54 protein-coding genes and 1 riboswitch (2 of these 55 cut by a window edge) are annotated in these 57,671 nt (G+C 34.9%); of the genes, 33 read left to right on the top strand and 21 right to left on the bottom strand.

From position 1 onward, the window contains the following. From HCN53_RS02600 to HCN53_RS02560, 9 genes are all read left to right on the top strand, one after another. A protein-coding gene (locus HCN53_RS02600; RefSeq protein ID WP_042278694.1) for a ParA family protein crosses the window boundary here: on the top strand, positions 1-365 show its 3' portion. 400 nt of this gene lie to the left of the window's left edge; 365 of the gene's 765 nt are visible here — the last part of the coding sequence; its start codon lies beyond the left edge, outside the window; its stop codon occupies positions 363-365. Between the two features lie 3 nt (positions 366-368). Then, positions 369-1,265 carry a ParB/RepB/Spo0J family partition protein gene (locus tag HCN53_RS02595; RefSeq protein WP_105018903.1) on the top strand — a complete coding sequence of 299 codons (897 nt, stop codon included), beginning with the start codon at positions 369-371 and terminating at the stop codon, positions 1,263-1,265. Continuing rightward, a complete protein-coding gene (locus HCN53_RS02590) occupies positions 1,258-1,854 on the top strand; it encodes a DUF5683 domain-containing protein (protein ID WP_167341924.1) in 597 nt (198 codons plus the stop codon). Before HCN53_RS02595 ends, HCN53_RS02590 begins: the two co-directional genes overlap by 8 nt. A gap of 1 nt (position 1,855) precedes the next feature. Beyond that, positions 1,856-2,557: a 4-hydroxy-tetrahydrodipicolinate reductase gene (gene dapB, locus HCN53_RS02585; protein ID WP_167341923.1), complete on the top strand. Its 702-nt coding sequence runs from the start codon at positions 1,856-1,858 to the stop codon at positions 2,555-2,557. A 44-nt stretch (positions 2,558-2,601) separates the two neighbouring features. Then, positions 2,602-4,188, top strand: a complete 1,587-nt coding sequence (lepB, locus tag HCN53_RS02580; protein WP_167341922.1) for a signal peptidase I — start codon at positions 2,602-2,604, stop codon at positions 4,186-4,188. A 5-nt stretch (positions 4,189-4,193) separates the two neighbouring features. Continuing rightward, positions 4,194-4,826 carry a WbqC family protein gene (locus tag HCN53_RS02575; protein ID WP_085774627.1) on the top strand — a complete coding sequence of 211 codons (633 nt, stop codon included), beginning with the start codon at positions 4,194-4,196 and terminating at the stop codon, positions 4,824-4,826. Further along, on the top strand, positions 4,827-5,711 hold the full coding sequence (locus tag HCN53_RS02570) for a DUF1853 family protein (RefSeq protein WP_167341921.1): 885 nt from the start codon (positions 4,827-4,829) through the stop codon (positions 5,709-5,711). Positions 5,712-5,924: 213 nt separating this feature from the next. Next, on the top strand, positions 5,925-6,416 hold the full coding sequence (locus HCN53_RS02565; RefSeq protein ID WP_042278762.1) for a Dps family protein: 492 nt from the start codon (positions 5,925-5,927) through the stop codon (positions 6,414-6,416). A 78-nt stretch (positions 6,417-6,494) separates the two neighbouring features. Beyond that, on the top strand, positions 6,495-7,355 hold the full coding sequence (locus tag HCN53_RS02560) for a hypothetical protein (RefSeq protein ID WP_105018899.1): 861 nt from the start codon (positions 6,495-6,497) through the stop codon (positions 7,353-7,355). Between the two features lie 194 nt (positions 7,356-7,549). Here the strand turns inward: HCN53_RS02560 and HCN53_RS02555 are convergent, their stop codons facing one another. Further along, positions 7,550-11,266, bottom strand: a complete 3,717-nt coding sequence (locus tag HCN53_RS02555; protein WP_167341920.1) for a metallophosphoesterase — start codon at positions 11,264-11,266, stop codon at positions 7,550-7,552. 24 nt (positions 11,267-11,290) lie between these two features. Between HCN53_RS02555 and HCN53_RS02550 the strand changes: the two genes are divergently transcribed. Further along, positions 11,291-12,505 carry a Pycsar system effector family protein gene (locus HCN53_RS02550; RefSeq protein ID WP_410505438.1) on the top strand — a complete coding sequence of 405 codons (1,215 nt, stop codon included), beginning with the start codon at positions 11,291-11,293 and terminating at the stop codon, positions 12,503-12,505. Here HCN53_RS02550 and HCN53_RS02545 read toward each other — a convergent pair. Next, a complete protein-coding gene (locus tag HCN53_RS02545; protein WP_206063932.1) occupies positions 12,486-14,846 on the bottom strand; it encodes a GAF domain-containing protein in 2,361 nt (786 codons plus the stop codon). The two genes, HCN53_RS02550 and HCN53_RS02545, sit on opposite strands and share 20 nt — an antisense overlap. 115 nt (positions 14,847-14,961) lie before the next feature. Between HCN53_RS02545 and HCN53_RS02540 the strand changes: the two genes are divergently transcribed. Beyond that, on the top strand, positions 14,962-16,086 hold the full coding sequence (locus tag HCN53_RS02540; RefSeq protein WP_167341919.1) for a TlpA disulfide reductase family protein: 1,125 nt from the start codon (positions 14,962-14,964) through the stop codon (positions 16,084-16,086). Here the strand turns inward: HCN53_RS02540 and HCN53_RS02535 are convergent. After that, positions 16,083-16,709, bottom strand: a complete 627-nt coding sequence (locus tag HCN53_RS02535) for a rhomboid family intramembrane serine protease (protein ID WP_317168789.1) — start codon at positions 16,707-16,709, stop codon at positions 16,083-16,085. The genes HCN53_RS02540 and HCN53_RS02535 overlap by 4 nt on opposite strands. 59 nt (positions 16,710-16,768) lie before the next feature. On the opposite strand from HCN53_RS02535, the gene HCN53_RS02530 reads away from it, so the two are divergent. After that, a complete protein-coding gene (locus tag HCN53_RS02530) occupies positions 16,769-17,680 on the top strand; it encodes a lysophospholipid acyltransferase family protein (RefSeq protein WP_167341917.1) in 912 nt (303 codons plus the stop codon). Here HCN53_RS02530 and glmM read toward each other — a convergent pair. Then, a complete protein-coding gene (gene glmM, locus HCN53_RS02525; RefSeq protein ID WP_167341916.1) occupies positions 17,640-19,034 on the bottom strand; it encodes a phosphoglucosamine mutase in 1,395 nt (464 codons plus the stop codon). The two genes, HCN53_RS02530 and glmM, sit on opposite strands and share 41 nt — an antisense overlap. 60 nt (positions 19,035-19,094) lie before the next feature. Between glmM and HCN53_RS02520 the strand changes: the two genes are divergently transcribed. Beyond that, positions 19,095-19,700 carry an ACP phosphodiesterase gene (locus tag HCN53_RS02520; RefSeq protein ID WP_167341915.1) on the top strand — a complete coding sequence of 202 codons (606 nt, stop codon included), beginning with the start codon at positions 19,095-19,097 and terminating at the stop codon, positions 19,698-19,700. Positions 19,701-19,736: 36 nt separating this feature from the next. On the opposite strand, the gene HCN53_RS02515 is transcribed toward HCN53_RS02520, so the two are convergent. The 3 genes from HCN53_RS02515 to HCN53_RS02505 all read right to left on the bottom strand — a co-directional run bounded on the left by HCN53_RS02515 (position 19,737) and on the right by HCN53_RS02505 (position 21,266). After that, a complete protein-coding gene (locus HCN53_RS02515) occupies positions 19,737-20,114 on the bottom strand; it encodes a LysM peptidoglycan-binding domain-containing protein (protein WP_105018891.1) in 378 nt (125 codons plus the stop codon). 91 nt (positions 20,115-20,205) lie between these two features. Beyond that, complete coding sequence (locus HCN53_RS02510; RefSeq protein WP_060522580.1) at positions 20,206-20,946, bottom strand: YebC/PmpR family DNA-binding transcriptional regulator; 741 nt, start codon at positions 20,944-20,946, stop codon at positions 20,206-20,208. A 146-nt stretch (positions 20,947-21,092) separates the two neighbouring features. Continuing rightward, positions 21,093-21,266, bottom strand: a complete 174-nt coding sequence (locus HCN53_RS02505; RefSeq protein WP_167341914.1) for a hypothetical protein — start codon at positions 21,264-21,266, stop codon at positions 21,093-21,095. A 213-nt stretch (positions 21,267-21,479) separates the two neighbouring features. Here HCN53_RS02505 and fumC point away from each other — a divergent pair, with 213 nt between their 5' ends. Further along, positions 21,480-22,874 (top strand): class II fumarate hydratase, encoded by a 1,395-nt coding sequence (fumC, locus tag HCN53_RS02500; protein WP_167341913.1) that lies wholly within the window; start codon positions 21,480-21,482, stop codon positions 22,872-22,874. Positions 22,875-22,955: 81 nt separating this feature from the next. Here fumC and HCN53_RS02495 read toward each other — a convergent pair whose 3' ends face one another. Genes HCN53_RS02495 through HCN53_RS02485 form a run of 3 tightly spaced genes read right to left on the bottom strand, consistent with a single transcriptional unit; the run spans position 22,956 to position 28,227 of the window. After that, the gene (locus HCN53_RS02495; protein ID WP_167341912.1) at positions 22,956-24,254 is read right to left on the bottom strand and encodes a sugar MFS transporter; all 1,299 of its coding nucleotides are present in this window, start codon (positions 24,252-24,254) and stop codon (positions 22,956-22,958) included. A gap of 1 nt (position 24,255) precedes the next feature. Then, complete coding sequence (locus tag HCN53_RS02490) at positions 24,256-25,242, bottom strand: isoaspartyl peptidase/L-asparaginase family protein (protein WP_167341911.1); 987 nt, start codon at positions 25,240-25,242, stop codon at positions 24,256-24,258. Positions 25,243-25,278: 36 nt separating this feature from the next. Further along, entirely contained in the window at positions 25,279-28,227 is a 2,949-nt protein-coding gene (locus HCN53_RS02485) for a GH92 family glycosyl hydrolase (protein ID WP_240919378.1), read from the bottom strand. Positions 28,228-28,368: 141 nt separating this feature from the next. Here HCN53_RS02485 and HCN53_RS02480 point away from each other — a divergent pair, with 141 nt between their 5' ends. Genes HCN53_RS02480 through HCN53_RS02465 form a run of 4 tightly spaced genes read left to right on the top strand, consistent with a single transcriptional unit; the run spans position 28,369 to position 30,559 of the window. Continuing rightward, positions 28,369-28,731, top strand: coding sequence for a DUF2200 domain-containing protein (locus tag HCN53_RS02480; RefSeq protein WP_105018887.1), 363 nt, complete (start codon positions 28,369-28,371; stop codon positions 28,729-28,731). 10 nt (positions 28,732-28,741) lie between these two features. Continuing rightward, on the top strand, positions 28,742-29,029 hold the full coding sequence (locus HCN53_RS02475) for a hypothetical protein (protein ID WP_085774614.1): 288 nt from the start codon (positions 28,742-28,744) through the stop codon (positions 29,027-29,029). Next, positions 29,008-29,667, top strand: coding sequence for an ATP-binding cassette domain-containing protein (locus HCN53_RS02470; protein ID WP_167341910.1), 660 nt, complete (start codon positions 29,008-29,010; stop codon positions 29,665-29,667). The genes HCN53_RS02475 and HCN53_RS02470 overlap by 22 nt, the downstream gene beginning before the upstream one ends. 55 nt (positions 29,668-29,722) lie before the next feature. Further along, complete coding sequence (locus HCN53_RS02465; protein WP_167341909.1) at positions 29,723-30,559, top strand: alpha/beta fold hydrolase; 837 nt, start codon at positions 29,723-29,725, stop codon at positions 30,557-30,559. Positions 30,560-30,634: 75 nt separating this feature from the next. Here HCN53_RS02465 and HCN53_RS02460 read toward each other — a convergent pair whose 3' ends face one another. Beyond that, positions 30,635-30,985, bottom strand: coding sequence for a 4Fe-4S dicluster domain-containing protein (locus HCN53_RS02460; RefSeq protein ID WP_042278672.1), 351 nt, complete (start codon positions 30,983-30,985; stop codon positions 30,635-30,637). 35 nt (positions 30,986-31,020) lie between these two features. Between HCN53_RS02460 and HCN53_RS02455 the strand changes: the two genes are divergently transcribed. The 3 genes from HCN53_RS02455 to HCN53_RS02445 all read left to right on the top strand — a co-directional run bounded on the left by HCN53_RS02455 (position 31,021) and on the right by HCN53_RS02445 (position 34,260). Then, a complete protein-coding gene (locus HCN53_RS02455) occupies positions 31,021-32,133 on the top strand; it encodes an acyl-CoA reductase (protein WP_167341908.1) in 1,113 nt (370 codons plus the stop codon). A gap of 73 nt (positions 32,134-32,206) precedes the next feature. Continuing rightward, the gene (serC, locus tag HCN53_RS02450) at positions 32,207-33,268 is read left to right on the top strand and encodes a 3-phosphoserine/phosphohydroxythreonine transaminase (RefSeq protein WP_167341907.1); all 1,062 of its coding nucleotides are present in this window, start codon (positions 32,207-32,209) and stop codon (positions 33,266-33,268) included. 32 nt (positions 33,269-33,300) lie between these two features. After that, positions 33,301-34,260 carry a D-2-hydroxyacid dehydrogenase gene (locus HCN53_RS02445; RefSeq protein ID WP_042278669.1) on the top strand — a complete coding sequence of 320 codons (960 nt, stop codon included), beginning with the start codon at positions 33,301-33,303 and terminating at the stop codon, positions 34,258-34,260. An 83-nt stretch (positions 34,261-34,343) separates the two neighbouring features. Here HCN53_RS02445 and HCN53_RS02440 read toward each other — a convergent pair whose 3' ends face one another. Next, complete coding sequence (locus tag HCN53_RS02440; RefSeq protein WP_167341906.1) at positions 34,344-34,490, bottom strand: hypothetical protein; 147 nt, start codon at positions 34,488-34,490, stop codon at positions 34,344-34,346. 88 nt (positions 34,491-34,578) lie between these two features. Then, positions 34,579-35,166 carry an RNA polymerase sigma factor gene (locus tag HCN53_RS02435; protein WP_042278668.1) on the bottom strand — a complete coding sequence of 196 codons (588 nt, stop codon included), beginning with the start codon at positions 35,164-35,166 and terminating at the stop codon, positions 34,579-34,581. 209 nt (positions 35,167-35,375) lie between these two features. Here HCN53_RS02435 and uvrA point away from each other — a divergent pair, with 209 nt between their 5' ends. From uvrA to HCN53_RS02420, 3 genes are all read left to right on the top strand, one after another. Further along, the gene (uvrA, locus tag HCN53_RS02430) at positions 35,376-38,180 is read left to right on the top strand and encodes an excinuclease ABC subunit UvrA (protein WP_167341905.1); all 2,805 of its coding nucleotides are present in this window, start codon (positions 35,376-35,378) and stop codon (positions 38,178-38,180) included. A gap of 79 nt (positions 38,181-38,259) precedes the next feature. Continuing rightward, on the top strand, positions 38,260-39,342 hold the full coding sequence (gene corA, locus HCN53_RS02425; RefSeq protein ID WP_060522592.1) for a magnesium/cobalt transporter CorA: 1,083 nt from the start codon (positions 38,260-38,262) through the stop codon (positions 39,340-39,342). A 248-nt stretch (positions 39,343-39,590) separates the two neighbouring features. Beyond that, positions 39,591-40,166, top strand: a complete 576-nt coding sequence (locus HCN53_RS02420) for a hypothetical protein (protein WP_167341904.1) — start codon at positions 39,591-39,593, stop codon at positions 40,164-40,166. Positions 40,167-40,236: 70 nt separating this feature from the next. On the opposite strand, the gene HCN53_RS02415 is transcribed toward HCN53_RS02420, so the two are convergent. Together HCN53_RS02415 and HCN53_RS02410 are read right to left on the bottom strand one after the other, a co-directional pair. Then, complete coding sequence (locus HCN53_RS02415) at positions 40,237-41,298, bottom strand: YncE family protein (RefSeq protein ID WP_105018879.1); 1,062 nt, start codon at positions 41,296-41,298, stop codon at positions 40,237-40,239. A gap of 2 nt (positions 41,299-41,300) precedes the next feature. Next, positions 41,301-43,151: a TonB-dependent receptor plug domain-containing protein gene (locus HCN53_RS02410; protein WP_167341903.1), complete on the bottom strand. Its 1,851-nt coding sequence runs from the start codon at positions 43,149-43,151 to the stop codon at positions 41,301-41,303. Between the two features lie 87 nt (positions 43,152-43,238). Then, a riboswitch (cobalamin riboswitch) is annotated at positions 43,239-43,429 on the bottom strand. Positions 43,430-43,531: 102 nt separating this feature from the next. On the opposite strand from HCN53_RS02410, the gene HCN53_RS02405 reads away from it, so the two are divergent. The 3 genes from HCN53_RS02405 to HCN53_RS02395 are packed head-to-tail and all read left to right on the top strand — an operon-like array spanning position 43,532 to position 46,459. Then, entirely contained in the window at positions 43,532-44,683 is a 1,152-nt protein-coding gene (locus tag HCN53_RS02405) for an ABC transporter substrate-binding protein (protein ID WP_167341902.1), read from the top strand. 7 nt (positions 44,684-44,690) lie between these two features. Then, entirely contained in the window at positions 44,691-45,704 is a 1,014-nt protein-coding gene (locus HCN53_RS02400; RefSeq protein WP_167341901.1) for an iron ABC transporter permease, read from the top strand. Continuing rightward, the gene (locus tag HCN53_RS02395; RefSeq protein WP_167341900.1) at positions 45,704-46,459 is read left to right on the top strand and encodes an ABC transporter ATP-binding protein; all 756 of its coding nucleotides are present in this window, start codon (positions 45,704-45,706) and stop codon (positions 46,457-46,459) included. Before HCN53_RS02400 ends, HCN53_RS02395 begins: the two co-directional genes overlap by 1 nt. Positions 46,460-46,787: 328 nt before the next feature. Here the strand turns inward: HCN53_RS02395 and HCN53_RS02390 are convergent, their stop codons facing one another. From HCN53_RS02390 to msrB (HCN53_RS02380), 3 genes are all read right to left on the bottom strand, one after another. Continuing rightward, entirely contained in the window at positions 46,788-47,003 is a 216-nt protein-coding gene (locus HCN53_RS02390; protein ID WP_167341899.1) for a hypothetical protein, read from the bottom strand. 95 nt (positions 47,004-47,098) lie between these two features. Further along, complete coding sequence (msrB, locus tag HCN53_RS02385) at positions 47,099-47,482, bottom strand: peptide-methionine (R)-S-oxide reductase MsrB (RefSeq protein WP_042278659.1); 384 nt, start codon at positions 47,480-47,482, stop codon at positions 47,099-47,101. Between the two features lie 6 nt (positions 47,483-47,488). Then, complete coding sequence (gene msrB, locus HCN53_RS02380; protein ID WP_167341898.1) at positions 47,489-48,022, bottom strand: peptide-methionine (R)-S-oxide reductase MsrB; 534 nt, start codon at positions 48,020-48,022, stop codon at positions 47,489-47,491. Between the two features lie 152 nt (positions 48,023-48,174). Here msrB (HCN53_RS02380) and purE point away from each other — a divergent pair, with 152 nt between their 5' ends. The 5 genes from purE (at position 48,175) to HCN53_RS02355 (ending at position 51,843) form a co-directional block, all read left to right on the top strand. After that, positions 48,175-48,666, top strand: coding sequence for a 5-(carboxyamino)imidazole ribonucleotide mutase (gene purE, locus HCN53_RS02375; protein ID WP_167341897.1), 492 nt, complete (start codon positions 48,175-48,177; stop codon positions 48,664-48,666). Then, positions 48,659-48,898, top strand: coding sequence for a hypothetical protein (locus HCN53_RS02370; RefSeq protein WP_167341896.1), 240 nt, complete (start codon positions 48,659-48,661; stop codon positions 48,896-48,898). The genes purE and HCN53_RS02370 overlap by 8 nt, the downstream gene beginning before the upstream one ends. A gap of 66 nt (positions 48,899-48,964) precedes the next feature. Further along, positions 48,965-51,013 carry a M3 family metallopeptidase gene (locus HCN53_RS02365; RefSeq protein WP_167341895.1) on the top strand — a complete coding sequence of 683 codons (2,049 nt, stop codon included), beginning with the start codon at positions 48,965-48,967 and terminating at the stop codon, positions 51,011-51,013. A gap of 8 nt (positions 51,014-51,021) precedes the next feature. Next, on the top strand, positions 51,022-51,585 hold the full coding sequence (locus tag HCN53_RS02360) for a sigma-70 family RNA polymerase sigma factor (protein WP_042278655.1): 564 nt from the start codon (positions 51,022-51,024) through the stop codon (positions 51,583-51,585). 6 nt (positions 51,586-51,591) lie between these two features. Beyond that, positions 51,592-51,843 carry a hypothetical protein gene (locus HCN53_RS02355; protein ID WP_042278654.1) on the top strand — a complete coding sequence of 84 codons (252 nt, stop codon included), beginning with the start codon at positions 51,592-51,594 and terminating at the stop codon, positions 51,841-51,843. On the opposite strand, the gene HCN53_RS02350 is transcribed toward HCN53_RS02355, so the two are convergent. Continuing rightward, positions 51,840-52,442, bottom strand: a complete 603-nt coding sequence (locus HCN53_RS02350; RefSeq protein WP_167341894.1) for a hypothetical protein — start codon at positions 52,440-52,442, stop codon at positions 51,840-51,842. The two genes, HCN53_RS02355 and HCN53_RS02350, sit on opposite strands and share 4 nt — an antisense overlap. 405 nt (positions 52,443-52,847) lie before the next feature. Here HCN53_RS02350 and gcvP point away from each other — a divergent pair, with 405 nt between their 5' ends. Next, positions 52,848-55,685 (top strand): aminomethyl-transferring glycine dehydrogenase, encoded by a 2,838-nt coding sequence (gene gcvP / locus HCN53_RS02345; RefSeq protein ID WP_167343231.1) that lies wholly within the window; start codon positions 52,848-52,850, stop codon positions 55,683-55,685. A 74-nt stretch (positions 55,686-55,759) separates the two neighbouring features. Here the strand turns inward: gcvP and HCN53_RS02340 are convergent, their stop codons facing one another. Beyond that, the gene (locus tag HCN53_RS02340; RefSeq protein WP_167341893.1) at positions 55,760-56,848 is read right to left on the bottom strand and encodes a hypothetical protein; all 1,089 of its coding nucleotides are present in this window, start codon (positions 56,846-56,848) and stop codon (positions 55,760-55,762) included. Then, a protein-coding gene (locus HCN53_RS02335) for a cytochrome-c peroxidase (protein ID WP_167341892.1) crosses the window boundary here: on the bottom strand, positions 56,826-57,671 show its 3' portion. 195 nt of this gene lie beyond the right edge of the window; only the last 846 of its 1,041 coding nucleotides appear in the window; its start codon lies beyond the right edge, outside the window — the gene reads right to left on this strand; its stop codon occupies positions 56,826-56,828. Before HCN53_RS02335 ends, HCN53_RS02340 begins: the two co-directional genes overlap by 23 nt.

The following is a 57,671-nucleotide window of genomic DNA, read 5'->3' as shown; positions in this document are numbered from 1 at the left end:
CTTTAAATGCTCTTACGGCAAGTGACTCTGTGTTAATACCTATTCAATGTGAATACTTTGCTCTTGAAGGATTAGGCAAATTATTAAACACAGTTAAGAGTGTTCAAAAAATTCACAATCCAGATTTAGATATAGAAGGATTACTACTTACCATGTACGATAGTAGATTAAGATTATCCAATCAAGTAGTAGAAGAAGTTAATCAGCATTTTGAAGGTTTGACCTTTAAAACAATTATACAACGAAATGTTCGTTTAAGTGAGGCTCCTAGTTATGGGGAAAGTATCATTAATTATGACGCATCCAGCAAGGGATCGGAGAACTATTTGAGTCTAGCAAACGAATTGATAAATAAAAACGCATAACTCATGGCCAAAGCAACAAAAAAACAGGCCTTAGGTCGCGGTTTATCTGCCTTATTAAATGATAAGACAAATGAAATAAATACCGCACAAGATAAAAACGCAGACAAAATTGTAGGAAACGTAGTTGATTTACCTCTTGAAGACATAGAGATGAATCCGTTTCAACCACGTACCTCATTTAATGAAGAGCATTTAAAAGAGCTTGCCTCTTCTATCAAAGAATTAGGTGTTATTCAACCCATTACTGTTCGTAAAAAAGGGTTTGGAAAATATGAATTAGTATCGGGAGAACGTCGTTGTCGTGCTTCAAAAATGCTAGGATTCACCACAATTCCAGCCTATGTACGTATAGCAAATGATCAAGAATCGCTAGAAATGGCGCTTGTTGAGAATATTCAACGTCAGGATTTAGATCCTATTGAAATTGCATTATCCTACCAGCGACTTATCGACGAGATCAGTCTTACGCAAGAACAAATGAGTGAACGTGTAGGAAAATCACGTAGTGCTATCGCAAACTATTTGCGACTATTAAAATTAGATCCAATTATTCAGACTGGTATGAGGGATGGATTTATCTCAATGGGTCATGGTCGTGCTCTAATTAATGTCGATAGCCTAGATGATCAGCTGGATATATATCAACGTATAATTTCAGATAATTTATCGGTAAGAGATACTGAAAAACTAGTTAAAGGGCTTAAGGATAGTACGCTTTCGCGAAAGCAAACTAAAAAGAATTCTCTTCCAGAAAAAGTAGAATCTCAAACTAAAAAGCTAGGAGAACATTTGGACACCAAGGTATCTACTACCATGAATAGTTCTGGTAAAGGAAAAATAACCATTAATTATGCTTCAAAGGCAGATTTTGAACGTATTGTCAAGTTGATTAATGGTTAAGCACCTCGTTTACATATTTATAATTTTAAGTTCTGCATGGTGTCATGCCCAGGATGACTCTAATGATACACCTGAAAAACAGGACTTAAATACCGTACTTGTTGCCAACGATACGCTACCAATTGTATACGATGCAAACCGACCAAGTAAAGCGGCATTTTACAGTGCTATATTACCTGGTATGGGACAAGTTTATAATAAAAAATATTGGAAAGTACCAATAGCCTATGGCCTTATAGGTACCAGTGTATACTTCTACATAAGGAATGACAACGAATACAACAGATTAAGAGATGCTTTTAAAATAAGGCTTGCCGGTGGTACCAATGATGAATTCTCTGACGAGAATGGTAATCCTATCATTTCTACTCAAGGATTAGAACGTGCCCAAAAAGTATCACAACGTAACAAAGAATTAAGTTTGTTGCTAGCAGCAGCAGCTTATGTCCTACAAATTATCGATGCCAATGTTGATGGCCATTTAAGTCAGTTTAGTGTAGATCGCAATCTTGCTGTTTTACCCTATATTGATAATAATAATCTAAGTGCAGGTAGCAATTTTGGATTTTCTCTAACCTATAATTTTTAAAATGAAGATAGCTCTAGTTGGTTATGGTAAAATGGGTAAAACAATTGAACGTCTTGCAACAAGTCGCGGACATGAAATTGTAGCTCGTTTAGGCAGGAATGATCAAATGAAACAAGCACAATTCGCCGATGTTGCTATCGAATTCACATCGCCAGAATCAGTTCTTAACAACTTAAATGAATTGATTAAGTTGAATATCCCAACCGTTTGTGGAACAACGGGTTGGAATGATGACCTGGATAATATTTCAAACCTCGTAATAAAGGAGAACTGTAGTTTAGTTCACGCATCAAATTTCTCTCTTGGTGTTAACCTATTTTTTGAACTTAACAAGAAGCTGGCAGCTATGATGAGTACATTTAACGAGTACAAAGTGAGTATGAATGAAATTCATCATACCGAAAAAAAGGATGCGCCCAGCGGCACAGCAATCACTTTATTTGAAGGCCTTAAAGATCCTCTTAAAAAAACTAATTGGTCACTGGAACAAACTAGCGATGAACAAATAGTGACTATTGACGCTATTAGAGAAGAAGATGTAAAAGGCACACATAGTATTTTTTACAGTAGCGATATTGACGAAATTGAAATTAAACATACAGCTCACAGTCGTGATGGATTTGCACTAGGTGCTGTAATAGCCGCAGAATGGATACACGGCAAAAAAGGAGTTTTTACAATGAAAGATGTATTAGGATTGTAACTTAAATAGTTCCAACCTTACTTACATACCAAGATATTTAAATTATGGAGTGGACAGAATGGTTCCTGTTTTTTATAGTGATACAAATTATTCACGGGTTAGCTACCTTCAAGATGTATGTGGCCGCAGGTCATAAGCCTTGGGAAGCTTTTGTACCTGTTTATAACGCTTATATACTGACTAAGATTATTAACCGACCTTGGTACTGGGTTTTGCTATTATTCCTTCCAGTGGTTAACCTGATTATGTTTATTGTTATCTGGGTAGATTTACTGCGCAGTTTTGGATACAATCAAACTAAACATACCGTACTGGTAATCCTTACACTAGGACTTTATTTGTTTTACGTTAACTATGCACTACCACTTAATCATATTAAAGATAGAGAGCTTAAACCTAGAACGGCAGCTGGTGAATGGACAAATAGTATTCTTTTTGCAGTAATTGCAGCGACCATAGTTCACACTTATGTCATGCAACCTTTTATTATTCCGACTTCATCGTTAGAAAAAACCTTATTAATAGGTGATGCGTTATTTGTAAGTAAATTTCATTACGGTGCTAGACTTCCTATGACTCCTATAGCATTTCCTATGGTGCACGATACGATTCCAGTAGTAAATGTAAAAAGTTATCTACCTAGACCACAACTACCTTATACTAGATTACCAGGTTTTCAAGACGTAAAACGCAATGACATTGTAGTTTTTAATTGGCCTGTAGACAGTGTAAATATTTATGGCCAAGATGACGGTAAATATCATTATAAACCTATTGATAAGAAATCAAATTATGTAAAACGTTGTGTAGGAATCCCTGGTGATTTACTCTCAATGAAAAATGGTGAAGTTTATATCAATGGTGAACTACTTGAAATGCCAGAACGCGCAAAACTTCAAAATGCGTATGCCTTCACTCCTATTGACCGTAATGTTCTTAGTAATCCAGCGATATTAAGAGAAAAGTATGATATAACTGATGGTTTGAGATATGCAACTATACATCCTGATAAATATCCTGATAGTATAGGTTTTAACTCTGCTACCAAGGCATCTATGGAAAAGCTTAAGGCAGATGGCGTAATATCTAATTTCCAAAAAATTGAAATTGGAATTCCTGATTATAGAGCTTTCCCATACAACGCATCGACTGGTAATAACAGTAGTACAAGAAAAGAATTTCTAATTCCTGCAAAAAATCAGACTGTAGAAATCAATAATCAAAACATCGATTACTATAAAGAAATTATTGAGGTGTACGAGGGAAGCGAAATGAACATTTCTAATACAATTTCATTTAAAGGAAATCAGGTTCTATTAAATGAAAAACCACTTACTAGTTACACCTTTAAGCAAAATTACTACTGGCTTATGGGAGATAACCGAGATAACTCCTTGGACAGTCGCTATTGGGGTTACGTTCCTGAAACGCACATAGTAGGTAAGCCAGTTCTTATTTGGGCAAGTTATGATACTAGTAAAAGTTTCCCTTCAGCCCTAAGAACTGATCGTATGATTCAAACCGTAAACGGTGATGGAAAACCAAAATCATACTTGCTTTATGTAGTAATAGCTATAGGTATATATTTTGCAGGTAGATACCTTTACAAAAAGAAGAAAGGTAACAAGTAATAGTGATGGAATCCAGGGCACAGTTGATTGTACATCCTAGTTATTTTATGGATGTTATCAGTCTAATTAACACCTATCACTGTGATGAACTTGTTTTTGAAATTCACGACAATTACGTAAAACAAACCTATCGCAACAGGTGTGTTATTGCAACTACCAATGGCAAAAACGCTCTTAGCATTCCCATAATTCATCAAAAGTCAGGTTCATCGGTGCCGTACTCAAGTATTGAAATTGACTATTCTGAAAAATGGAAACTCAATCATTTAAGGGCAATTAAAAGTGCTTATCAAAACAGTCCATACTATGAATATTATGAGCAGGATCTATTAGAACTCTATGCCAAAGAGGAGTCCTCTTTGATGAAGTGGAATTTAAGCTGTACACAGTTTTTATTAGAACAATTACAAATTTTACCAAAAATAAGTTACACCAGTAACTATCAAGGAGATATCAAGGCTCAGAAACTGATCACCGCCAAGGGTAATAAACATCCCATATATCAGTCTTACATTCAAGTTTTTCAAGAGAAACACGGGTTTTTGCAACCCTTGTCTGGTCTAGATTTGTTATTTAACTTAGGTCCTAGCAGTCGCAGCTTTTTGAAATCTCAAGCAGCTTTATGCGACTTCAAGTAAATGAACGACACCTACAAACGATTTGAGGCCTTTTTCACGACCAGAAATTTTTGGAAGGGTAATCTATCGGGAATGGAACAGTTTGCTCTGGATAGCCTAGATTTCTCACATCTTAAGGAGTCAACTTCAAAAATAAATTTACCCAATATTCCACCTAAAACTGTACTAGGAAAAAGAGCAGAATATTTTTTTAAGTTTTGCGTAGAGCAATCAAAAAATTATGATGTTTTACTTTCAAACGAACAAATCTTCAGTAATAAAGAGACTTTAGGTGAACTAGACTACATACTTCAAAACAAAATCACCGGCAAGCAATTACACGTTGAGTTGGTTTACAAATTTTATATTTATGATCCATGCGCAACAGGTAAATCAAACCTATTGGACGATTCTAGGGTTAGGGAGCTATCTCGTTATGTAGGACCTAATAGACGCGATACTTTTCTTAAAAAGTTTCACCGACTACAGCAGCATCAATTGCCACTTTTATATCGTAAAGAAACTAGAAAAACTCTTGAGAAATTAGATATTAACGTTGATGCATTAAAACAGCAAGTTTGCTTTCTTGCCCATGTATTTATTCCGCAAAATCATTGGAACAAACCATTTCCATTTATAAATAAAGCATGTATCTCAGGATACTATTTGGATTATAACGCTTTCGCGAAAGCGTACTCATCATACACCTATTTTTTACCTCACAAGCATTTATGGAAATCACATGCTCATGAACTAGAAGTTTCCTACAATCATTCAACCATACTTCCCATAGTCCAAGAAAGTCTAAAAAGAGGATATGCGCCCATGCTATGGAAACAAGTCGCGGAAGACAGCTTTGAAAGGTTCTTTGTGACTATGCCTAAAGATGGCATTAGGATAATATAAACAACGTTTAACGTTACCTTACGGATGTTAAACGTTATGATGATGTATCTTTAAAGTAAAAACATGGAAAGGAAATTTGAACCTAAAAATAGAGAACAATATTTAAGTGATTTTGGAGATCGTAGTAGACCAGAGCAATTTGATTTAAAAGAGCCTGTTACTACTACACATACCGAATCAAATTCAACAAAAAACCAAACAACAAATACAAATATGAGTTATTTAAATTTAGATAAACAAAAAACAGCAACAACCGTTACAGAATTAAACGTGTTACTGGCAGATTACCACTTATACTACCAAAAACTGCGTAATTTTCATTGGAATGTAGTTGGACATAACTTCTTCGATCTTCACGAAAAGTTTGAACAGATGTACGATGAGGCTAAAATCAAAGTAGACGAGATAGCAGAACGTATCTTAACTTTGAGATATCAACCTACCTCTAACCTATCAGAATATTTAGAGTTATCTTCAATTGAAGAATCAAAATCTGAACATACAGATGTTGAAATGGTAAAACAACTGTTATCCGATCATGGAAAATTGATCACACAAATGAGAAAGGTTGTTGAAGTAGCCGATGCTGCTGGTGATGAAGGTACTATTGATTTAATAGGAGCTTACATTAGAGAACTAGAAAAAGAAAGTTGGATGTTAGATGCATGGGTTATGAATACAAGCGATACTCATAAATCTATCTAATACTTTTGAAATTATAAAACTACCGAGCTGGACTAACTGTCTAGCTCGGTTTCTTTTTTTAATTAATTAAAATCACCCATGAAAGCATATTTCCTTCTTCTATTATCCTTTTTTATTTCTACAAGTTGCCTAAAAAATGATAAGCTTCAAGTTGTTGCAAACTTGCCCGATGTTATAGATGAATGTAGTGGAATGGAATTTATTTCCAATACTATGTATTTGGCATTAAACGATAGCGGTGGAAAATCAATAATCTACTTGTGCGATATCAATAAAGGTGTTGTTGCAGAGTTACATAGTAATCAATGGAATAATGTAGATTGGGAAGATATGGCTGTTGTAAAAAATGGAAGTACCACTAATATATATATTGCCGATACCGGTAATAATTATAATAAAAGAAAGGATCTAGTCATTTATGAGGCTTCTATTAAAAATATAGAACAACTATCTGGTAAAGTTGAATTGAATGCTGTTTCACATCCTTTTTACTACGAAGATCAAGATGAGTTTCCTCCAAAAAAGAAAGAGAGACTTTTTGATGCTGAATCGTTAATTGTATTAAATAACAATTTTTACATCTTTACCCGTAATCGATCTAAAGACTTTAATGGAAAAACTTCGGTATATACATTCCCGATATCAACTATACCACAAAAAGCAAAAAAACTAACAGAAATTGAAATTTGCAATGATAAAGATGATTGTCAAGTAACTGCTGCTGATGTTTTTAAAACCAAAATAGCTTTACTAACCTACGATAAGGTAATCATACTAACAGATTATGATAGGGATTTTAAGGAGTACCAGGTGACCGAATATAAATTGGATCACTTCTCACAAAAGGAAGCAATTAGTTTTATTAATGACTCGGAACTGTTTATAGCAGACGAAGAGAACAAACACAGCGATGGTAATATTTATCGTTTTGACTTATAGTGTAAGGCTAAAAATACAATCCCTAAAACCTCGGATATTCCACCCAACACAAACATACCGATAGATCCTGCAATGTTAAAAGCGTAAAATAAAAGACCTATTAGCACTAGTAAACTACCTATTGCAATAAGTGAAATGCTGGTACTTTTGTTTATCATGTAAAGATTATCTATATCAAGTGATAAAAATATAAGTTAGAAGCTAAATCCAACCTGAAAACTGAATCTAAATCCATCAGCACCATGAAATAAATTAAAGGTTGCTCCTATTGCCTCGGCACTGTTAACATAGAATCCACCACCATAATCATTGTGCCATCTTGAACTATCCTCGCCATCTAACCATACTCTACCTACATCACCACCTACAAATACTCCAATTTGTAGAGGAACAAAACCTGAATTAAATTCATTGAAACTATACCTTACATCACCACTGAAAGCCATGGCACTTTCTCCTGAAAATCTTTGTAAACGGTAACCTCTTAAACCTGTGTTTTGACCCAATTGAGCACTTTGAAAAAACTCAAAATCGTCACCAATATTGACCTGACCTTGTAAAAGAGTTTTTAAAACCCACTTTCTGTCACGACTAATAGCATTATGAAATCCTAATTTTGGTTTTAAGTACCCAAAAGAACCTTCTAAATCATCAAATTCGGTATTAACACCTGCCACGAGGTCAAAGATCATACCTCGTGTTGGGTTTAATTTAACATCATAACTTTCATAATTATATCTTGCACTTAAATCGGCATACCAATTGCGCTCATAGAAATCTTCTTGATTATCAAAGCCTGATTGTGCTAAAAATCGTTCTTCATCTCTTTCTACTTGAAATCCTTGTGCTTCAAAAGTCGCAGATAAATTAGAACCGTATTCACCTACGTAACTGTAACCAATTCCTCCAGAAATTTCACTTAATCGCACACGGTTGTAATCAAAATCCAACTCATCATCAAGATTTACGGTTTCGTTACCAAATCCAAAAAAGTTTTCAGCAAATGTTGGACCTGCAAATCTTCCCTTAACGATTAAATTACCGTGATTAAAAACTCCAGCAAAAACACCGTTGTAATTAATATCATATCCCTGTGTAGCAAAATAGTAACCGGCTTTAAATCTATGCTCTCGAGTATTTGGGTTTCTATTAAATCCTTTTACGATATAACTTGTTTGAATACCTATTCTAAAACCGTCATCAGGATTAAATCCAATACCTGGCGTAAAAGCGCCTGCTGTACTTATTTGTTTCTTTGGATCATATAGATTCACATCATATGAATCTGTTAATCTTAATCTAGCATTCCCTTTCTTCTCGATGCTATTTGGTTTAGACTTGTGATCATAGATAGATACATTTTTACCATTATCCATCTTATAAATATCATTATTTTGACCACCGATTACTCGAATTTTAATTCTTGATTTTGTTGATCCAGTTGAAGTGATTACATCATCATCATCTAGCGCATAAACCCATACTTCATCAGTTTCATTTTTATAAAAGGTACGTTGGGCCACAACATCTGCTCGTTGTCCATCCTTATTTCTGTATATGGAAACCCTTGTAGAGTTTTTGTCTATCACTTCAATGTCTATAAAATCATCCTTATCAGTACCGGTAAGAATAGCTAGATCAGAGATAATATCGTAGTATTTTGTAGCTATTTTGACCATTTTATCACGTCTAGTTCGCATATTCTTCTTGATGACTTCTGTACTCTCAGCAGCTTTAATTTCTTGTGGTAACTTATCAAAAGCCTCATTAATGACTTCGTCAGTCAGGTTTTGCTGGATGAATGCCGCTTGGTCTAGCCATACTTCCTTCCCAGAATTTTGAGACAAATTACGATCTAGATAGGTGGCAGCTGTATTAAACCATTTTAGGTTATTAATATCTTCATCATAAGTAGCAAATTGATTAGTAATTCCTATCATAGCTCTTAATGTGGCAAACAATGCACCGTCAAAATTGGAATATACTTGATCTCTATCTCTAGGGATTGGTTTAAACAAATGAGTTCCATCTTCCAATTCAAATTCAGACCATCTCCATTGATCTGCATGACGATCCCAATCGCCTATAAGCATATCAAATAATCTGGCTCTTACATAGGATTCTTCATCAATTTTATATTTCTCATCTCTCCTTAATCGCTCAAAGACATCGGCAGTGCTTTCTATATCATCCGGCTTACCAAATGATTCTAAATCTTTATGATTTTCCTCTGGTCGTTCAACGAGCATGTATAATTCATCACCGTATTCCTTATTGTAGTTGCCTAGTGCCGGTTGTTTTGGTACGTAGTAAAGCACCGGATTTGTGTGGTACACGTCAATGGCGCTAGCGAGTGTAGGAACCGTCAAAAAAGCATAGGGATGTGCAGCTGTGTAGAAGTCAAAAATAAGATCTTCTGCTCCTGTATCTTCAAAACTACTCGCTATATTATCCTCTTTGAATACAGTGGTTTGCAAAAATTGAACAGCGCTTTTTTTCAATGCTCGCAAGTTGTATTCTCTACCATCTTTTGCTACTAAACGCAATGATCTTGTTTGATGGCCACCACCACCTCGTTCTACAGTAAGTCCACCCATTAAAGTATCTAACATAGCTACTTGAACATTCAATTCTGTTCCATAAAGATCGCGGTACTTATTACCCCATATAGATTCATGTAATCCTGATTTATCAACCTGTTCTTTGGTGTAGATGCTCGCTTTCGCGAAAGCGGGATAATCTTCAGGTAATGATTTTAAATCAAAATCTTCCTGTGGTTCAATTGCCTGTTTGGTGTATAACAGATTGTAAGTACCATTTTCAAAACTGTAAAACCTAACGTAGGAACTACCGTCTTTCATTACATCTAGTCTAGCAAAACCTTTACCTCCATAAGAAAACAAACCATCATTACTGAGTGCGGCATATCCTTGTTTACTTCCAGAGCCTGAAACAATCTGTCGTACGCCATCATTTTCAATATACTGTAAAGTGTGTTCATGACCACTTGCTACAATTACACGGTTGGCAGCACTTGCACGTATAAGTGTTGCAATACGGTCGGCCATTTGTTGATACCTTTTATTTTGTCTGTCTTGTGCACTTACTCCACCACTTGTTCTTATAAGAGATGTCAAAGAACCTAGAACCGGTACCGGAATATTGTTTTGAGAAGGATACAAGTGCTTGATTGCTGCATATTGCCCACCATGTATACCGTTAGTATACAACGGGTGGTGTAACGTAACTATAATTGTTTTGTCTTGAGCTTTTTTTAGTTCGCTCTCTATTTCTAGGAAAAATTGTTCTCTTGTTTTAATTTGATCACAGTCATCATTGATAGTAGGTAAATTATCCCATTTTGCGAGATACCATTGACTATCGATGATAAGCATGAGAACGTCGTCTTCTATTTCTCTAAGTTCTATGGGACAACCTACTTTGGGCTGCCATACTTCTTTATCACCCATGGCCTCAACGATATACTCTTTCTCTCGTTCAACATTATCAAGTCCCTCATTATAGTAATCATGATTACCTGGAATAAACAATACCTGACCGCCGAATTGTTTTGCTACCTCTATTTGAGCATTCAAATGATTTTCGGCATAAGGTCTAAATTCATCATCCTTTTTAGGCATTCCCGTAGGATAAATGTTATCACCTAGAAAAACTAAATGATCATCTTTTGAAATAGATTGATCTTTTAAATAAGACTCCAAGGCTAATAAACCATCACTTTTACCGTTCATAGGAGATAGTCCTACATCACCTATTAAATAAAAACTTTTATCTATGGATTCATTGTTAGGAAAAACTGATTGATTTTCTTCCTTATATTGAGCTTTGAAACTAGCACATGAGGCAAGGATTAAAGCTATAAGACCTAAGAATATGTTATTTTTTTTCATGCAGTGAATATTACTACTATTTTTATGCAAACACTTTTTATGGATGACCTGATTAAAATTACTGACGATTACGTATTGAATTTATTCAAGAAAAACCTAGACGAAAGGTATGTGTATCACAACTATACTCATACTAAACGCGTAGTTAAAAGTATAAAGGAAATCATTGACAATTCCGAAATAGATGTTAAAGAAGCCCAGATACTTACTTTAGCAGCGTTACTTCATGATATAGGTTATACTCATAGTGATGAAAATCACGAGGAAGTTGGTGCTGAAATGGCAGAGGCTTACCTGAAACAACATAACGTCGATCAGGCTATTATTGAACAAATTGTAACACTTATAAAGGTCACAAAGTGCGATAGATTACCTCAAAATAAATTAGAGGAAATCATTCTAGATGCCGACAGCTCGCATTTTGCCAAGGATTATTATAAGGAAACGAGCGAGTTATTAAAAAAGGAGTTAGAATTAAGAGGTCAATTATATACAAATAAAGAGTGGCGAGCAGAAAACATTAAGTTTTTTACACAGTTTCATAGATATTATAGTGATTACGCTATTAAAAATTGGAATAAATCAAAGAATGAAAACCTGCTTAGGCTGCTTAAAAAGAAAAAGAAGAGTAAAAATAAAATTAAAAAGGAGCAGCTTAAGGTGGATTTAAAAAATCAATCTCCAGAAAGAGCTATCCAAACCCTTTTTAGAACGACGTTACGTAATCATATCAAATTATCTGATATAGCAGATACTAAAGCCAATATTCTATTATCAGTCAATGCCATTATTATATCTCTTGCACTGGCTAATATAATTCCAAAGCTAGACGCCCCAACAAATAGACACTTGTTGTTTCCTACATTAATATTGATACTATTCTCGGTCGCGAGTATTATACTATCTATTATGAGTACGCGACCTAATGTCACATCAGGTGAGTTTACTGACGAACAAGTCCGTAATAGAGAAGTGAACTTATTATTTTTTGGTAATTTTCATAAGGTACCTTTTAAAAAATATAGAGAGGCCTTAATGGGGCTTTTAGATAATAAGGAAGAGGTCTACGAAAGCTTGCTTAAAGATTTATGGCTACTAGGTGTCGTTCTTAATAGAAAGTATACCTTATTAAGATGGACCTATACCATCTTCATGGTTGGAATTATCGTGAGCGTAATATCATTTGTGATTGCTTTTTACACTACCGATTTTCAACAAATTAGAACTGCAATTCCTTAATAAGATCGTTATAGGTAAGTGTAGTCTGACTGTCTGAAAAGTTATAGAGTACACTTACCCGTAATGCCTTTAATCCTGCAACTCCTTGAACATCTTCAAGTTCTAGCTTTTCAACTTTATCTTCAATAAGGTTGTTGTGTTTAAGGAAATCTATGTAGCGTAAATACTCTCTTTCCATATCCTTACTTGCGTAAACAATAGCTATTTTACCACGTTGTGTAATACGCTCATTAGTTCCTTTGATTAAAGCCTTGTCTATTCTTTTTTTCACAACTTCATAACGAGCGTTGTATGAACCATCAACATCAAATCTTTTCTCATCAATTCGGTAGCGTATAGTAAGGGTATTCTCAAATGCCAGTATCATGGAAGCTGCTTCTATTTTTACAGGTAATTCCTTTTGAAGCTCGTAAAATTTGTTTTCAAGTTCCACAAGAACTTGTAGTTGCCATAGCCTTAAATTATAAAGATATACTGGATTGAAGTCATTTGCAGTGGTAATGCTGTTACCTACGTAAATGTTATGTTCTACTCCATCAGTCTTAAAACGTTCAAAGAAATGAGGATAGATACGTTGTGCTTCTACTTGTCTTTTATCCAAAACACCAGCTACTGCATCATTCATAATTTGAACTGATTTATCATAATCAATTCTACGACTATGTTTTACATTTTCGTTAGGATCCAAGAAACTTTCATAAGTTTCAATCTGTTGTTTTATCTCTTGATTTATTTGTTTGAAGTGATTAAACACAGGATGAATTTCTTCTGCTAGAAATTTTATGATCTTTCTTTCTGTATTAGCATCTAGCTCTTTTTTTCTTAGCTCCTTTACGTATTTGTGTACTCGGTATTCAAGTTGTGCATAAAGTGGTAATGGTTGCTGCGCTTTCGCGAAAGCGAAAATATCTTCAACCTCTTCAAGTTGACTCAAAAGATCATCTTTAATCATTTTGTTACGCGTGTCACTACTACCAACAATGTCAATTTGACCATATAAAGGATAAACGTCTTCAAACTTTAGATCTTCAAATTGTGCAGATCCACCATCGCTACGTGATTTAAGAATACGCCTGGCTTCATTTTCAAATTTCCATTTTACACTATCGTGAATGGATGTACATTCTGTTTGAATTATGGCATTAATACTATTTTCGTATTCACGTTCAGAGTTTAATAAAACCGCCTTAAGATAAGGAGCTACGGCATCTAACAAGCTTACATTGAAGTTATTGAGTTCGTATTCTTTACCACTAACTAATTCTAAAATACCTAGTAAGCGATCGTTTTCATGAACAGGATAAAAGGTGGCACTTTTAATGCCATTATTCATAAGGTTTTCTGCAAGGAAAGTATTTTGAACTGTGTTCAAGTACTCTTCAACATCAGAAATGACTAGTGGAGTGAAATCGTTGATTAATTTTTTATAAGCTCCTCTACATAAGGCATTTTCACAGTTTTTCTCATGACTTTGACCCAATAAATAACTTACTACATCACCGTACATTAATGTTTCAAATGATTTATCGTAGTGATTAAAGCTTGTAAACCCAGCTCTTAAATCCTCAATTCCAAACATAGTTCGAAAAATTGATTCTACTTTATCATTTTGGGTATCACCCATTGATTTACCATTAAGGAAAATGGTTTTTAATTCTGAAATTGCATTATCTATGGTAACATCGGTAAGAGAAATGATTCCAAAACCTTCAAAAGAATATGCTTGCGGTGGAAAATATTCCTTCCACAGTTCCATGTTATCATGTTCTCTTAACAATTGAGCTATTTGTGCTTCACTCAACCTGTATTTCTCATCATTGAGACTAATCCTAACAAAATCGGCATTATAAGTAATGCGATAAGTTCTAAGTGCTCCCGATGCATTTTTAATACTTACTTGTAAGGGTTTGGAAAAATTTACAAATCTTCCGTAGAAAATTTTAAGGATCGCACCGCATGCCATTCGGTATTTATCCTGGGAAAATGATTCCATTACATCAAATTTAAAATCATCACCAGCTTCACTGATAATATTTTTAAATCTTGTAGTCAAATTGAAAATCTGATCCGAAAAAGGTACGGTTGCCGCTTTAATTTCATTTAAAGTCAATGCGGTAGGAAAAAGATCTGTAAGAACAGTATCTATATCAGATTCATAATGAGCGATCTTATCAATAGGTACCTCAGTATAAAGGGCTTCATTTTTCTCAACAAATTGAATTAATGAGGACAGATAGAGCCTTTTGAAATTAGAAGTTTCTAACTCCAGTTTTTCTACATAAGTTTCAAGCAAAGACTTAAAATTAAGTTTTATTTGAAAAAATTCCTTTTCCTCTTTCATTATTGCAAAGTTAACTTTTTTGCTAATCTAACTTGTGAGAATAGGCTGATGTTTTAGATAAGTTTAACCCATGTTTTAACTTTGCTCTGTATATTGTGCCACTTAAAATAAAAAGATGAAGTTTTTATACAGTTTAATGATTGTAACCGTATTGGTAAGTTGTAATAAAGAAACTACCGATAAACATATGATAAATGGAAATGCTCCAGGTGTGTTAAATGGTATGAGAGTTTATTACGGTAAAGTAGGTGAAAATGGAAAGCAACAGTTTATAGATACAGCAGTCGTAATAAATGAAACGTTTCATTTTGATCCCGTTGACGAAGTGAAAAAGCCGGAAATTCGTTTTTTAAATGTAGATGGTTCAAATGGAAGTATTGTTTATTTACATGATAATAATCCGGTAGAAGTTAAGGTGAACAAAGACTCTGTCTTTAAGAGTTCTGTTCAGGGAAGTAAACTAAATGACCAGTTTAATACCTATAAAGCAATTCAGGATGAATACCGAGCAGAGTCAAAAACCTTTAATCAGCAGCGTTCTAATTTTCAAAGATCTGGTCAGTTAGAAGAATTAAACCAGGTAATGCTACAATGGCAGGAAGAAGAAAAACGCTATGTTTCTCAATCTAAAAATTATATTTCAGAAAATAAAAACACTCTATTAGGTCCTATAATTTTAGGTGATTTAATAAGTTCAAAATTAATCGATCCTATTGATGCAAGACAAGAATTCAATAAGTTCAGTGCAGATGTTCAACGTGAAGAACTTTCTATTAGAATTGATGATTATTTACGTAAAATAGAGTCTGTAGGAATTGGAAAAAAAGCACCTAGCTTTGAAGGGCATAATCCTGACGGCAAGGTCATAAAACTTGAAGAAGTAATTGCAAAAAATAAGGTTACACTTATCGATTTTTGGGCAAGTTGGTGTGGACCATGTCGTAGAGAAAATCCTAACATCGTAAATGCTTACCAAAAATATAAAAACAAAGGTTTTGGTATACTAGGAGTTTCTTTAGATAAACCAGGAGCTGAAGAACAATGGAAACAAGCCATTGAAAAAGATAATCTAACTTGGGATCATATAAGCAGACTCCAATACTTTGGTCCTATCGCTAGACAATACAATGTTAATGCTATTCCTGCAGCTTTCTTATTGGATGAAAATGGAGTTATAGTGGCCAAAGATTTACGTGGCCAACAGTTGCACAATAAACTAGAAGAGCTATTGGGCTCTTAAACCTTATTCATTTTTATAAGAATTATTACGGCAATAATGGGTAACAGCATCGCTCCTACCACAAAAGGTCGATCGAGGATAATAGTATAATCGTATAGAAGAGTAATAAGATAACCTGTAATGGCACCACCGATGTGCGCATCGTGTCCAATGTTATCGGCCTTGCGCTGCATTCCAATGATACTGTAAATCATGTATCCTATTCCAAATATCCATCCTGGAATACCAAAATAAATACGCATTGATGGATCCAACAATATAGCGCTGTATATAATTCCAGAAACTGCGCCGCTTGCCCCTACAGCACTATAGGCATAATTATTTCTATTAATGATATAGCTTAAAAAACTACCACCTAACATACTAGCCAAATAGATAATTAAAAATTTCACACTATTAAAAGAACCTACAACTTCATCGGCAAAAAAGAAAAGGGTAAACATATTAAAAAACAAATGTTGCAAATCTGCATGTAAAACACCACTTGTAAAAAACCTCCATTGTTCACCACGCTCTATTCCGGCAATATTAAATTTAAAGCGATCAAAGAAATACCGATCATTAAAAGCCTTAAAGCTGACTAATGATGTAACGCCAATAACAAATAAAGTGACTAAATCCATAGAATTCATTAAATCTTGAGAACGGACAAGATAGTATATTTGCTAAAAAAATAACGCACATGCAAAACCTCTTATTCTATATAGCTTATGCATTAATTAGATTGGTATCTGTCTTACCATTTTGGCTGGTTTATAGATTAAGTGATTTCATTTATTTTATACTTTACTACATTATAAGATATCGCAAAGAGGTTACAAAGAGTAACATACGAACGGCCTTTCCTCACTTTGATGAAAAAGAAGTTACAAGAATCGCTAAAGCAAGTACTCGACACTTTTGTGATATTTTTATTGAGATGATGAAATCCTTACATATAAGTAAGGAAGAGATGCATAAAAGATTTACTTGTACAAATGCTGAGATGGTTAACGCTTTCGCGAAAGCGGACAAATCAATTGTAGCTTTATTTGGTCATGCAGGTAGCTATGAATGGTCCATGGTACTGGACGAGGTTTTACATTTTAATGTGTATGCTATTTATAAACCTATTAAGAATAAAAAATTTAATCAACTGATTACAGATATTAGAAAGAAATTTGGGTCTACCATGGTTCCAATGAGACATGCTACTCGAGTAATGTCTGAAAAGGCAGATAACGAGCGTTGTTTATTTGCACTGGTAGCAGACCAAGCTCCAAAACGAGCAAGATCTCAATACTTTACCAATTTCTTCAACAAGCCTAGCGCTGTTTTCAGAGGTGGAGAACGCATTGCTGCCGAGCATGGTCTTCCTGTCTTTTTCCTTGCAATTAAAAAAATTAAAAGAGGTTATTATGAAACAACATTTCATAAAATTACGGACGACGCCTCCAAAGAACCTGAGTGGTTAGTAACAGATAAGTTTTTCTCTTTACTAGAAGATCAAATAAAAATGCAACCAGAGTATTACCTCTGGTCGCATAAAAGATGGAAGACATCCCTTCAAGATGTTAAGCGTGACGTTGAGCTATCTCCTTCAATTCAGAGATAAATCTATCGGCTAAATTATCGGCAACTTCCTGTGATTGTGCTTCTGTATAAATACGTATAATAGGCTCAGTGTTTGACTTTCTCATATGTACCCAATTTTCTGGAAAATCAATTTTTACACCATCAATAGAGGTAATGTTTTCGTTTTGATAGTTGTTTTGAATTTCTTGTAAAATCGCATCTACTGGCATTCCTTTAGTCAGTTCAACTTTCTTTTTTGCCATAAAATAAGCTGGATAAGACGCTTTTAATTCACTTACAGTGCCTTCTTTACCTGATAACAAGGATAAAAACATAGCAATACCTACCAATGCATCACGGCCGTAATGAGATTCTGGATAAATAATTCCACCGTTTCCTTCACCACCTATTACTGCGTTAACCTCTTTCATTTTGGTTACCACATTTACTTCACCTACTGCTGCTGCATGATACGTGCCACCATGTTTTTGAGTTATATCTCTTAGTGCTCTTGAACTTGAAAGATTAGAAACAGTATCTCCCTTTTTCTCACTTAGGATGTAATCTGCACATGCCACAAGCGTGTATTCTTCACCAAACATTTCTCCTTTTTCATCTACAAATGCTAATCGGTCAACATCTGGATCCACGGTGATACCAAAGTCTGCATTATGTTCTACTACTGCAGCACATAATTCTGTCAAATGTTCTTTAAGAGGTTCTGGATTGTGAGGGAAATGCCCTGTAGGTTCACAGTACATTTCTATCACCTCAACTCCTAATTTCTTTAATAAGGCAGGAACTGCAATACCGCCAGTAGAGTTTACAGCATCTACTACTACTTTAAACTTTTTAGAAGCGATAGCATCAACCTTAGTTATTGGCATGTTAATCACTTCCTTTACATGAACATCAATGAAATTATCTACGCGTGTTACCGTACCTAGGTCGTCAACTTGTGCGTATTCAAAATCATCGGCAGCAGCAATATCCAATATTTTTTGCCCTTCTACACCATCTAGGAACTCTCCTTTGCTATTAAGTAGTTTAAGAGCATTCCATTGTTTTGGGTTGTGACTTGCTGTTAGAATAATCCCACCATTTGCATTAAAGTGTGGTACGGCAATTTCTACCGTAGGAGTTGTACTTAAATCTAAATCTATAACATTACAACCACAACCGATAATTGTATTTTGCACCAAGGCCTGTATCATTGAACCGCTTAATCTAGCATCTCTTCCAATGACAACTGTAGGAGTATCAATTCCTGAATAGTCCTTTAACCACATAGCGTAGGCGCTAGCAAATTTTACCGCATCTAGTGGTGTTAAATTATCTTCGGGTTTACCACCGATTGTTCCTCTGATTCCTGATATTGATTTTATTAACGTCATATTTAAGCCTTACATTTACTGCAAAAGTAAAGCTAGTCTATACGCTTTCAAAAATTGAACATGAATTATCTCGCACATATTTATTTATCAGGCGAAAATACTGAGCTTAGAATAGGGAATTTTATAGCAGATTCCGTGCGCGGTAAAAACTTCAAAATGTTTCCAAAGGAGGTTGCTGCTGGAATTATTCTACATAGACATATAGATACGTATACCGATACACACCCAATAGTTAAGGAAAGTAAATCACTTATTAGAGATCAATATGGTCTTTGGAGCAGTGTAATTGTTGACTTATATTATGATCATTTTTTAGCGGCAAATTGGGAAGAATTTCACACTACACCTTTAGAGCAGTTTAGTCTAGAGTTTTATCGAGATCTTAAGGAATATTATCCAGTGCTACCACCGAAAGTTCAACGATTTTTACCTATTATGATGGAGCACAACTGGCTGTTACAGTACGCAACAATAGATGGTATTTCCAGTATATTCTATCAAATGAACAAACGCACAAAAGGAAAAAGTAAAATGAACTTTGCTCCTATTGAACTTGAGGAACATTATGATCTTTTAAAATCTCATTTCTTTTCTTTTATGGAAGAATTAGAGAGTTTCACTCAAATGAAAATTCAAGAAGGATTGATAACAAAAAACCGCTCTTAAAGAGCGGTTTTAATATTTATATTCTATCTAATACAATTATAGATTAGGAATTTTCAATTCTTGACCTGGATGAATCACATCTGGATTTTTAAGAACATCATCATTTGCAGCAAAAATTTGGTGGTATTTCATTGGGTCACCGTAATAGTGTTTTGCAATCTTACTTAAAGACTCACCACTTTCTACTGTGTGATAAGCATATACAGACTCATCTGCAACTTTAATATCAGCCATTATATCAGCTGGTGATTCTCCACCTACCTTTTTAATCTCATCCCAAAGTAAGTTTTTTTCATACTGAGTTTTTGCAGTACCTCTTACTTCTAATTTGTCGCCGTTCACTTGTACGTCGCCGTTCTCGATATTTAGTTTTTCACCTAAATCTAGAACGCTCTGATATTTTTGCTTTACCATTTTAAATTCATTTTTAAATTAGAGATTGAAAGTTACAAAATAAAAAGTCGGACATAAAAAAGTTTTCTAAGAAACTTTAATTGTCGACTAACTACTCTTCTTTCATGGTGTGATACACATTGTTCACATCATCGTCCTCTTCTAACTTTTCTAATAACTTGTCTACATCTTCCCTTTGTTCTTCTGTAAGATCTTTTTGAACAGTTGGGATGTATTCAAAGTCAGAGCTAAGTATCTCTGCACCCATTTCTTCTAGAGCTTTCTGTATAGCACCATAATTTGCAAACTCTGCATAAATCATGATTCCATCTTGAGAGTTTTCATCTTCTTCATCGGCTTCATCTTTGAACAGCTCTTCGGCGCCAAAATCGATAAGCTCTAGTTCCAATTCTTCTAGGTCATAATCGGCAGCAGCAATTCTAAAATGACATTTGTGATCAAACATAAACTCGACACTTCCTGATACGCCTAAACTTCCATTACATTTATTGAAATAACTGCGCACATTGGCAACCGTTCTATTATTATTGTCTGTAGAGGTTTCTACTAGAACAGCAATACCATGCGGTGCATATCCTTCAAATAAGACCGTATCAAAGTTTGCTGTATTCTTGTCAGTTGCTTTTTTAATTGCTCGTTCGATGTTTGCCTTAGGCATGTTCACCGATTTTGCATTTTGAATTACCGCTCTTAATCTAGAATTACTATCAGGATCAGGTCCACCTTCTTTAACTGCTATTACAATGTCCTTTCCTATTTTTGTAAAGGCTTTGGACATAGCACTCCAACGTTTCATTTTACGTGCCTTGCGAAATTCAAATGCTCTTCCCATATTGTTTATTTAAATTATAGGTGTAAAAATAGTGGACTACTGTTTTACACGCAAAGTTTATTTATACTAGGTTTAATCTAATTAAAAGGCATAAAAAAACCGCTTCTCATTAAAGAAGCGGTGCCTTTTATGTATAAAAATCTAAATTAAGATTCTAAGTTTTTCTTCTTAGCTTCTCTTTTCATCTTCATACGTTCCATTGTACTTCCAAAAATCCAGTAAGGAATAATTACTACTGTAAGTAGAATCATCAACCAGAATCCTATTGAAAGTATGATGAAGAATGCACCGAAACCTAAAAATTGATCAAATTCAAACATGTTCTTTAGTTTATTGCTGCAAAGATAAGGGCTTTGTCTTAAAATAGAAAACTACACTTAAGATTTATAAACATTTTATTGTTGATAAACCTGGTGTTAATTCCGCTTTCGCGAAAGCGTAAATACTATCAACCTATACTTTACGGAAATCATTAACCTTACCTTATAAATAGAACTCTAATCAAGTTTTATATTTGTGCAAAATTCAACCCAATGGAATACAGAATAGAAAAAGATACTATGGGACCTGTTGAGGTACCAGCTGATAAATTATGGGGCGCACAAACCCAACGCTCTAGAATGAATTTTAAAATAGGTCCTGCAGGAAGCATGCCGTTAGAAATTGTATATGGATTTGCTTACTTGAAAAAAGCTGCCGCTTATGCAAACTGCGATCTAGGTGTACTAGCCGAAGATAAAAGGGATTTGATAGGTCAAGTATGTGATGAAATTCTAGAAGGTAAACATGATGATCAATTTCCACTAGTTATCTGGCAAACTGGATCTGGTACTCAGTCAAATATGAATGTTAACGAAGTGGTTGCAAATAGAGCTCATCAAATCGCTGGAAAAACAATTGGTGAAGGAGAAAAAACTTTACAACCGAATGATGATGTAAATAAATCTCAATCATCAAACGATACATTCCCTACTGGTATGCATATAGCTTGCTACAAAAAGGTAGTTGAAAATACAATCCCAGGAATTAAACAATTGCGCAATACCCTGCATAATAAGTCTATCGAATTTGATAATGTAGTAAAAATAGGTCGTACCCATTTAATGGATGCTACACCTCTTACATTAGGTCAAGAATTTTCTGGTTATGTAAGTCAACTTGATCACGGAATAATCGCCCTTGAAAACACATTAAAACATCTAAGTGAACTTGCCTTAGGAGGAACTGCTGTAGGTACTGGCTTAAACACTCCTAAAGGTTACGATGTTAAGGTGGCAGAGTACATTGCAGAATTTACTGGACTGCCGTTCATAACTGCAAAAAATAAATTTGAAGCACTAGCAGCACACGATGCTCTTGTTGAAACACATGGTGCTTTAAAACAAATTGCCGTTTCATTGAATAAAATTGCAAACGACATAAGATTAATGGCATCTGGTCCTCGTAGTGGAATAGGTGAAATTATTATACCTGCAAATGAACCAGGAAGTTCAATAATGCCAGGAAAAGTAAACCCTACTCAATGTGAGGCCTTAACAATGGTTTGTGCACAAGTAATGGGAAATGATGTAACGGTTACCGTAGGTGGAACTCAAGGTCATTACGAACTTAATGTTTTTAAACCTGTTATGGCTGCTGCTGTTTTACAAAGTGCAACTTTAATCGGTGATGCCTGTAGAAGTTTTGATGAAAATTGTGCTAGCGGTATTGAACCTAATTATGATAGAATCAAAAATCTATTAGATAATTCGTTAATGCTTGTAACAGCTCTTAATACCAAAATAGGATATTATAAAGCTGCAGAAATAGCAAACAAGGCACACGAAGAAGGCACTACACTTAAAGCCGCTGCCTTATCCCTAGGTTATTTGACCGAAGAGGAGTTTAATGAATGGGTTAAACCAGAAGAAATGGTTGGTCACAGATAGATGACCTTATTCATATTAAAAAGCCGCTAGTTTAATTACTAGCGGCTTTTTATTTATCTAGGCTAAAATTGGTTGTACCTGTCACGTTGTTTTACGAATAAAACCAAAAACAACTATATATAAGTAACAACAAATTGGTAATAACAAGGCCAGATTAAATCCTGAAAAATCAATAAGAGCTCCAAAACAAATCGGTATTATAGCTCCGCCAGCAATAGCTGTACATAATATTCCAGATGCTTTGGCTTTTAAGTCACCTAATCCTTCAAGAGATAATGAAAAGATGGTCGGAAACATTATAGAATTAAAAAGACCTACCAATAAGATCGTCCACATAGACCACAAACCGTCGGTAACAATAGAAAGTAAAATCATAATTACTGCCGAAATTCCAAATCCTATTAAAACATAATGAGGTCGCCAGATACGCGTAAGATAAGAACCTATAAATCGTCCTATCATAGCACCTGTCCAATAAAAGAAAACAAAGGCGCCTACAACAGCTTTGGCATCTACAAGTGCTAGATCATTTTTGCCTAAAATAGTACTAGCGATGGTTTTCATAAATGTGCTATTTTGAATATGTACAGGTAAATCGTTTTCTATAAAATAATTAACCATATAACTACCCAAAGCAACCTCGGCACCTACATACACAAAAATTCCGACTGCTCCTAGCCATATAATAGGTTTAGATAATAATTGTGAATAGGTTCCTTTTTTCTCCTCATTTACTGCTGGTAGCTTTATAAAAATAAATCCTATTACTAATAAAAAAATGAAGCCTGCTACAAGTAAAAATGGACCTTGAACGGCTGTTGCTTCTCTCAGATAGTATTCTTCTTTGGCTACATTTGATAAGGCGTCTATTTCTTTAGAGCTTAATATAGTGTCACTTAATAAGAATGCAGCACCTGCAATAGGTGCAATGGCAGTACCTAATGAATTAAAGGCTTGTGCTAGATTAAGTCTACTACTTGCACCTTTTTCAGGACCTAAAACAGCTACATAGGGATTTGCTGCTACCTGAAGAAAAGTTATTCCTGCTGCCAGCATAAAATAGGCCAGTAAGAATATGCTGAAAAGTCTGTATTCGCTTGCTGGATAAAAGAGCAAACAAGCCAAGGCCATGGTTGATAAGCCAATTATAACTCCTTTTTTATATCCTACCCTATCCAATATAAAACCAGCTGGAATAGAAAAAATGAAGTAAGCTATAAAAAAGGCAAATTGAACTAATCCAGCTTGAAAATAACTAAGCTCAAAAACATCTTTTAATCTAGGTACCAAACTATCTACTAGAACTGTAATAAAACCCCATAGAAAAAACAGAGTAGTTACAATGGCAAAGGCACTAGTGTATTTTTTATCTTGTGCCATATTATGACTTTTTAATGTACGAGTCAGACTCTATTCTTGTATTCTTTTGATCTTTATACTGCATCATAGCAAATCCTGGATGAATACAGTAACTACCTGTTTCACCTTTCTTATTCATGGCTATATAAGCAACTTGAAACTCATTGTAACCGGAATTTTTAGAAACTACTCTTTGTACAGCTTCTTCACAAGCTTCTTGAGGTGATTTTCCTTGACGCATTAATTCAACGATAAGAAAACTTCCTACAGTTTTCATGATTTCTTCGCCCATACCTGTAGCCGCTGCTCCACCTATTTCATTGTCAATAAACAACCCTGATCCTATTATAGGAGAATCTCCTACTCTACCTCGCATTTTATAAGATAATCCCGATGTTGTACAAGCACCTGCAATATCACCGTTAGTATCCATACATAACATTCCTATGGTATCGTGATTTTCAATGTTAATGATAGGCTTGTATTCACTAGTTTTAAGCCATTCTCTATAGGCTCTTTCTGAATTTTCTGTAAGCAAATTTTCTGAGACAAATCCTTTTTCATAAGCTAATTCTTCTGCACCTTTTGCTGCTAGCATTACATGTGGAGTGTCCTCCATAACTACTTTGGCTAGTGCAGCAACATTAGTTATATTTTCCACACAAACTACCGCACCTGCATCTCCATTGCTGTTCATTACGCAAGCGTCTAGTGTGACATTTCCTTCACGGTCTGGTGCACCACCTTTACCAACTGTTGTATTTTTTACGTTCTCTTCTTCGACTGCTACACCTTTTATAGCAGCATCAAGTGCATTGTAACCATTCTCTAAAGCTAGTCCAGCTGTTTCATTGGCTTTGGTAAATCCCCAAGTACATATTGATACAGGTTTTGTTGTGTTTTTCATTGTAGCTGTTTTTTTGGGTTCTACACAACTAAGAACAGTTGCTCCTAGAGATAAAGCGATACTACCTTGGACGCTTTGCTTTATAAATTTTCTTCGTTGCATAAAAGTAATGGTTGATTGTGATTAACTTTCTTTTATTTATTTGATAACAATTTCATCAGTAAAAATCCAAGCTGCACCATCGTACGGATATCCTAAATGCCATTCTGGTAATTTACCATACGTAGTTGCTTTCATTTTTATATATCTCACTTTATTCAAACCAGGAGTTTCATATCTAGGTCTAAAAACGGCAGACTCTTCTTCTCTACCTGTTTCAGGTAACATTTTAAAAGTCTTTTTTAGTAAGTTGTTATTCTCATCATAGAATTCAAAAGTCACATCTTTTGGGTAAAAAATCCAGCTGCGTTGATCCTTTAAAAATCCTGGTGAAATACTATTTATAGATCTTGATTCACCCAAATCAATGGTAACATCCAAATTTTCACCTTGAGTTCCTTGCCATGCTCCAGAGCGAAAATCCTCTGTTCCTTGCATACCATTAATCAAGGCATCATTTCCACCAGCACTGTATTCATTGGCATAGCTGTGATTAAGTGTGATTTTAATATCCTTATTGTATTTATAAAAAGTGGTAGTTACCGCTGGGCTGCTAACACCATCTTTTTTTGAAATAACAGTTAGGTCTCCAGCATTATAAATGGTGATGGGTTTAGAATATTCTTTCCAGCTACTATCGCCCAGCATATAAAACATTTGTGCATTGGACTGTAAAGTGTTAAATTGAACTACGGTGCTATCGGTAAAAGCGATGGAGCCCTTTTCCAAAAATGGTGCTGTAACTATGGGATACTCCTCAATTGCAGATTTTGGCCTGTTAGATTTTTCTACTGCCCAATCTGTAGGTTCTTCACTCATGGTAAATACTAGTGTTCCACCGTTGTTTATTTGTTCATGGGTGATGAACGATTGAGTGTGTGGTTGTAATTCCGCTTTCGCGAAAGCGTAATCAACACTGGCTATATACTTACCACTACCCTTTTTAATAATCGTCAATTTATTCCCATTTTCTAGATGAATGGTAGCCTTATCAAACAAAGGTATCCCGATGATATAGTCATTACTACCAGGTGTCACTGGATAAAAGCCCAGGCTGCTCAATACATACCACGCGCTCATTTGACCACAATCCTCATTTCCAGAAATACCGTCTGGTTCATTTGTATAAAGCGTAGTCAAAATTTCGTGAACCTTTTCTTGCGTTTTATGTGGCTTACCTACAAAATTGTACAAATATGCCATGTGGTGAGACGGCTCGTTACCATGTGCATATTGACCTATAAGCCCAGTAATATCAGCCTGATGTCTACCACTTGTTTCCATGGGCGCGCTGAACATTTGATCCAGATGCTTTTCATAGGCTTCTTCGCCACCCATTAATACAATGTGACCCGAAATGTCTTGTGGTGCGTACAAGCTGTATTGCCATGCGTTAGCTTCGGTATAATTAAAGTTTACTTCTTCTGGTTTAAAAGGTGAGAACCATGTATTACGCTGGCGACCTTGGAAAAATCCCGTAGCTGGATTGTAAAGGTTTTTATAATTCTGTGCTCGTTGTGTGAATAACTTATAATCCTCAGTTTTTCCCAGGTCTTTTGCAACCTGTGCTAGCGTCCAATCATCGTAGGCATATTCCAGTGTTTTAGAAACACTCTCACTTTCTTGTTCTACTGGTATATAGCCTAAAGATTTATAGTGTTTTAGGCCTAGCTTGTCTTGCATAGCGCTGTGTCTCATGGCTTCATAGGCCTTATTCACATCATAGTCTTTAATCCCTTTCATGTAAGCATCTGCTATGATGGGAACGCCGTGATATCCTATCATACAACCCGTGTAATTACCGCTTAAATCCCAAATAGGAAGAATACCGCCTTCGTCATATTTTGCCAGCATGGTACTTACAAAATCGTTAGTACGTTTTTCATCAATGATAGTGTACAATGGATGAGCAGCGCGATAGGTATCCCACATGGAGAAAACAGTGTAATAATTGAATTCATTAGATTGATGAATTTCTAAATCCATCCCGCGATAGCGACCATCAACATCTTGGTACAAATTAGGAGCAATCATTGTATGATACAATGAGGTGTAGAAATTGGTTAGATTATCTTCATTGTCATCTTCAACCACAATTTTTGAGAGTTCTTTTACCCATGTTTCATTGGCCGATTGCTTTATTTCGTCAAAGCTTTTATCGCCTATCTCGGTTTCAAGATTACGTCTAGCGCCAGCTTCATCTACTGGGCTAATTCCTATTTTAATAGTGATAGGTTCGTTGTTTGGATTGTCGAATTCAAGAGCCATCACTTCAGGTGTAACCTCATATTTGGTATTCCAATTCTTAATAGGATGCGACGTTTTCATATAAAAAAACAGCATCTGTTTTGTCGCCCACGCACTAGAAAAACGCTTTCCTTGTACTTCTGTATCTGATAGGATTTGTATATCGTGTTCTAATAGTTTATCACGATGTAAAAGATCAAGGATGACGTAATGGTTATCGGGTTGTTGATTTGTTTCGCTTTCGCGAAAGCTGTATTCATGAATCCCAGCACGTTCCGTCACAGTTAACCGCACATCAATATTTGTGTCATCCAGGTGTACCTCATAATAGCCAGGACTCGCCTTTTCATTGTCGTGAGAAAATGAAGAACGGTACCCTTTTTTACCATCGGCTCCATTGTTGAGTATAGGCTCACGCGTAGGCATCAATAAAATATCACCATAGTCGCTCACGCCGGTACCGCTTAAATGAGTATGAGAAAAACCATAAATTTTATCATCGCTGTAGTGATATCCACTACAACCATCCCATCCATCTAAACGAGTATCTGGTGATAATTGCATCATCCCAAACGGCATTGTTGCACCAGGATAGGTATGTCCATGACCACCAGTTCCTATAAACGGATTGACAAGTGAGGTAAGCTCTTTAGATTGATAAGCAGCAGAAGTCGAAGTGGCGTCTTCTTTACAACATACAAACAATAAAGCAACGCCAATTAAGGTTATAAGTTTTTTCAAAGCTAGTTTTTGATATTGAATTGTTAAAGATAAAGAATATGCTACATAGCAAACTGTTTGATAATCACGGCAGACTGATTTGAAGCATCAAGCTTTTTTACGTAATAAAGTTTAAATTTGATTAGTTATAAATTTGAGATTATGTCTACCACACCAGAACACGATGAACGCATTGCCAAATTAATTTTTGCTTCTGTTTATCCACATTATGTAACTAAAGTTGAAAAGAAAGGCAGGACTAAAGAAGAATTGCACGAAGTAATTCAATGGCTTACTGGCTATAGCGAAAAGGATATAAAAAATAAAATTGCAGAAAAAGTTACGTTTAAAGAGTTTTTTGAAAAAGCCACCATCAACCCTAATGCTGAGTTGATTAAAGGTGTTATTTGTGGATATCGTATTGAGGAAATTCAAACTCCACTTACAAAACAAACTAGATATTTAGACAAATTAGTAGACGAGCTGGCTAAAGGTCGTAAAATGGAAAAGATTTTAAGAGGATAATAATTACTTAATGAATCTAAAACCTTTACTACTCTTTCATTATAAATTGATTCCGTTAAGCTTATTCTTATCTGTATGTATTACTTTATTAGTAGGTAGTTGGAATAGTTTTGGTCAAATCGCGACCTTAGTAGGAGTTTCTACTCACTATGTTCAATATGAATATAGAAAACCAGAAGAATATGCTTTTTATTTTAATCTAGGATGGTCGCGTAAAAGATTGTGGTTATCTACAATCCTATTTTATTTAGTTATTGTTTTGTTGAATGTACTGGTATGGATAATATACTACAGGTAGATAGTGTTGAAAAATCTTTTGGTAATCAAAAATTGTTATCCGACATCTATTTAGGTTGTAAAACTGGCCAAGTCGTCGCGGTAATTGGACGTAATGGCTCAGGTAAATCAACATTATTTAAAATTATTACTGGATTAGAAAAATCAGTTCATTCATTTGTTTCCATAAATGATCGTCCTATAAAAAGTAGCTCTACTATCTCTAAATTCATTAATTACTTGCCGCAACATCATTTTTTACCCAATCAAATAAGAGTAAGAACCATTTTAAAATTGGTTAATTGTAATAAGTTGTTGAATCATAAGTTGATTCAACCTTTTTTAAATAACAAACCAAAAGATCTCTCTGGTGGACAATTAAGACTTATTGAGGTTTTGATAACTATATACCAACCTAAAGCATTTACCATTCTAGACGAGCCCTTTAATGGACTTAGTCCCTTGGTTATTGATGAAATATTCCTTTCTATCAATGAAATGAAAGCACACAAAGGTTTTATACTTTCTGATCATCGATATGAAGACGTTCTCAAAGTTTCTGATCGTATATTTTACCTGAATAATCGACACCTTAAAGAGATAAAATCCAAAAAGGAACTAAAGGGATTATCTTATTTACCCGATTATCTAACAAATTAACAATTCTATAAAATACAGTTTACCTTAGTCTTTTTAACTTGAAATCAAAAATTTTATGCCTTACTTAGAAAAACTTACCGATCAAAAAGATCTAGATGCTAGTATTTATTTTGAAGATCAAGGAGATGGAGATCCTATTATACTCATACACGGCTGGCCATTGAGCGGTGCAATGTGGGAATACCAAGTTCCTGATTTAATAAAAGCCGGATATAGAGTGATAACTTATGATCGCCGTGGTTTTGGCCGCAGTTCTAGACCTTATGAAGGTTACGATTACAAAACTATGGCTAGCGATTTACATGATCTAATTGATCAACTAGAACTTGAAAAAGTTACCCTAATTGGTTTTTCAATGGGTGGTGGCGAGCTAGCACAATACGTTGCCGATTATGGAACCGATAAAATCAATAAACTAATTTTTGTTGCCAGTATAGCACCATTCTTACTTAAAACAGATGATAATCCAACTGGCGCTCCAGATGATGTTTTTAAAGGTATGGAGCAAAATGTGAAACAAGATCGTTTAGGTTTCTTAAAAGAATTTGGTAAAGGGTTTGTGAACTATGAGGACAACAAGGATCGCGTTTCTGAAGGTCAACTTAATTATAATTTCCAAATAGCAGCTCAAGCAAGTCCTAAGGGAACGCTAGATTGTATAGGTGCTTTTGGACGTACTGATTTACGTGAGGCACTTAAAAAAGTAGATGTTCCTACCCTATTCATTCACGGAAGCGCAGATGAAATCGTTCCTATCGAGCCTAGTTCAAAACAAGGGCATTCTTTAGTTAAGGACTCAAAATTAGAAATAATAGAAAACGCGCCACATGGCTTGTATGTGACCCATAAAGAAGAACTTAATAAGCTGCTTCTAAATTTTTTAGATCAATAATAAGTGAGACTTTAAATTAAATAAAAAAGCCGATACTTTAAAAAGTATCGGCTTTTATCATGTCTAATAATCAGGTTATTCCTTGTGCATAAAAGCTTGTTTAGCTTTTAATTCCTCTTCAGTTTCTACAATGTCCTCATCTGGAACACAACAATCCACAGGACAAACTGCAGCACACTGAGGTTCTTCATGAAAACCTACACACTCTGTACATTTATCAGGAACAATATAATAGAACTCATCGCTCACAGGCTCTTGAGTTTCATTTGCATCTACTTCTTTACCGTTAGGTAAAACAATTTGCCCATCCAGGTCGGTACCATCAGCATAGCGCCAGTCATCTGCAGCCTCGTAAATAGCTGTATTTGGACATTCCGGTTCACAAGCGCCGCAATTAATACATTCGTCAGTAATTATGATTGCCATAGCTTTTCTTTACTTTTGCACAAAAATAATGCCCATTGAAATCACTGGCAATTAATACCACGTTAAATGATAGAATTTCCGCTTTCGCGAAAGCGGGACAATTACTATCCTCTTATTTACAACCCGATTCAAACCTTGAATCTTCAAATTCTTGGAATCAACGCATAGAAGAAAGTTTGAAGCAGGCTGAAAGAAAAAACAGCTGGTTCACAAGAGAAAACTTAATTCATGCTATTACCCAATGGTCACAAGCTCTATTACCTGAGAATCTTGAACAATGGACCAATGGATACGATTTAGAAAAGGTTGAAGGTAAAAGAGTAGCCATTATAACAGCTGGAAATATTCCACTTGTTGGATTTCACGATGTTTTATCTGTAATAATAAGTGGTCATCATGCTATCATTAAAAATAGTAGCAATGATGATGTCCTTATACCTTTAATATTGGATATGGCATCTTCACATAAGGAAGACTTAGTTAGCTCGTATAGTTTTGTAAAAGGACAATTACCAGAATACGATGCCGTTATTGCGACAGGAAGCAATAATACATCGAGGTATTTTGAATATTATTTTAAAGGGAAACCGCACATCATAAGAAAAAACCGTAATAGCATAGCGGTAATAACAGGAAAAGAAACTTTAGAGGATATGGAAGCGCTGAGTGAAGATGTATTCAGATACTTTGGCCTAGGTTGTCGTAGCGTAAGCCATCTTAAAGTTCCTAGAGATTACAACTTTGATTTGTTTTTTAATGGCATGTATAAACAGCGCAATTTAATCAAGTTTGAAAAGTACACGAATAATTACGATTACAACAAGGCTGTTTACTTAATGAGTGAATTTGATTTACTTGATAATGAGTTTCTATTAATTAAGGAAGAGAATAAAAGTTTCTCATCGCCTATTGCTTCTTTAGGGTACAGCTATTACGATAATCTTGAACAGGTTGCCGAAGAAATTAATCAGAAAGCAGAAAGTTTGCAATGTGTGGTTATTAATGATGTAGATCGTGAAAAACTAGCTCCTAATTTTAAAGATCTTGAGGCACCTCAATTCGTTAATTTTGGTCAAACCCAGTGTCCTACCTTGAATGATTACGCTGATGGTGTAGATACTATATCGTTTTTGTTGACATTATCTTAAAATCTTATTGGAATTATAACAAGTTTAAACGCTTTGTTTTGCATTTTTGTGTGGTACATTCAAAAACACCATTATGCTTAAGCACAATTTTAGCGCAGGACCTTGTATTTTACCTCAAGAAGTTTTCAAAAAAGCAGCTGCAGCTGTTCTTAATTTTAACGATTTAAGTATTCTAGAAATTTCTCACCGTAGCAAGGATTTTGTTGAGGTGATGGAAAAGGCTCAAAGTTTAGCACTAGAACACCTAGATCTTACGGATAAAGGTTATAAAGCACTCTTTTTAGGTGGTGGCGCAAGTATGCAGTTTTTAATGGTTGCCTATAACTTACTTGAAAGTAAAGCAGCTTATTTAAACACTGGTACATGGTCTACTAAGGCGATTAAGGAAGCAAAATTATTTGGTGATGTGATTGAAGTTGCTTCTTCTAAGGATCAAAATTTCAATTATATACCAAAAGGATACACAGTACCTAGTGATGTTGATTACTTTCATTTTCAAACTAACAATACCATTTTTGGAACTCAGTTAAAGGATGACCCAACTGTAAGTGTTCCTATGGTATGTGATATGAGTAGTGATATTTTTTCACGTAAGCGAGATTTTTCTAAATACGATCTTATTTATGCCGGTGCACAAAAAAATATGGGTCCAGCTGGTACTACTCTTATTGTGGTGAAAGAAGACATATTAGGAAAGGTGTCACGCAGCATTCCTTCCATGCTAGATTATCAAGTCCATATAAGTAAAGACTCTATGTTCAACACACCACCAGTGTTTCCTATCTATGTAAGTATGTTGACGATGCAATGGTTAAAAGATAATGGAGGAATTGAATGGATTGAAAAAATCAATAATGAAAAAGCAGCATTAGTTTATGATGAGATTGATCGCAATGAACTTTTTGAAGGGTTTGTAGCAAATAAAGAAGACAGATCTATGATGAATCTTACCTTTAACTTAGTGAATGAGGATCATAAAGACACCTTCAATAAAATGTGGCAAGAAGCAGGGATTAATGGATTGAATGGTCACAGATCTGTAGGTGGTTATAGAGCAAGTATGTATAACGCTCTTACTTTAGAGAGCGCTCAGACTCTTGTAGATGTAATGAAAGAATTAGAACGTAAAGCATAATTAGTCCCAATAATTGAACAAATAAATTAAGAATGAGCAAAAAAGTATTAGCTAACGACGGTATCTCTCAAAGCGGAATCAACGAATTAGAAAAAGCTGGCTATGAGGTGATCACAACAAATGTAGCTCAAGACCAATTAGTTAACTACATCAACAATAATGATGTAAGTGTTATACTGGTGCGTAGTGCGACTAAAGTACGTAAAGATATTATCGATAATTGTCCAAGCCTTAAAATTATAGGCCGTGGTGGAGTAGGAATGGATAATATAGATGTGGAGTATGCACGTGATAAAGGACTTAAGGTGATTAATACACCAGCTGCAAGTAGCGCTAGTGTTGCCGAACTTGTTTTTGCACACTTATATGGTGGTGTACGTTTTCTATATGATGCAAATCGTAACATGCCATTAGAAGGTGATGAAAATTTCAAAGGGCTTAAAAAACAATATGCCAAAGGTGTAGAATTACGTGGAAAAACGATTGGAATAATCGGTTTAGGTCGTATAGGTCAAGAAGTTGCAAAAATTGCAGCAGGAATAGGGATGAATGTTGTAGGATATGATCATAATGCTACAACAAATCCAAAAGTAAGTTGGGACCTTTTTGATGGGCAATCTGTTACCGTAGAAATTCCGTTGTTAGAGAAAGAAGACGTTATTAAGAATGCAGACTTTATAACTCTTCACGTGCCAGCTCAATCGGAATATGTTTTAGGAACTAAAGAATTTCAAATGATGAAAAAAGGAGCGGCTGTGGTAAATGCTGCTCGTGGTGGCGTTTTAGATGAAGTAGCTCTTGTAGAAGCTTTAGAAAACGAGCACTTGTCTTTTGCTGCACTAGATGTTTTTGAAAAAGAACCTAAACCAGAGGTGCAATTACTCATGAATAGTAAACTATCATTAAGTCCTCATATTGGTGCTGCTACTAATGAAGCTCAAGACCGAATAGGAGTTGAACTTGCTGATCAAATTAAAGCAATATTAGGATAATAATATATCTAATAACCAATAAAAACCCCATTCATAGTAGCTTTATGAATGGGGTTTTCTTCTAGAAATCAAAAATTTAAAGTTTAATTCTTTGATGCTTCAAATGTCATTTTGTTATACTTAGTAATGTGTAACGATTTTGAAAAATTGAGTAAAAACTTAATCGTTTCTTTGCTCGGTCCAGTAGGTTTCACTTGTTCTGGTAATGATTCATTGTAAAGTTTTGCCATGAGCGTTAATATGTTTATTCTCTTTTTTAACGTCCATATTTTCACAATATTATAATCAGTACCGTATTTTTTTCATTTTAACGTAACCTTAATTATCTGTTAGTATAATATTGTGCTGTTCAATTATTTTTCTCAAGTTGATAAGAGCATACCTCATTCTACCGAGAGCCGTATTAATGCTTACCTCAGTTTGTTCGGCGATTTCTTTGAAAGACATTTCCTTGTAGATACGCATTTTAAGAACTTGTTTTTGATCTTCTGGTAATTCTTCGACTAATCGCTTTACATCGGCATGTACTTGAGAGAGTATCATCTCAGTTTCTGTAGAATCAGCGCCATTACTGATTACATCAAATATGTCAAAATCATTTCTAGATTGAAATTTTGGCATACGCTTGTTTTTACGGAAATGGTCTATCACTAAATTGTGCGCTATACGCATTACCCATGGTAAAAACTTACCTTCTTCGTTATACTTTCCCTTTTTTAAAGTACGTATTACTTTAATGAAAGTATCTTGAAAAACATCTTCAGTAATGTCTTTATCCATTACTTTAGAAAAAATAAAACTGTAGATTTTTTGTTTATGTCGGTTTATTAGAACCTCTAGCGCGTATTCCTTACCTTCTATATACTGTCTAACCAAAACAGCATCCTGAACATTTTCCATTCTCATAGTACAACTACTTTAAAGTGAGTTATTTTGTTATAACTCGTATCGTTAATGTGATTTAAAGTAAAATTGTATCTATAGGCAGTTGTTCAATTGTATTCGGCTAATATATAAACTTTTATAAAACAAATGCAAAAATTTGGACCAACTTTTAACAAATTAATAGATGCATCACAATTTATATTAGTTTAAGTAGGGTGTATTTTTGTAGTATGTCAAAGACTGAATTTTTTGAAGAAATAGATACTCTTAATCCAAAGGAGAATATTTTAATTAAAGGAGCACAACTTCACAACTTAAAAAATATTAATGTAGTCATACCACGTAATAAGCTGGTAGTCATTACCGGTTTATCAGGTAGTGGTAAATCTTCTCTTGCTTTTGACACATTATATGCAGAAGGACAACGTAGGTATGTTGAAAGTTTATCCTCATACGCAAGACAATTTTTAGGACGTCTAAACAAGCCTAAAGTCGAATATATCAAGGGTATTGCTCCGGCAGTAGCTATTGAACAAAAAGTAAATTCAACAAATCCTAGAAGTACGGTAGGGACAACCACAGAAATCTACGATTATTTAAAATTACTATATGCTCGTGTAGGACGCACCTACTCTCCTATTTCTGGGAATGAGGTAAAAAAAGATACTGTAAGCGATGTAATCGATTACGTAAAAAAGCAAGAAAATGGTAGTAGAATGCTTCTCACAACACCATTGATTGTCAAAGGTAAACGCTCGGTCAAAGAGCAAATAGAAGTATTACAGCAACAAGGATATACTAGATTAAAAATAAATGATACCGTTTATCGAATAGACGATGAAAATCTTACTTATAAAGAAAAGGATTCTTTGAGGATTGTTGTAGATAGAATTGTTAAAAAGGATGATGAAGATTTTTATAACAGACTAGCCGATTCTGTTTCAACCGCCTTTTTCGAAGGAAAAGGAACAGCTTATATAGAACATGTAAAACAAGATAAGGAGCACATGTTTAGTAATGCTTTTGAATTAGATGGCATGGAGTTTCTAGAACCTAATGTACATTTATTCAGTTTTAATAATCCTTATGGAGCTTGTCCTAAATGTGAAGGCTATGGTGATGTAATAGGTATTGATGAGGATCTTGTTATTCCTAATACAGCACTATCTGTTTATGAAGGAGCAGTATTCCCTTGGAAAGGGGAAAGCATGTCCTATTATAAAAATCAATTAATTAAAAATGCATCAAAATTCAATTTCCCAATTCACCGTCCTTGGTTTGAGTTAACAGAAATGCAAAAAAATATAGTTTGGGAAGGAAATAAGTACTTTGAAGGAATTAATGACTTCTTTAGCGAGCTAGAAGCCAAAGCGTACAAAATTCAAAATCGTGTGATGCTATCACGCTATCGTGGAAAAACAAAATGCTCACAATGTCATGGAACGAGATTACGTAAAGAGGCTAACTATGTAAAAATTGATGATAAAACTATTACAGATCTTGTCACGTTACCCATCAAGGAATTAATTCCGTTTTTTGATCAATTACAACTTTCAGAACATGATGCTAAAATTGCCGAAAGACTCCTTATAGAAATAAATAGTCGTTTACAATTTTTGAGTGATGTAGGTCTAGATTACCTTACCTTGAATCGTAAATCAAATTCTTTATCTGGTGGAGAAAGCCAGCGCATTAATCTCGCTACGAGTTTAGGTAGTAGTTTAGTTGGTAGCATGTACATTCTAGATGAGCCCAGTATAGGATTGCACCCTAAAGACACCACTCAATTAATTAAAGTTCTCAAAAATCTAAGAGACTTAGGAAATACAGTCATCGTAGTAGAACATGATGAGGAAATCATGCAAGCAGCCGATGAAATTATCGATATAGGTCCAGAGGCAGGAACCTACGGTGGTGAAGTGGTAGCTACTGGAACACTAAAAGAAATTTTAAATCAAAACAGTCTAACGGCACAGTACCTAAATGAATCACTAGAGATTCCTGTACCTAGCAAACGTAGGTCCTTCAAGTACTACATAGATATAAAAGGTGCCAGACAAAACAATCTTAAAAACATTGATGTTAAGTTTCCGCTAGGAGTTCTTACTATGGTTACTGGTGTAAGCGGTAGTGGTAAATCTACATTAGTGAAACAAATATTATATCCAGCTATTCTTAAAAAATTAGGTGGTTATGGTAAAAAGGCAGGGCATTTCACAAGTATAGAAGGAAAATTTGAAAATGTAAAAACTGTAGAATTTGTTGATCAAAACCCAATAGGTCGTAGCTCTCGCTCTAATCCTGTTACTTACATAAAGGCTTACGATGATATTAGAAACTTATTTGCAACCCAAAAGGTTTCAAAAATTCGCAATTACAAACCCAAACATTTTTCATTTAATGTAGAAGGTGGTCGTTGTGAAACTTGTAAAGGTGAAGGAGAAGTAACCATTGAAATGCAGTTCATGGCCGATGTCACCTTACAATGTGAAACATGCAATGGTAAACGGTTTAAAAAAGAAATTCTAGAAGTAGAATTTGAAGGTAAAAACATTCACGACATTCTTAATATGACAATAAGTGATGCCGTTGCGTTTTTCAAAACTAACAAGCAAGATAAAGTTGCAAAAAAATTACAACCACTGTTAGATGTAGGTTTAGGATATGTAACCCTAGGACAAAGTAGTTCTACCCTATCTGGTGGTGAGGCACAACGTATTAAACTTGCAAGCTTCCTCGTTAAAGGAACCACTGCAGATAAAACGTTATTCATCTTTGACGAACCTACTACCGGTCTTCATTTTCATGATATCAATAAATTATTGGACAGTTTTAATGCTCTTATTGACAAAGGACATTCTGTTATCGTAATTGAACATAATATGGATTTAGTAAAATGCGCCGATTTTGTTATTGATCTAGGTCCCGATGGTGGTAAACAAGGAGGTAATCTAGTAGCATTTGGTACTCCAGAAGAAGTTGCTCAGGTAAAAGAAAGTCATACCGCACCTTATATTTCTCAAAAATTGAAGTAACTCTACTTGTTAGGTTATTATAATTGCGCTTTCGCGAAAGCATAATAAATAGTAACTTTAATAGTACAATAAAATAGCTATGCCTAAAAAAATCATTAATAAACTAAGAATTAAAAGAAAGGCAGCGCCTAAAACTTCACAAACAGTATTCACACCACCTGGAACTATATCTTACGTAGGAGTTCATCGTGAAGGTGAAGTAATAACTGAAACTATAGCCTACGGTCCAGAGCATTATGAAAAGCATGATAAAATTGTGTATAGTTTACCCAATGATTATGTAAAATGGTACAATCTGGACGGAATTCACGATATAGAAAAACTTAAAAAAATAGGGAAACGATTTGATATTCACCCTTTATTACTAGAAGATGTAGCTAATACTACACAACGCCCTAAAACTGAGTTCTATCCAAATTACGTATTTCAATGTATTAAAATGATCTCTTACGATGAAAAAGATCATGATATTGAACAAGAACAAGTTAGTATAATCTTAAATGAACATGAAGTTGTAACCTTTCAAGAACAAACTGGTGATGTTTTTGGGAGTGTGCGCAGTAGGATAGAAAATAATCATGGAAGAATAAGAACATCAGACAGTGACTATCTATTCTATGCACTTATAGACAGCGTGCTGGACCATTATTTTATTGCTATAGAAAAAATAGGAGATTATCTAGACGTTCTAGAGGATGAAATATTCAATGACCCAGAAAAAGAATCTCTAAATAAAGTACAAAATAACAAACGTGTACTTATTAATTTACGACGTTCGGTTTATCCATTAAGAGAATCAATAAGTAGGCTTTTAAAAGAAGAATCTAGGTTTTTACAACCACAGACAAAAGCTTATTTTCAAGATGCCTACGATCATTGCATACAAATTATTGAGACTATAGAATCCTACAGAGAAATAAATACAGGATTAAAAGATATGTATTTATCTAGCGTAAGTCATAAGATGAATCAAATCATGCAGGTATTGACTATAATAAGTAGCATATTTATTCCAATGACTTTTCTAGCAGGAATTTACGGGATGAATTTTGAGCATATTCCCGAGCTTACATGGGAACACGGATACATGTATTTTTGGATAATCTGTGCGGTAATGTTTGTAGGATTAATAGTATTTTTTAAATTCAAAAAATGGTTATAAATTTGACTAGATAAAATTTTAACATTTATCATTTTGTTTGAAGCAGATACTCGCTGTATTTTTGCACGCCTTTTTAGATGAAAGGTTGTGTTTGGCACAGCAGTTGCATATAAATAGGCGAAGGTTATTAAGAGTAATTTTCATAAAGTTTTTTGGTTGGTTAGTGAAAGTCCTGAGCAGTATTCTTCTGCTCGGGATTTTCTAATTTTAGACCATTCTATAATTAAGTCCTTATATTTATTAAAGTCATGAAGAAATATATTCCAATTTTACTACTTGTTTTTACTCTAATATCTTGTAAAAATGAAACCAATAATAGAGAAACTGACGTTTTGACCACCTCAAAAGCTGAACAAAATGTTAAAACGAACTCAGATTTATTACTATTTCCCGAAGATTATACAGGTATTTATAAAGGAAAATTGAATATTACCACAAGTAACGGGTTAAATTCAATTCCTATGGAATTACATCTTCTTGCTACTCAAGATTCATTGAAATATGATTATAAAATATTTTATGGAGAAGAAAGATCTGAAAGACCTTACTCCTTATTAAAAACGAATAATCCTAATTTATTTGAGCTTGATGAAAATAATGGAATAATATTACCAACAGCTTATAGTGAAAACACCTTATTCAGTACCTATGAAGTGGCTGGTAATTTATTGACATCAACATTAATTTTTAATGAAGAGTACATTGAGTTTCTTATAAGCTTTAGTCCATTAGAGAGTAAAGAACTGGCAGGCGAAGCCGAAGGTTTTGAGGTAAGCGCCTACCCTATTACAGTCATGCAGAAGGCTAGACTTTTCAAGGAATAATATATAATATCAATTAAAAAAGGCTTTTCTTAATCGAAAAGCCTTTTTTAATACTGAAACTATTTTGACATTAATCATTAAAGAAAAATCCATTGGGTGCAACACCGGTTGAAATGGTTGTCATTAGGTTACCATTTAAATCATATTCAAATGCCTGACCATTGGAAACAAAGTCTCCTGCATCAGCAATGTAAATAATACCATCTTTCACGGTAAATCCATACATGGCACCAAATGGAGAACTTGAATTGTACTCTAAAACTGGTGTAGTTGATATTTGAGGATTATTTGTGGTGTAACCGTAAACCGCTGTGCCGTTTGTAAAATAGGTTGTTGCTCCATCGATAGAAATGTGCTTAGGCGTTGTTAAAGACGCTGGTAAACTTACTGTATTCACGATAGCATTAGTACCTATATTTATTTCAATTACACTACCTGTTGCACCACCATTGTTGGCAAGAACGTATAGAGAATTAGCATTTAAAACTGCAGTATCTGGCGAGTTACCAGCTCCTAGGTCAATAGAGCCGATAATTGACTCAGAATCAGGATTGATAACTGTTATTGCATTACCACTTCCAAATGATCCATTCAAAACATAAACATTGTTATTTGCAGCATAAATTCTATTGACAACGTCTCCAACTACTATAGTTGAGGTGCTATAATCATTAAGGTCAATAACTGTAACAAAATCATCAGCAGTTGACATAAAATCGCCTGAATTTGTAACAAAAGCTTTATTACCTACTACCACACCATATCTAGGATTTTCAAAATCCGTGTCTACAGTATTTATTAAGGATAAAGAGAATCTGTCTAAAACTGTAACACTACTAGACTGACCTGAAATAACGAACGCTCTATCATCGCTAAAAAACATATCTTGATTGAATCCACCAAAAGGTAGTTCAGTAGGGTTTGCAGTTTCAAATGCATTTGTATCTACGGTACCATTATCATCTACATAAGTAAAAGGGCTTAATGGTCCACCACCTTCATGTAGTATAAAATAACCACCATCATATTCTCCTCTAGGTGCTGTACCGTTTACATCATCGTCTTCACTACAAGATGTGAATAAAATAGCAATAGCCATTAAGTAAAGAGGAAATTTTAAAATTCTGTTCATGTTTAGAAATTTAGATTTAAATAAAAGTTATAATTAATTCCAGGCATAAACCTGTTATTAACCGATTGATAATTAACATTAAAAAGATTGAGAACTCGTAAACCTATAGTCCAGTTCTTCTTAGGTAAAAACTCCATACCAAGATTTGAAATCAAATAAGAATCCAGTACAGCTTCAGGATTATTATCTGACTGAAAGAATACTTCACCAACGTACATGGTTTGAACATAGGTGTTTATTTCATGTAGTTTATTGGCACTTGGTTTGAAATTTATGTGAATTGAATTAGTGGCTTTATGATAGGGCACATAAATTAATTGTTTGTCAGTAAGTCGGTTGGTTGAGTTAGTGTAAGCGTAATTACCGTTTAATTTAAAATTAATGTTATTCCATCTTGTTATGTAGTTAGCCTGAAATTCTAGACCATAGGAAACTACCTGATCTGTATTAATAGGTCTCCATATAGCACTAGAATTGGGTACCCATCTAATCATATCACTAATATCATAGTAGAATCCGCTAATTTTAAAATTACTGTTCTCAAAATCAAAAGAATGACCCATTTCTAATTGATAAGATTGTTCAGGATTTAATTCACTATTCCCAGCTCCTATCCAATACAAATCATTAAACGTAGGTATTCTATAATTGCGTGAACCATTTATATTTATTGTATAAAAATCAAATAACCTATAACTTATTCCTACATTGAATAATAAAGGGCTATCATAATCCTTTGTAGTTTCTAAACGACTACCTATTTCATAATACCATTTATTGAGCCTTTGATTTAAAAGAAAACTAAATGAACCTATAGTTCTATCTCTATTTTCAAGATTGCTACCAGCTCCTGAGGTATGATTTAAGTCAGCTACAAATCGTGCTTGCGTATTAGTATTAATTTTTAGGTTGAACTGATAATTTCCTATCCATGATTGAGAATTACCCGAGCTGTAGGAATCTCGATCAACATTTCCATAAAACCTGTAGCGTTCAGTTAAATAAGCTGCTCTTAAAACTGAGGTAACAGCCTTCTTTTTAAATTCCCATTCAAGAAGGTTTCTTGTGTTGTAATCTTCATACTTAGATGGAATTTCACTAGGATTGATTAATGAAAAGTTCCTAGAACCATCAAAGTAATAATTGTAATACTTAAAGGTGTGATAGTTATTGAGCTTATAACCCAATTGAGAATTTACGGAAAAGTTGTCGAACTGCCCATTCAAATTAGTTCGTTCCTGACCTCTAAAATCATAAGTGTAATCATTGTCTGAACTTTGACGTGAAATAGCTATACCAGCATAAAGCTTGGAATTAGCATAAGAAGTTTTATAACCAAAATCCTGTGTATTAAAACTTCCTATATTACCAAAAAGCTCGTTTGAAAACTGATTTTTAAATTCAATTTTATCATTTAAGTGAATGGTTCCTCCTATTGCTCCGCTTCCATAAATTACGCTTCCGCCACCATACCTAACCGTAATTTCTTCAAAGTTTCTTGTATTTAAAGTATTAAAATCAGTTTGACCATTAAGCTGTGAGTTAATATTTATTCCGTTCCATATTACTGCTGTTTGCTGCGCTGTTGTTCCTCTAAAAGAAGGAGACGAAACGCCGCCACGACTATTTTCTTTGAAGAAAATGGTTGAATTAAACCTTAATAAATCAGTTAATAGAGCAGACTGTCTCTTGCTTATACTATCTGTAAGAGTGGTTGTTGTTTGGGTTTTGGAAAAAGGCACTAGTAGCCTGTCTGCATTTAATACAATCGTATCAAGTTCCGCAGGCTGTTGTTGACCGTAGATCGTCCAGGTAAAACAAATGAATAGTAGTATTCTCAGTGCTTTGTGCATTACTTTTAGTTTTCAGGTAAAAGCACAGAGATCACAAATGCCCGAAAGCATTTGATGAGATACCTGCCACCTTTATCCCGAAGGTTAACATTATTTGGTATTAGAGGCAGGTCTCCTGACTTCAACATGTTTCTGCCTTCCCAGATAAACCAGTGGCTATAATCGAAACATCTCGTACGAGTAATGTTGTTTACAGTTGCGGGAACAGTTCTAGAATTACACTAGATTCCCTTTTAATTCATTAGTATATGGTAATTACGTTTTCGCGACCGAAGCTTGCCATAAAGGCAAATGCGAGGAAAGCATAATAATCATTAATTAATGAAACCTTCAATACACGGCAAAAGTAATCTAATAAAGTTATTTTTACGCTCACAATGATGAAACAGTTTTTATACATAGGGTTTATAGCGATTTTACTAGGTAGTTGTAAGCAAAATAGAGATCAAACATTGGTTGAAACTCCAGAAACCAAAAGTGTTATATCGTTTGATTATGCAACCGGACTTACTGTTCAAAATACAGAAACAGGAATTTACGTTACTGTAAAAAAACCTTGGCCAGATGCAACAAAGGATTACACATACAAACTTGTTCCTGCTTCTAGCCAGAAAAGAGAATTAATTCCTGAACTTGATGCTGGCACTATCATACAAGTACCTGTAAAACGTATAATTGCAACATCGACTACTCACTTACCACCCTTAGACTTGTTAGGTGTGGAAAAAAGTTTAGTTGGATTTCCAGAAACTGATTACATAAGTAATAGTACAATAAGAAATTTAATAGAATCAGGAAATATACAAGATGTTGGAATCAACGAAAGACTAGATGTGGAAAGTGTCATACTCACACAACCAGATGTGGTCATAGGGTATGGTGTTGAAGGAGAAAATCCAACATACAACAACATTCAAAAAGCTGGTATTCCAGTATTATTTAGTGGTGCTTGGGTTGAGAAGCATCCATTAGGAAGAGCCGAGTGGATTAAGCTTTACGGACTGCTATTTGGTAAACAAAAACAAGCTGACTCCATATTTAATAAAATTAAGAATGATTATTTACAAGCAAAAGAGTTGGTAGTTGACCTGCCAAAACCTACTGTAATTGCAGGTGCAACCTGGAAAGATGTGTGGTATTTACCCTATGGTGATTCGTGGCAAGGATTAATTCTAGCTGATGCCGGCTGTAATTACATTTATGAAAACACATCTGGCAAAGGATCACTAGCCTATAATATTGAACAAGTACTTAAAGATGCTCAAAAGGCAGATTATTGGATCGCTCCTGGAAGTTATACGACTTATTCAAACATGCTTGCAGATAATCAAGCCTATGGACAGTTTAAAGCTTTTCAGCAAAAAAAACTATATACCTTTGCATTGAAGAGAGGATCTACAGGCGGATTTATTTATTATGAAGAAGCTAGTATGCGACCAGATTTAGTTCTTAAGGACATTATTTATCTCACGCACGATCGAGACTTGCTTAAAGACTATCAGCCTTATTTTTTTAGTACACTTTTACCATAGGTTCTAAATGAAAGTTAACACGCTTATCATATCATTATTAATAGGAATAATATTTCTATTTGTACTTGATATTTGTTTGGGTACTGTTTTCATCAAACCCTATCAAGTATGGGACTCCTTTTTTAGTGAAAAGGCACTTCAAGACCAACCTACCATTACCTACATAGTTACTAACATACGAGCACCACGGGCTGTTATGGCAATTATTGCCGGTGCATTCCTTGCAATATCAGGTATATTAATGCAAACTTTATTCAGGAATCCATTAGCAGGACCTTTTGTTTTAGGTATCTCAAGTGGTGCAGGATTAGGTGTTGCTTTTACGGTACTAGGCGCTAGTTGGCTGGGTTTTCAAGCAGCAAGTCAAAGTAGTTTAGTTGTATCAAGTATCTTAGGTAGCGTGGTTGTTTTAATATTGATACTTCTTATTTCATTTAGATTAAGAGACACCATGGGCTTACTCATAATTGGGCTTATGGTGGGTAGCTTAAGTAGCGCTATAGTTGGAATCCTAAGTTATTTCAGCGCCAGTACAGAATTACAGAGGTATGTTTTTTGGTCTCTAGGTAGTTTGAGTAACGTATCATGGTTTTCAATACTTATACTGGCAAGTATACTACTTATAGGTATGGTGGTAATCACATACCTCATTAAACCACTTAATGCACTATTACTAGGTGAACAATATGCTCTAAGTTTAGGAATTAATATCAAATTGACTAAGTGGATCATTATCATACTCACAAGTGTTTTAGCTGGATCCATTACAGCCTATGCCGGACCCATCGCCTTCATAGGGCTTGCTGTTCCGCATCTTACTAGGATGATGTTACCCAGTGTTAATCATAAATCCTTATTTCCTACAGCTGTTTTATTAGGAGCTGCCCTACTTCTATTTTGTGATATAATAGCTCAATTGCCTTTTAGTAGTAAATCCTTACCCATAAATGCCGTCACATCACTTATCGGTGCTCCTGTTGTAATTTGGTTAATTGTAAGAAAACGTAAACTTCACTTTTAATGTTAGTAGCACAGGATTTACATATAGGATACGGTTCTTGTGAAGTTGCTCGCACGGTTGGTGATTTCGCTTTCGCGAAAGCGAATCTAACAGCAATCATAGGTGGTAACGGGATGGGGAAATCAACGTTTTTACGAGCTCTGGCGTATGGTAACCATAAGATTTCAGGGAATGTAATTCTAGACAATAAATTAAGACAAAATTACAGCGATGTTGAATGGTCTAGAAAAGTAGCTGTTGTGCTTACACAAAGAGAATTTAGTCACCATCTTACAGTAAAAGAACTTCTGGAGCTTAGTAGAATACCCTACAGTAATTTTATGGCCAGAATAAGTGAAGGAGATAATGAAATTATACAAAAAATAAGTACTGATTTTCAAATTTCAACTTTATTGGATCGTAGATTACACAGTTTAAGTGACGGGCAATTACAGCGAGTTCTAATTGCTAGAGCACTAGTGCAGGATACTGATTTTATTCTGATGGACGAGCCTACTAGTCATCTAGATCTTAACTTTAAAATTGATTTGTTGCACCAACTTAAAGAAGTTTGTCTTAGTAATAAAAAAGGTATAATTTTTTGTACTCATGAATTAGAAATGGCACTTCATCTAGCAAATGAACTGGTAACTATACATAAGGGTTCGATTGTCAAACATACAAGGCAAGAATTGCTATCGAGTAATTTATTAAATAAGATGTTTCCTTCAAGCAAACTCAATTTTGATGAAAATGGAGTTTCCTATAAGTGGTGATAAGAACATTCTGAATTTTTAATTCGATTTATGAGCCTTAAATTTTTGATTTAAGTTTATGCTTAGCTAAAATGTATAAGGACATCACAAGCGTACATAGTAATAGATCAATAATTAAGAAATCCAGTGACCAAGAATGGTGAAGGTTAGCCTGACCATCTAAAAATTCATGATAATAGGTAAAAAGGCAAACCTATATCTATTTCAAACCAACTTTCATTACTCCATGGTGTTGAAATATTATCAATAATGGAAATAAAAGACAAACTACAGAAAAGTGTTATTGATAAAAAAAGCGAAATGAAAAATTTATAGAATAGCTTTATCACTAATTCATCCAGTTAAAATACTTTACTATATAGACAACAAGTAATGCGCCTCCTATACCAAAAGATATTGCGCCTTGCCAATAATATAACTTTGAGGTGGTTTGCTTGAAATAAGTTTCTCCATACATTTTTATAAAATGCTTATGCGTTGTAAGCCAAAACAAATACATACAAGCAACAAATACAAAAATAGCCAGCAGCAGTAAGGATGTCATAAAAAGTAAATTGAGTCCAAGTAAATATACTTAAAACTTGGTAGCTGTCATAAAATGCCGATGCTTATTATAAGCAACACTTGTAATTTAACAGGTTATTGATTTGATTTAAAATCAATTGAAATACTGTTTACACAATGTCTAATACCACTAGCTGTAGGACCATCATTAAATACATGACCCAAATGCCCACCGCAATTAGAGCAAAGGATTTCCGTACGTATCATCCCATGTGATTTATCTAATTTACGTTCAATTGCACCAGGAATTTCTCCATCAAAAGAAGGCCAACCACAACCAGAATCAAATTTTGTCTCTGACTTAAATAATGGATTGTTACAAGCTGCGCATACATACATTCCTTTTTCAAAATGCGTATTATATTCACCACTAAAGGGCCTTTCAGTACCTTTTTCTCGTAGAATATAATACTGCTCTGGTGTAAGCTCTTCCTTCCACTCTGCTTCGGTCTTTTTCATAAATAATTATTTACGTAGTTCTGGTAAAGATTCACCTTCAGGAATAAAATTCAATGCTACACCATTAATACAATGTCTTTTTCCAGTTGTTCTTCTAGGGCCGTCATTAAACTCATGACCTAGATGACTGCCGCAAGTTGCACATTTTAACTCGGTTCTTGCATACCCAATTTTATAATCGGTATCCCTTTCAACCTGACCATCAATAGCTCTATCATAACTAGGCCATCCTGTACCAGAATCAAATTTGTGCTCATTATTATAAACAGGTGCGTAACATGCTGCGCAAATTAAGGTTCCTGGTTTGTATTGTTTATTCAAAGGACTGGTAAAAGGTCTTTCGGTACCAGCCTCGCGTAACACGTTGTACTCTTGTGGTGTTAGGATTTCTTTCCATTCTTCATTAGTCTTAGAAACTTTATAGGTTGTTTCTTGCTCGGTTGTGGAAGCAGTAGTATCATTCATTGCGACCTTTGCTTCTTCATTTTTACAGGACAAAAAACCTAGTACGGTAACTAAAATAACTATTCTCTTAATCATTACTATTTATTTATGATTCAAAATTATACCAATAACATGCCAGAATATGTTGCAAGACTGTTAAGTATTATGTCGAAAGTATAACGATATCATTGCAAAAATGTCTAGCAGTTGTCTCTCTCTTTTTATAGGGTGTTTTGTACCTTTATAGCATGAATAAAAAAGTAGCTATTATCATGGGATCTATAAGTGATTTACCTGTGATGCAAGACGCCATAGATGTTCTTAAAGAACTTAATATTGAAATTGAAGTAGATGTTGTGAGTGCACACCGCACGCCTGAAAAAATGTTTGAATTTGGAACCACTGCACACGAGAATGGCATAGCAGTAATAATTGCTGGCGCTGGTGGTGCTGCTCATTTACCGGGCATGGTAGCCAGTCTGTCTCCTTTACCAGTTATTGGTGTTCCTGTCAAGTCAAGTAATTCTATTGATGGATGGGACAGTGTTTTATCTATTTTACAAATGCCAGGTGGTGTTCCTGTAGCTACCGTAGCATTGAATGGCGCAAAAAATGCTGGAATTCTTGCGGCTCAAATAATAGGTGCTACACAAGACGATGTAAGGGACCGAATAATAACCTATAAAGAAGGTCTTAAAGAAAAAGTTCATCGTGCTGCTAGTGAGATGAAATATGACTAAAACTTATAAAGTAATTTCTATTTTAATCATCTCTCTAACCCTTATTTGGTTAGTTTATGCTGGATTTCAACCCAAATGGATTAAATGGCAATTAATGACCGCTGGTGGAATTCATTTCATCATGTCATTTATAATAAATCGACAGTATCACAACTGGGAATACAACTATTTGGGGATCATTCATGGAACTCTAATGGTAGTTTTAATGGGTTGGGGATATTTTTTTGTTTAACTATATTAATCAAAAGTTTAACAATATTATAGTCCATTTTGGACTATTGATAAGTAATTTTACAATATGAAAACAAGTGATAATCCGTTATTACAAGAATTTAATACACCATTCAATACAGCTCCTTTTTCAATTATCACTGAGGATTTGTATGAGGACGCTTTCGCGAAAGCGATAAAAATAGCACAAGAAGAAATTACTCTTATTACGAGTAATAAAGATGAGCCTTCATTTGAAAATACGATTGAAGCTCTAGATAAGGCTGGCGAAAAATTAGGCAGAATATCAAGTATTTTCTTTAATCTTAATAGTGCCGAAACCAACGATGAAATTCAAAGAATCGCTCGTGAGGTAAGTCCACAGTTAAGTAAATTTAGCAATGATGTTACCTTAAATTTAGATCTATTTGAACGTGTAAAGCATGTGTACAACAAACGTGATCAGCTTAATTTAAATCCAGAACAACTTACTCTTCTTGATAAAAAGTATAAACGATTTTCACGTAATGGCGCCTTGCTTGATGATAAACAGAAAGAACGATTACGAGAAATTGATACACAGCTAGCACAGTTAAGTCTACAATTTGGTGAAAATGTGCTGGCAGCAACAAATGCATTTGAAATGCATATTACAGATGAATCAAAATTATCTGGCCTACCAGAAAGCGCTCTAGAAGCTGCCAAAGAAACAGCTAACAGTCGTGATAAAGAAGGTTATATTTTCACACTAGACTATCCTAGTTATATTCCATTAATGACCTATGCAAACGATAGGGATTTACGCAAAGAAATGTCACTTGCTTTTGGGTCTAGAGCTTACAAAGATGATCATGATAATCAAGAAAATGTACTGCAAATTGCGCAACTAAGGTTTGAAAGAGCACAATTATTAGGATACGATAGTCATGCTCATTTCATTTTAGAGGAACGTATGGCTGGATCGCCAGAGCAGGTTAACGACTTTTTGAATGAATTACTTGAAAAAGCACAACCTGCCGCTCAAAGTGAGTTTGATGAATTACAGAAGTTTGCCCAAAATCATAAGGATTTCCCTATTGATCAATTGCAAAAATGGGATAGCGCTTACTACAGTGAAAAGTTAAAGCAACAACGATTTGAACTTGATGATGAGTTGCTTAAACCTTACTTTAAATTAGAAAACGTAATAAACGGTGCTTTTGAAATTGCCAACAAATTGTTCGGACTGACTTTCAAGAAAAATACAGAAATTGACAGCTATCATAAAGATGTAATGATTTATGAAGTTTATAATGAAGACAAATCATTGAACTCCATATTCTATGCAGACTTTTTTCCAAGAAAAGGAAAGCGTAATGGAGCGTGGATGACTAGTTTCAAAAGTCAATGGAAAGAAAATGGACATGATAGTAGACCACATGTTTCAATTGTGTGCAATTTCACAAAACCTACTAGTACAAAACCATCTTTACTTACTTTTAATGAGGTAACAACCTTATTTCATGAGTTTGGTCATGCCCTACACGGTATGCTTGCAAACACTACATACCGTAGCCTTTCAGGAACATCGGTGCATTGGGATTTTGTAGAATTACCTAGTCAAGTTCTTGAAAACTGGTGTTATGAAAAAGAAGCACTTGAACTATTTGCAAGGCACTATGAAACTAACGAGGTCATACCACAAGAGTATATTGAAAAAATCAAAGCTGCAGCTACCTTTTTAGAAGGTATGCAAACCATGCGACAACTCAGTTTTGGATTATTAGATATGAGCTGGCACGGTATTGATCCATCACATATAGGTGATGTTAAGGATCATGAGCGCAACACTTTTAAGAAAACAGATTTGTATCCCGACGTACCTAGCAGTTGCATGAGCACAGCATTCAGCCACATTTTTCAAGGAGGATATAGTGCTGGATATTACAGTTACAAATGGGCTGAGGTCTTAGATGCCGATGCTTTTGAATTTTTCAAGCAAAAGGGAATTTTCAATAGAGAGGTTGCAGATCTTTTTAAAGACAATGTACTTTCCATGGGAGGAACAGAAGACCCTATGGAATTATATGTTCGCTTTCGCGGAAGCAAACCAAAAACAGACGCTCTTTTAAAACGAGCAGGACTTATAAAAACATAAAAAACTAAATGCCAGAAGTAGAATTAGATCCAAAAAAGTGGGTAGATCGTTATAGCGACTATTTATTTAATTACACCATAACAAGAGTTAATGATGCTGTTATGGCACAAGATCTAGTTGCCGAAACTTTTCTGGCTGGTCTTAAAAGTGCGCACAGATTCAAGGGAAAATCCACTGAGCGCACTTGGCTTGTATCAATTCTTAAACGTAAGATCATTGATTATTATCGTAAAATCAATTCTAATAAAGGGAAAGCCGAGGTTAGAATGAGTTATTTAGATAACAATGATGAAACAGGAGATTGGCTAGAAGAACGAGTAAAAGATTTACGCAATCCTACTGTAGAGGATGATATAGAACAAAAAGAATTAGGTGAAGCGTTACAAGAATGTATTGCAGCTCTGCCTGAAAGATATGCCATCATCTTTGTGCAAAAAACCATCGATCGCATGGATACAGAAACCATTTGTAAGGAGCATGATATCACGGCGTCCAATCTATGGGTGATAATTCATAGAGCCAGAGTCCAGTTAATGGAATGTTTGAATAAAAAATGGTACAAGATCGATTAAACTATCATGGGTAGAGTATTTATAAATTGTAACGATGCTGAAGTGTTGAGTACACGAGAGCAATACAATGATCTCAATAGTAAAGAGCGTTTTAAACTTAAAATGCATCACTCCCATTGCTGGAGATGTAGATCCTTTAATAAAAAAAACTGCAAGTTTACTAGAACGTTAAACGGTTTGAACTGGATTAAATTAACCGCAGCCGAAAAGGCTAAAATTCGTTCTCGCATTAAGGATGCGATTGAAAGGAAACTTTAACAGCAAACTTTTAAAAGTAGCCAAATAATTGGTAATCCCTCAACGGCAAAGCTCACAAAATAGGAGCTTTTTATTTTGTCTGATAAATAAATAAAAAGCAATAATAAAACCGTAATAATTACTATTTCAGACGTATTTGAATCAATAATGGGTTGATTTATCAATTGCAAGACAAAAAAGAAAAAGGCACTTAGATACCCGATAATTTTAGTGTAACCAACTCCTATTTTTTGAGGTAATGTGATTAGGTGTATTTTATCATCTTCAATATCTCTAATTTCAAAAGGTATACAGTAAGCTATCATAAAGCAAAGAAGAGTTATTCCAAGATACATATGATCTTCAAAATCCATGTAATTCAAATCACGAACAGTGTTTGTAAATCCGTGCGCGCTCCAAAAAAAACTCAACAACAATATCACCCAGCTTATTGCTACAACAGGAGTTTTTAAATAAACAAACTCTCTGATTTTCTTATTGAATAGCAAAGGAAACGCATAAACTAAGTTTAACAGTACTAGCAAAGCCACAATTAGCCAATACTCCGTTGTTTCAAAGGCTAATAAACTAAGAGCAATTAATATTAATAAGGAGCTCATGATTAATATAAAGCCTCGATATTTAAATGGTTTTCTGGCTAATATTAATGGGTAATATTTAGTCAGGTTATAACTAACGACAACTAGACAAAATTGCATAATGTAAAACGGCCAATCGACAAAAGGCTCTAGATAAGGTAATGTGATAACCATAGACAAGGTTACAAAGCAAATTGCCACATGTAAACTCGTTCTTATGTAGAACTCCAACCCTTTTTTTATTAGCATCATAAAACAAAGGTAATAGCAGTGGTTAATAACCTATTAAAAAGCGTGAATAAAAAGAGGTAATAATTAACTAACCTCTGTTAGTTTAAACTACTTAATCGACTACTTTTGCATAAAAATAAAGCGGCTACCCTTAAAAACAAGTTGCTATTTAATAACATAGACCACATAAGCACTATGAATACAGATCGTTTTGCCCTTAGACACATTGGGCCACGCAAGAAAGATCTTAACACCATGCTAGATACCATTGGTGTTTCCTCAATCGACGAGCTCATTTATCAAACCGTTCCAGATGGAATTAAATTGAAAAAAGAACTGGAATTAGATCCAGCGATGAGCGAGTACGAGTACCTAAATCATATCCAAGAATTAGGTAATAAAAACAAACAATTTAAGACCTACATCGGATTAGGATACAACGCCGCTATTACACCTGCCGTAATTCAACGTAATATACTTGAAAATCCAGGTTGGTATACAGCTTACACACCTTACCAAGCAGAAATTGCACAAGGTCGTCTAGAGGCATTGCTCAATTACCAGACCATGATCACCGATCTTACTGGTATGGAATTAGCAAACGCCTCGTTATTAGATGAATCTACTGCCGCCGCCGAGGCGATGACCTTACTTTTTGCAGTTCGTGAACGCGCACAGAAAAAAGAAGGAGTGGTGAAATTCTTTGTTGACGAGGACACCTTGCCACAAACCAAAGAATTATTAAAAACACGTGCTATTCCATTAGGAATTGAGCTTGTTGAAGGTAACCCTAAGGAGATGGATATGTCCAACGGTTATTATGCCGTACTACTTCAGTATCCTGGTGCAAGTGGTAAAGTGGTTGATTATACTCAATTTGCCCAAGCTTGTAAAGAAAATGACATAAAAATAGCAGTAGCTGCAGACATACTTTCACTAGTAATGTTAGAAGCTCCTGGTAATTGGGGTGCCGATGTTGTAGTAGGTACTACACAACGTTTTGGTATTCCATTAGGATATGGTGGTCCACATGCTGCCTATTTTGCAACTAAGGAAACCTATAAACGTCAAATACCTGGTAGAATTATAGGTGTAACTCGCGACATGGATGGTAAGCGTGCATTGCGTATGGCTTTACAAACTCGTGAGCAACACATTAAAAGAGACAAAGCAACTTCTAATATTTGTACTGCTCAGGTTCTACTAGCAGTAATGGCTGGAATGTACGGTGTTTACCACGGTCCTAAGGGATTAAAATACATTGCTAGTAAAGTACATAACACAGCTGCTACCCTAGCCGATGCTGTTGAAAAACTAGGTATTTATCAAGAAAACGAACAATATTTTGATACTTTATCTTTTAAAGCTGATGCAGCCAAGGTGCGCGAACAAGCTTTGGCATTAGAAATTAACTTCTATTATCCAGATGAAGAAACAGTTCAAGTTTCTATAAACGAGACTACTTCCATAAAAGATCTAAACGATATTGTTTCCGCTTTCGCGAAAGCGTACTCAAAAGAAGCAACGGTAATCACTAATCTATTGGATCAAAACAATGTAGGTGTAAAACGTGAAAGCGAATTCATGACCTATGACGTATTCAATAGTTATCACAGTGAGACTGAATTGATGCGTTATATTAAAAAATTAGAGCGTAAGGATCTGGCATTAAATCACTCGATGATTTCTTTAGGTTCTTGTACGATGAAATTGAACGCAGCAGCCGAAATGTTACCTCTTTCAGATCCTCAATGGGGTAATATTCACCCTTTTGTTCCTGCAGATCAGGCTCAAGGATATCTAGAAATGTTGACAAAGCTTGAGGAACAATTGAATGAAGTCACTGGATTTGCAGGTACCTCATTACAACCTAATTCTGGTGCGCAAGGAGAATTTGCAGGACTTATGGCTATTAGAGCCTATCATGAGTCTCGTGGTGATAGCCACCGTAATATTTGTTTAATTCCATCTAGTGCACATGGAACCAATCCTGCAAGTGCTGTTATGGCAGGAATGAAGGTAGTTGTTACAAAAGCACTAGAAAATGGTAACATAGATGTTGATGATTTAAGAGCCAAGGCGATTGAATATAAAGACAACCTGTCTGCTCTTATGGTTACTTATCCATCGACTCACGGTGTTTATGAGAGTGCGATTAAGGAGATAACTGGAATCATTCATGAAAATGGTGGTCAGGTTTATATGGATGGTGCAAACATGAATGCCCAAGTAGGTCTTACTAATCCAGGAAATATAGGCGCTGATGTTTGTCACCTTAACCTACACAAAACATTTGCCATACCTCACGGTGGTGGTGGACCTGGTGTAGGCCCTATTTGTGTTGCAAAGCAACTAGTACCATTCTTACCTACAAATCCTGTAGTACCTACAGGTGGCGATCAAGCGATTACTCCTATTAGTGCTGCGCCATATGGAAGTGCGCTAGCTTGTGTAATTTCTTATGGTTATATATGCATGCTAGGTGCTGCTGGTTTAAAGCGATCTACTGAATATGCTATAGTTAATGCTAATTATATCAAAGAACGTTTAGACGGGAGTTTTGAATGTTTATATGTAGGTGAAAGAGGTCGTGCCGCTCACGAAATGATCATTGACTGTAGACCATTTAAAGAAAATGGAATAGAAGTAACTGATATCGCCAAACGTTTGATGGATTATGGTTTCCACGCTCCTACTGTGTCATTCCCAGTAAATGGAACCATGATGATCGAACCAACAGAATCGGAAAGTAAGGAAGAGATTGATCGTTTTTGCGATGCTATGATTTCCATAAGAAAGGAAATTGAAGAGGCTACTAAGGAAGAGCCTAATAATGTTCTTAAAAATGCACCGCATACTTTACAAATGATAACCAGTGATGACTGGAATTTTCCTTACACTAGGAAAAAAGCTGCTTATCCACTGGAATGGGTAAGTGACAATAAATTCTGGCCTACAGTACGTCGCGCCGATGATGCTTATGGTGACAGAAATTTAATGTGTACTTGTGCTCCTATGGAAGAGTACTTGTAAACTTTTCATATCAATCATAAAAAAACCGAATCAATTCTAATTGATTCGGTTTTTTGTTTTGCGAAATTTCAGCTTTATTGCCACAAAACATTTAAATAAATACTTACTCGTTGTTGAGATTCAACATTTCCTGCAAACAATTCTTGAGCCACAGGCAAGGTATAACTCGCTCCCAAGTTGAATCGATCAAAATTAAACTCAGCTCCCAGAGTTGCATTGAATACATAACCGTTAGTATCCTTAATCTCTTCATCAAATTGTCTAATACTACCATACAAATCTGTAGAAATACCTAGGTATGGATTTAATGACGCTTTCGCGAAAGCGATATTATAAAACACATTACTCGATGCACTTAACTGATTTCCAAATCGATACTCATTTTTATTTTCAGACTTTAAATAATAGGTTCCCTGTGTTTTTATTCCCCATTTTTTGGCAGAGTAATTATGCATTACACTGATTAAAAAATCGGTACTACCGGTACCTACTTGAAAACCTGGATTTACACGATCTACAAGCTGTTCTTCAAATTTACCAGTAGGTAATTTAATTCCCAGCCCATACTGGAATTGATGACCGGATGGATCTTTGTTTTCAAAGACTACGTTATATCCTTCTGGACGTTTATAAAGCACATGTTTATACCATCCTATTATTGTGATATCTCCTACTCCATTGATATTTTCATTTCCATTAACTCGTTTTCTACTTAAATCCTGATACGGAATAACAGCATTTAATGCGATTTTCTTACTAATGGGAATATTGGCCCAAGCTTGGTAAGTGTAAAATTGCTCCTCACTGGATGGAGAATTATTAAATATGCCATCTTTCGATTCAAAATTTTGGTAAATGAACCTAATGCCAACAAAATTTAAATTTTGTAACGTCCCAAATCCCGAACTACCACTTGAGGTTGTACAACTACAAAGGTCACAAAGCAATTTTGAAGGTGAGTCAATTTTTACAGTGCGAGTAAAAGAATTTAAATGGTACTCTTCACGGTCTGATTCAAAAGACTCTTGTAAATCATTAAGTATAAGTTTGCTGTCTTGAAAATTAATATCGATATGATTTAAATTTTGACTGTAACTGAAAGACCACAATAAAAAAGCAATTGAGCAAATTAGATAGGTTTTAATATTCTGAAAATTGATCATCGTTTAAAAAAGTTGGATCGGTTAATGTTTTCAAGAAAGCAATTAAACTTTCCTTTTCTTGTTCTGTAAGATCAATTCCTAAAGAATTATCTGGTCTTACTAGTGATGAATCTATGGTGCCTGTATCAACCATACCTGTGTCATAAAAGTCTAAAACCGCCTTTAAAGTTGAAAATCTACCATCGTGCATGTAGGGTGCTGTGACTTCCACATTTCTTAAGCTGGGCACTTTAAACTTATAAAGATCTTCCTGCCTTTCTAATACAAGAAATCTTCCTTTATCGTCAAGTCTACTATTGATACTTAAACCATTATTACGATAGGATTGATCAGTAAATAAAGTTCCTGAATGACAACTAGCGCACTTTTGATTAAACACTTGTTCTCCTTGAGATTCTAATGGGTTAAATACTGGTCCTTCACCTCGTTTTACTTGGTCATATATTGAATTTGACGATACCATAGTGAGCATGAACTGTGACAACGCTTGCAACATATTTGCTGAATTTATTTCACCATCTTCAAAGGATTGTTTAAAAAGATGTGGATAGTCAGAATCTGCTTTAAGTTTTTCGATTACATTTTCCAAAGTTTCATCCATCTCAATAGGATTTGTAATTGGAATAATAGGTTGAAGATCTAAGTGACTTGCTGCACCATCCCAGCCAAACTCCTTTTGAAAAGCTAAGTTTTGTAATGGTGGAGTGTTCCTAAAACCTATATTACCATTCACACCGTGACTAAGTGTATGACCGTGATGCGTAAAAGCAAACTCTTGTTCATGACAAAAAGCACAAGCTATAGCGTTGTTAGAGGATAATCT

Source organism: Nonlabens sp. SY33080, from assembly GCF_011784885.1.
Classification (GTDB): domain Bacteria; phylum Bacteroidota; class Bacteroidia; order Flavobacteriales; family Flavobacteriaceae; genus Nonlabens; species Nonlabens tegetincola.
This window is presented reverse-complemented; position numbering and strand designations above follow the sequence as displayed.

Coding starts and splice junctions, on each gene's coding strand:
- HCN53_RS02460 (WP_042278672.1), bottom strand. CDS start 30,985: ATGGCAATCATAATTACTGACGAATGTATTAATTGCGGCGCTTGTGAA.
- HCN53_RS02550 (WP_410505438.1), top strand. CDS start 11,291: ATGCAAACACTTTTTATGGATGACCTGATTAAAATTACTGACGATTAC.
- HCN53_RS02340 (WP_167341893.1), bottom strand. CDS start 56,848: ATGATCAATTTTCAGAATATTAAAACCTATCTAATTTGCTCAATTGCT.
- dapB (WP_167341923.1), top strand. CDS start 1,856: ATGAAGATAGCTCTAGTTGGTTATGGTAAAATGGGTAAAACAATTGAA.
- HCN53_RS02490 (WP_167341911.1), bottom strand. CDS start 25,242: ATGCAACGAAGAAAATTTATAAAGCAAAGCGTCCAAGGTAGTATCGCT.
- fumC (WP_167341913.1), top strand. CDS start 21,480: ATGGAATACAGAATAGAAAAAGATACTATGGGACCTGTTGAGGTACCA.
- HCN53_RS02520 (WP_167341915.1), top strand. CDS start 19,095: ATGAATTATCTCGCACATATTTATTTATCAGGCGAAAATACTGAGCTT.
- HCN53_RS02595 (WP_105018903.1), top strand. CDS start 369: ATGGCCAAAGCAACAAAAAAACAGGCCTTAGGTCGCGGTTTATCTGCC.
- HCN53_RS02435 (WP_042278668.1), bottom strand. CDS start 35,166: ATGAGAATGGAAAATGTTCAGGATGCTGTTTTGGTTAGACAGTATATA.
- HCN53_RS02565 (WP_042278762.1), top strand. CDS start 5,925: ATGAGTTATTTAAATTTAGATAAACAAAAAACAGCAACAACCGTTACA.
- HCN53_RS02445 (WP_042278669.1), top strand. CDS start 33,301: ATGAGCAAAAAAGTATTAGCTAACGACGGTATCTCTCAAAGCGGAATC.
- HCN53_RS02395 (WP_167341900.1), top strand. CDS start 45,704: ATGTTAGTAGCACAGGATTTACATATAGGATACGGTTCTTGTGAAGTT.
- HCN53_RS02555 (WP_167341920.1), bottom strand. CDS start 11,266: ATGAAAAAAAATAACATATTCTTAGGTCTTATAGCTTTAATCCTTGCC.
- HCN53_RS02440 (WP_167341906.1), bottom strand. CDS start 34,490: ATGGCAAAACTTTACAATGAATCATTACCAGAACAAGTGAAACCTACT.
- HCN53_RS02510 (WP_060522580.1), bottom strand. CDS start 20,946: ATGGGAAGAGCATTTGAATTTCGCAAGGCACGTAAAATGAAACGTTGG.
- HCN53_RS02530 (WP_167341917.1), top strand. CDS start 16,769: ATGCAAAACCTCTTATTCTATATAGCTTATGCATTAATTAGATTGGTA.
- HCN53_RS02545 (WP_206063932.1), bottom strand. CDS start 14,846: ATGAAAGAGGAAAAGGAATTTTTTCAAATAAAACTTAATTTTAAGTCT.
- HCN53_RS02400 (WP_167341901.1), top strand. CDS start 44,691: ATGAAAGTTAACACGCTTATCATATCATTATTAATAGGAATAATATTT.
- HCN53_RS02535 (WP_317168789.1), bottom strand. CDS start 16,709: ATGGATTTAGTCACTTTATTTGTTATTGGCGTTACATCATTAGTCAGC.
- HCN53_RS02410 (WP_167341903.1), bottom strand. CDS start 43,151: ATGCACAAAGCACTGAGAATACTACTATTCATTTGTTTTACCTGGACG.
- HCN53_RS02540 (WP_167341919.1), top strand. CDS start 14,962: ATGAAGTTTTTATACAGTTTAATGATTGTAACCGTATTGGTAAGTTGT.
- HCN53_RS02575 (WP_085774627.1), top strand. CDS start 4,194: ATGGAATCCAGGGCACAGTTGATTGTACATCCTAGTTATTTTATGGAT.
- HCN53_RS02370 (WP_167341896.1), top strand. CDS start 48,659: ATGACTAAAACTTATAAAGTAATTTCTATTTTAATCATCTCTCTAACC.
- HCN53_RS02360 (WP_042278655.1), top strand. CDS start 51,022: ATGCCAGAAGTAGAATTAGATCCAAAAAAGTGGGTAGATCGTTATAGC.
- msrB (WP_167341898.1), bottom strand. CDS start 48,022: ATGATTAAGAGAATAGTTATTTTAGTTACCGTACTAGGTTTTTTGTCC.
- HCN53_RS02405 (WP_167341902.1), top strand. CDS start 43,532: ATGAAACAGTTTTTATACATAGGGTTTATAGCGATTTTACTAGGTAGT.
- uvrA (WP_167341905.1), top strand. CDS start 35,376: ATGTCAAAGACTGAATTTTTTGAAGAAATAGATACTCTTAATCCAAAG.
- HCN53_RS02415 (WP_105018879.1), bottom strand. CDS start 41,298: ATGAACAGAATTTTAAAATTTCCTCTTTACTTAATGGCTATTGCTATT.
- HCN53_RS02475 (WP_085774614.1), top strand. CDS start 28,742: ATGAATCTAAAACCTTTACTACTCTTTCATTATAAATTGATTCCGTTA.
- corA (WP_060522592.1), top strand. CDS start 38,260: ATGCCTAAAAAAATCATTAATAAACTAAGAATTAAAAGAAAGGCAGCG.
- msrB (WP_042278659.1), bottom strand. CDS start 47,482: ATGAAAAAGACCGAAGCAGAGTGGAAGGAAGAGCTTACACCAGAGCAG.
- HCN53_RS02470 (WP_167341910.1), top strand. CDS start 29,008: ATGGATAATATACTACAGGTAGATAGTGTTGAAAAATCTTTTGGTAAT.
- HCN53_RS02590 (WP_167341924.1), top strand. CDS start 1,258: ATGGTTAAGCACCTCGTTTACATATTTATAATTTTAAGTTCTGCATGG.
- HCN53_RS02355 (WP_042278654.1), top strand. CDS start 51,592: ATGGGTAGAGTATTTATAAATTGTAACGATGCTGAAGTGTTGAGTACA.
- HCN53_RS02570 (WP_167341921.1), top strand. CDS start 4,827: ATGAACGACACCTACAAACGATTTGAGGCCTTTTTCACGACCAGAAAT.
- HCN53_RS02560 (WP_105018899.1), top strand. CDS start 6,495: ATGAAAGCATATTTCCTTCTTCTATTATCCTTTTTTATTTCTACAAGT.
- lepB (WP_167341922.1), top strand. CDS start 2,602: ATGGAGTGGACAGAATGGTTCCTGTTTTTTATAGTGATACAAATTATT.
- HCN53_RS02420 (WP_167341904.1), top strand. CDS start 39,591: ATGAAGAAATATATTCCAATTTTACTACTTGTTTTTACTCTAATATCT.
- purE (WP_167341897.1), top strand. CDS start 48,175: ATGAATAAAAAAGTAGCTATTATCATGGGATCTATAAGTGATTTACCT.
- HCN53_RS02465 (WP_167341909.1), top strand. CDS start 29,723: ATGCCTTACTTAGAAAAACTTACCGATCAAAAAGATCTAGATGCTAGT.
- HCN53_RS02515 (WP_105018891.1), bottom strand. CDS start 20,114: ATGGTAAAGCAAAAATATCAGAGCGTTCTAGATTTAGGTGAAAAACTA.
- HCN53_RS02505 (WP_167341914.1), bottom strand. CDS start 21,266: ATGTTTGAATTTGATCAATTTTTAGGTTTCGGTGCATTCTTCATCATA.
- HCN53_RS02350 (WP_167341894.1), bottom strand. CDS start 52,442: ATGAGCTCCTTATTAATATTAATTGCTCTTAGTTTATTAGCCTTTGAA.
- serC (WP_167341907.1), top strand. CDS start 32,207: ATGCTTAAGCACAATTTTAGCGCAGGACCTTGTATTTTACCTCAAGAA.
- gcvP (WP_167343231.1), top strand. CDS start 52,848: ATGAATACAGATCGTTTTGCCCTTAGACACATTGGGCCACGCAAGAAA.
- glmM (WP_167341916.1), bottom strand. CDS start 19,034: ATGACGTTAATAAAATCAATATCAGGAATCAGAGGAACAATCGGTGGT.
- HCN53_RS02390 (WP_167341899.1), bottom strand. CDS start 47,003: ATGACATCCTTACTGCTGCTGGCTATTTTTGTATTTGTTGCTTGTATG.
- HCN53_RS02365 (WP_167341895.1), top strand. CDS start 48,965: ATGAAAACAAGTGATAATCCGTTATTACAAGAATTTAATACACCATTC.
- HCN53_RS02480 (WP_105018887.1), top strand. CDS start 28,369: ATGTCTACCACACCAGAACACGATGAACGCATTGCCAAATTAATTTTT.
- HCN53_RS02495 (WP_167341912.1), bottom strand. CDS start 24,254: ATGGCACAAGATAAAAAATACACTAGTGCCTTTGCCATTGTAACTACT.